The following is a 47898-nucleotide window of genomic DNA, read 5'->3' as shown; positions in this document are numbered from 1 at the left end:
TGCCGCTAGCGTTCATCCTGAGCCAGGATCAAACTCTCCATTGTAAAAAAAATGTTTTGTTATAAATCTTTAGCTCTAATCTCAAAGGTATTGTTTGAAATCACTCTCTTGCAAGAGTGGAAAAAACTTTTAGCTGCTCAAATACTTCAAAGAACGCTGTTCAATATATTACTATAAGAACAATTTCTTTTATTTCTCCGGGGTCCGCCTTTCGGCCTCTCCCGCTGTTCTGACCGCGATTTTTCAGCGAAAAGCGGTGCAAAGATAAGTGTTTATTTTCGAACCACCAAATCTTTTTGAAAGAATTTTTCAGAATTTTTTCAGAACCTTTTTTCGTATCGTTTCGAACCGTGTGTTGCATTCGAAGCGGGTGCAAAGGTAAGTCATTTTTCTGAATCTCCAAAGGATTTCGGAACTTTTTTCAAAATTTTTCAGAACCTGTTTTTGTCGCTTTCGAGCGGTGTTTCTCTCTCGAAGCGGGTGCAAAGATAAGGACTTTTCCAGGCAACTTCCAAATAATTCCGGGACTTTTTTTCGACAATTTTCACGTCTTTTTCTCACCCGATTATGGATCAGCGAGTTAGTTGTAAAAATATTTTAATATCTTTGCAGAAACAATTTCAAAACAATACCCATGCGATTGTTATTATATATAAGTATATTACTGTGCGGCTTTTCCTGCACCCGAAACGCCCCTTGTCTACACCCGGGAGATTTGTTGTTTCAGGTCGGAGAAACATCGGAAATGACCGGAGCGATCACTGCCGCGACAGGCAAAGAGCGACAACTGAACTACTCGCACGTAGGCATAGCGGTGCGGTCGCGCGGGCTCGATTCGGTACTGGAGGCCACGAGCGACGGCGGCGTGCGGGTCACGGCCCTGGGCGATTTTCTGGCACGCTCCGCCCGAATCGACGGACGGCCTGCGGTTACGGTAATGCGTCTGCGCGACACGACGGGCGTCGCAGCAGCGATAGAGCGGGCGCGAAAATTCATCGGACAGCCCTACGATTACTCGTTCCGACCGGACAACGGCAAGATGTATTGCAGCGAACTGGTATGGGAAAGCTACCTTGCCCCGGACGGCAGCAGACGATTTCCGGCCCGGCCGATGAATTTCCGCGCGGCAGACGGATCGTTACCCCGGGTCTGGGCAGAACTGTTTGCCGGATTGGGAGAGGAGATTCCCCAGGATATTCCCGGAACGAATCCCAACGACATGGCACGCGATCCGCAACTCAAAGAGGTCGCCCGCTGCTATTGACATGGCTTTCCTCAAAAGGGCTGCCCGATAAAGGCTCCCAACCTGCATGGTTGCGGAAAGACTGCGGCAAACAAGATGGCAGCGGAGGCAATAGCGGCAGGATAACGCTCCGGGCCTGCAAGAGGCGAAACGGTTTCCGAAAAAACCGGAGGAGGGGGGGGGTAATTAAAAGCCCGGCCTGCGAGGCCGGGCTTCTAATTATACAGAGCGTATGTTTATTTTATCTCGAATTGTGCGATTGCACGGACCGAACCCTCGACGGTAGACTGGCTGGAGAGCGAAACAGTCGCCATAGCCGCCTCCACAGCGTCGTAATAATTGATTTTCTTGGCTCGCGCACTACCCGTCAGCGTGGAACTCCAATAGGCAATACCCAGCATCTCCTGATAGCCGCCCTTATTGATAAGTTCGCCTTGCATATCGAAAAGAGTTGACAACTCGTCTCTTGCAGGCAGATACCAACCGTCGCCCAAAGCCAGCGCTGCGGCAAAAGCAGGATAATCGGCAGAATTTCCCCGAACGGCCTCCGTATTCGCCTTACCGTCCGAAATCGAATTCAGCGCAGCAGCAGAGGGGCCCCAACTATACCAATAATACGTACCGATCTCGTCGGACACCTCCGTACCATTCACCGAGCAGTCCTTCAGCGCAGCAATCTTACCGGATTGCCCGTCCTGTGCGGCCTCAAAGACGATGCCTTTAACATCACCGCCGACAGCGCCGTTAGGATAGATGTCGCCCACTTTATAAACATGCGGAGCAACGGTTCTGACCGTAACGTTTGCAATTCGCGTTATGCTTCCGGCATCAACAGAAAGGCCGTCGGCAATGGTGCGCGTTCTGGACCAAACAGGTTTGGGATTCGTTGAAGACATGACATCCAGCGCCAGATAGCCATAAGATTGGGCAGGAACGACAAAATAGAACGTGTTAGGCTCCCCACCCTTCACTTTATAGTTACCGAGTTCGCGCGAAATCGACTTACCGGCGTTCGCCCCGATACGGAACGACGGCTCACCGTTGACGAACCTCACTTCACCGCTACCAGTAAGATTCGCCGTCGAATTGAGTGTAATCGAACCCAACGCAGCATCAGCATCGGTAGTCAGCGTAACGGCCATAATACCGCACAGGTTCTTAAAGGCAAACCTGACATTCGAAAGGTTGCCGTCCTCCACCGCCGCATAAGCAGCCATCGGAGCCGCACCCTCGGCGATATTGTTCGAAGGCCGGTTTATATTGTTATTCTGCACCGAGTTCAGCGTAATCTGCTTCGAGGCGCTCGAAGAACCGTTGTACAAAGCATAGAATTGAGTACCGTGGACACCCTCTTCGTTACCCACAACTTCGAAAACCGCATTCGGAGTATCCGCTCCGGATTTCAGACGGTACAGCAGCAGCCTCTCCGGCTCCTGCTCGCTCCAGACGGTAATACAATCGCCCGAAGACCAAAACGTTTTAACCTCTTTACCCGCACCGAACTCAACGTCTTCGAGATACGCGCGCGTCGCAGGCAGGCTTGCCGAGATCTCGGCCAGCGTGACGAAATCGTTATTCCCGGCCGGAGCGGGATTCATTTCAGCGACATTATCCGAGCAGGCGGACATCACCAATGCCGAACCTGCAATCATCCAAAGTTTTTTCATGACTTTACCGTAAATTTGGAATTAGACAATGTTATTCCCACTCGCCGTCTCCGGAATCATCCGTCATGCCCCATCCTCCGGAAGCAGACTCTCCGGTCTCGGTCGACACGGCAAATCCCACCTCGACCTTTACATCGACAATCTCAATTTCGGGGACCTGATATCCCCCCCCTCTTTTCTGTAAGGTTCTCATAAGCAAATAATTATTCAAATAATAAAACAAGTGAAAAATATTTTTAGTCAAGTAAATTCAACCTTCGGCGTATCGCATACAAAAACACTGCAAAATTAAATATTAAAATTATTTTTTGCGAATCAAACATATGCATACATATCAGATATTTACATCTTTTTCAGATACAGGCGGCCAATCTGCAAATCGAATGTCATCCGGCTGGTTCATCGGACAATAAAAAAGGCTCCCGGACAATTCCGCCGAAAAGCGGAAACGCCTGCACCTTCACGTAAAGCGACGGAGAAAAACGAAAGCGGCGACCGTGACGGCGAAAACTGCGTCAGACGATCTTTTCGACAGTGATGTCCGGATTTGCGCGCAGCAGGTCGATATACCCCTCCTCGCTGGCCTGCCCCTTGGCCCGGATGACGATCGTGGCGCGGTGCACCACTCCGTCGGAAGTGCGCTGGGTCTCGACTTCGTAGGAGATCACCGAATAGTCCTTGCTTTCGAGGCGCTCGAACATCGCGTCGATGAACTCCTTCTTCGAGGCCGAGAAGACGATCATCGTCCGGCGCCGCCCCAGTCCGCCGAAAACCAGCGTCAGCACCTCCAGTCCGAACAGCGTCAGCGCGGTGGCCGCTCCGGCTACGATATACATATGCGCCCCCGCCGCCAGGCCGATGCCCGCCGTGGCCCAGAGGCTCGCCGCGGTGGTCAGCCCCCGTACCAGCTGCCGGTGAATGATGATCGTGCCGGCCCCGATGAAACCGATGCCGCTGACCACCTGCGCCGCGATGCGGCTGGGGTCGAGACGCAGCCCGTCGTGGGTCGCCAGAAAATCCTCGAATCCGTATTGCGAGACAATCATAATCAGCGCGCTGCCCAGCGCCACCAGGAAATGAGTGCGGAAACCCGCATCCTTAACCCGGTATTCCCGGTCGAGGCCGATGATCGTTCCGCAAAGGCCCGCCACACACAACCGCACGATAAAATTCCATTCCATCTCCATAAGCACTCCGGGCTTCGCCCCGCAAAAATCATACATAAAATTCCGGCATTCCTCCGGGAGAGGTCCCCGGCCGCCGCATCCAGCTCCGCAAAACACGACCGCCGGCGCGTTCCGGGTCCATCCAAAAGTACGGGAAAAACCCGGCCGCCGCAAGACCGGACCGCCGCAAGCCCCGGCAAAGCCTCCCGACCACCCGAAAGCGTCGTTACGACACCAAATGTAAGAAAAAATCCCGGATTGCGAAGAATTTTCGGCGGGAAGGTTGCACTGTGGGAAAAATTTCGTACTTTTGCAGGCTATGTTTAACTAATTAACTATTTACGACAATGCCGAAAATGAAAACCAATGCCGCTGCGAAGAAGCGTTTTACCTTCACCGGCACAGGAAAGATCAAGCGCAAACACGCTTATCACAGTCACATCCTGACCAAAAAGACGACGAAACAGAAGCGCAACCTCTGCTATTCGGGAACCGTTTCTGCGGCCGACGAGGCCAAAATCAAGAACCTGCTCGTTAAGTAATTAACCCGCAGCATTTTATTAATCGGGACGAACCAGCCCCAAAGAATGCGGGAGAACCGTATCGCTGGCAGTCCTCCAAAAACTTTACAATATGCCACGTTCAGTAAACGCTGTCGCGTCACGCGCACGTCGAAAGAAAGTTTTGAAACTTGCCAAAGGTAACTTTGGTTCAAGGGGAAACGTTTGGACCGTTGCGAAAAATACGGTCGAGAAGGGTCTGTGCTATGCCTATGCACACCGCGCCCTCAAGAAGCGGACATTCCGTTCGCTGTGGATCACGCGTATCAACGCCGCCGTCCGCGCCCAGGGAATGACCTATTCACAATTTATCGGCAAACTCAACGCCAAGGGAATCGTCCTCAACCGCAAGGTGATGGCCGACCTGGCAATGAACGAGCCGAAGGCATTCGAGGCAATAGTTAAAGCAGTTAAATAGCCCTTCGCAAGAAGGGTTTTAGCGCGGCGGATACCTTGGTATCCGCCTTTTTTTCTCCGGAATTTTTCCAGGAAGCACTTCCAACCTAAAATAAACCGCATGAAACATCTGACCTTGCTCCTGACGACGGCCTCGAGCCGGCTGCACGCATTCAGCGGCACGGAAAGCGACAATAGGGACCTCGGCACCGGCGCGCTCAAACTTCACACCGACGGGCGGCAGTTCCGGCTATGGAGCGACAAAGCCCGCATGGGTTTCATCCTCCCTAAACTCGGATTCTAAAAGGACAGAACACATCGTGGAAAGCTGGAAAAAAACATTCGCCGTCATCTGGAGCGGGCAGCTGGCCTCGATCCTCAGCAGCGAGGTCGTGGCCTACTCGATCATCTTCTGGATGAGCCTCGAAACAGGCTCGGCCGAGGTGCTGGCCCTCGCAGCCATCGCCGGGATGCTGCCCCAGTCGTTGCTGGGGCCGCTCGTCGGGGTTTACGTCGACCGCTGGGACCGCAAGCGCACGATGATCCTCGCCGACAGCTTCATCGCCCTCTGCACGCTGGCGCTGACGGCGCTCTTCTGGCTCGGCGCAGCCCGGATGTGGCACATCTACATCCTGCTGGCCTGCCGCTCGGCCGGCTCGGCCTTCCACATACCCGCCATGCAGGCGTCGGTCCCGCTGCTGGCCCCCGCATCGCAGCTCACGCGCATCGCCGGAGTCAACCAGATCATCGCCTCGCTGTCGAGCATCGCGGGTCCGGCCCTCGGAGCGCTGCTGATCAACCTCACCTCGATCGGCAACATCCTGCTGTTGGACGTGGCGGGAGCCGCCATCGCCTGCATCTCGCTGCTGTGCGTCCGGATTCCCGACCCGGCGCGCGACACGACGCGCAAACCCGACCTGTGGCGGGAGTTCCGCGAAGGTTTCTCGGCCATGCATGCCATTCCGGGCATGGGATGGTTTTTCACGCTGGCCATCGTCGTATGGTTCTTCATCATGCCCGTCGGGGTGATGTTCCCGCTGATGACGCTCCAGCACTTCGGCGGAGGCGCTTTCGAAATGAGCCTGATCGAAATCGTCTGGGGCGGCGGGGCGCTCGTCGGAGGCGCCGTCATGGGCGCGCGCACCTACCGGGTCAGCCGCATCGTGCTGGTCAACCTGATGTATCTCGTCGTGGGACTCTCGTTCGCGCTGTCGGGGCTTCTGTCGCCTGCGGGATTCCTCTGGTTCGCCCTCTTCACGGCGGCGGCGGGCATCTCCAGCAGCGTGTTCAACGCCTCGTTCGTCTCCGTGGTCCAGACCCGGATCGAAGCGGGCATGCTGGGACGCGTCATGTCGCTCTACCGCAGTTTCGGGCTGCTGCCGGCGGCCCTCGGACTGCTGGGCACGGGATTCCTGGCCGAGAACGTGGGACTCACCACGACCTTCGTCGTCGCCGGAACGATCATCGTCGCGGTGGGCGCGGCGGGATTCTTCATCCCCTCCGTCATGCGGCTCGACCGTAACCCCTGATCCGCCCGCCCGGCACTTGCAAAAAAATGAGGCGCGCATGGAACAACATCCATTCGCGCCTCGCAAGCAAGTCTGAATAAGCCCTTTTATCAATCCTTCGGATAAACGTATCCGTTGTAGCGAATCTTCTGGAAAACCGTATTAGTCGAGCTGTCGTACGACCATTCGTAGGTCACCGACGATGCGGGGAACTGGGTTGTATCATACTCCAGAGGGGAGAGGAAACGGCACTCCTGCGTTCCGCTGATGATCTGCATGCCGCGGTAAACGCCATTGATCAACTCATAGCCCATCCCCACCGCCTGCGTCATGTCGGACGAATAGAGGGTCGGACCCGAAGCGCCGCCTTCGACCTTGAAATCCTTGCCCGAGCAGAGCGAATAGGCCAGGCTCGAATCCTCGGCACGCAGCGTATAGCGGCCGGTCCAGTTGGAGGACGCATCCACATTATCGAGATGGATACCGAACGACGAGGCTCCGATTATATAGGAATCGGCGCCGTCGAAATAGAGCGTAGTCTCCCCTTCATCGAAATTGAACGCCTGCCGCAGACCGGTATTCGTGTAAGCGAACACCTTGAGATCCTGCATCTCGACGGTCCAGGGCGCAGAATAGGAGGATTGGTTCAGCACCTTCGCCCCGTTGGTTTTCACCAGCACGGAACCCGCCATGAAGAAACCGTCGGGCAGCTGGGCTTCGTCGCTGTAAGTGATCAGATAGTCTTCACCCTGCCGTTCGAGTTTCGTATGCGCGCCGAAAAGGGTTTCCCAGACCTTGATCGAGGCGTCGCCCTTTTTGACCACGATCTCCTTCAGGTCTGCGGACAGGACATCCTCGCCCTGCTTATCCGCTTCGGCCAGCAGCATCGCCAGGCGCAAGGCCGCATTGGCCGGCCGCATGGCGAGTTTATCCTGATCCGTCGCCAGCTGATAGATGTACATTCCGGGCTGAACGGGAAGCATCTCCTTCCAGGTATCGTTTTCCTTGATACAGCTCGTGAATGCGAGAGCCGCCAGCGCGATTGTTGCAATAAGTTTATTCATAGGGTATGTTTGGTTAATTTATTCATATAAACGCACCCGGCGGCAATATACTGCGCGGATGCCGTAAAAAATTTCCCTTTATCCGATTTCCGTCCGGTATGCCGGCCTGCAGAAACCCGGCAGCGAACCTTTGGCGCGCCGCGTCGGGGTTTCCAGCTCCGGTTCGGGCGTGCATCGGAGCTGTGCTGCCGCAAAGATAGATTTTTTTTTCGCGTATGCGAAATCTATTTTGCCGTTTCGCCGCAAATTTGTATCTTTATTCCATGATGCTCCGACTGACGACACCCCTTTTTGCCGGACTGCCGGAGCGCCACACGCTGATCGCAGATTTCGCGATCGAACGATTATGAAAACACACAAACCAACCGTATTCATTCTTATGTCACTGCTCTCCATTTTCGGCTGCGGCCGCGCAAAAACCCCCGAATATCCCGCCGACCGGCTCTCCGCCCGCGACGGGACCGAATTCACGATCACCTTTTTCAAGCACGCTTCGCTCGCGATCTCCGTGGGCGGCAAATACATCTACGTCGATCCCGTGAGCGCCAACGCCGACTACGGCGCATTGCCGAAGGCCGACGTCGTGCTGATCACCCACTCGCACTACGACCACCTCGACGTGGCGGCCGTCGAGAAGCTGCTCGCCGCCGACACCGAAATCCTCTGCGACCGGACCTCGGCCGAAGCTTTCGAAATGAACTGCTACACGATGCATCCGGGCAGCGTCGCCACGCCGCGCGACTATGTGAAGGTCGAGGCCGTCGCGGCCTATAACACCACGCCGGGCCATCTGCAATTCCACCCCCGGGAGCGCGAGGACTGCGGCTATGTGCTGACCATCGGCGGCACGCGCATCTACATCGCGGGCGACACGGAACCCACCCCCGAACTGCAGGCGCTCCGAAAGATCGACATCGCCTTTCTGCCCGTGAACCAGCCCTACACGATGACCGTCGACCAGGCCGTCGAAGCGGTGAAAGCGCTGAAACCGGCGATCTTCTACCCCTACCACTACGGCGAGGTGGACGAAAAGACCGACATCGACCGTCTGGTCCGCGAGTTGGAGGGCGTGACGGAGGTCCGCATCCGGCCGATGGAATAGCGGGTACGCCACTGCAAAACAAAGAGCGTCCCGGCGGGACGCTCTTTTCACAGCGGTCCTCCCGCCCTACCTTCTGCGGGAGAGGACGCGCTCTACGATGAACGAGACGATCAGTCCCAGGCCTCCGAAAACGAGCACCGAACCGCCATAAACGGCGCTGCGCGTGTCATAGGACTGGATTTCGGTTATCCGGGTCAGCATAAAGCCGAAAAGCAACCCGGCGCCCAGCCCCAGCAGCAAGCAGCCGGCTTTCAGCGCCCCGGCCGGGATACCCGGAGCAGTTTCGGACGCAGTCCGTATCGTGGCGCCCGTCCGCAGCCCCATCGGTACCAGTTTCAGGTAATCGATCAGCGAACCGGGTTCGAGTTTCCCGATAATCTCGCGCCGCTCGCGGCGGCAGATAAGCAGTTCGAAGAACTTGTAAATTCCCAGCGTGACGATTCCCGTCACCAGCGGGACCATGATAAAATTCATAATCTGTAAAATTAAAAGGTTTCCGATTCTTTTTTTGCGATCTCTGCCCTGTTAGACGCCGAATGTGCAAAAAGGTTACAGACGACGGAAAAACACGGCTCACGTGTAACCTTTTCCGCCGCGGCGCGTCTAACGGAATAACCATGCAAACGGAAGAACAGGAACTGATCCGACGAATCGCGGGCGGAGAGACCCGTCTCTGCGCCCGCCTGGTCGATCGCTACGGAAGAGCGGTTTACACGCTGGCCGCACGGATCGCCGGATGCACGGAGGACGCCGAAGAGCTGACGCAGGACATTTTTCTGAAGGCCTTCTCCAGTCTGGACCGGTTCGGCGGGCGGAGCAGTTTCTCGACGTGGCTCTACCGCATCGCCTACAACACGGCCGTGTCGCACGCGCGGCGCACGCGTCCGAAGCATTACGGCATCGACGAACGGCGGCTGGCGGCTCTGCCCGACAGCGAGGCCGACCGGCTGGAGGAGTGGGCCGAAAAGCAGGAGCGTCTCGACGCGCTGAACCGCGCCGTCGAACGGCTCGATCCCGAGGAACGGGCGCTGGTAACGCTGTTTTACTACGAGGACCGCTCCGTCGGCGAGTGCGCCGCGATCACGGAACTCTCGGAAGGCAACGTCAAGGTGCGGCTCCACCGAATCCGGAAAAAACTATATGTACTGGTAAACGACGAGATGAATGGAACAGAGTGATGCGATACGCCGCGCGGTCCGGCAAGTTCCGCCCCCGGAACTGCCCGCAGGCTTCACCCCGCGGCTGATGGAACGGATGCGGCGTGAGACCCTGCGGCGCGAACGACGCGAAACGTGGCTGCTGACGGCCGGGGGCGCCGGCTGCTTCGCGGCGCTGATCGCCGCCTGCGTGACGACGCTGTGGCCGGACTTCAGGCTGCGAATCACCGACTTCGCCCTTCCCCGCCCCGAACTGCCGCACTTCACGCTGCCGCACTTCGCGCTGTCGGAAGAGGACAAATGGCTGGTTGCAATGTGTGTCTGCATCGCGCTGGTCTTTCTCGCACTGCTGCTCGCCGACCTCGTGATCCGCCGCCGCATCGCCTCCTCCCGGAACTGAAAAACGGGGGAACCTCCCGAAGAGGCTCCCCCGTTTCCGATAACAAACCCGCCGAAGCTATTTCTTCGCAGGGGCTTTCTTGGGTTCGGCCTTCACCTTGATCGTGGCGAACCCCTTGACGATGTTCTCGTCGTTGTTCTTCGAAGCGTCGTAAATCACGGTGACCTCCTTCTTCGGCAGGTCCACCTTCACGTCCTTGATGCCCTTGCCGAGCGACGGAACGTTGTTCATAATCTTCTTCACGCAGTGTTCGCAGTCGATGTCCGTAACGAACACCGTCGTCACCTCTTTCTTCTGCGCCGGTTTGCCGGCCGCAGCGCACATGCCGAGGCCCATCACCAGAGCCAGGCAAATCATCAGAATCTTTTTCATCTTGCTGTTATTTTAAGGTTTCGAAAATTTCATTATCCTGTTTCCGGGCCTCCCCTTTCAAAGGGAGGTTCGGAGGGATTGTCTGCACGGTTCCATACCGGTCTTCAAAACAGTCCTAATAGAGATTAAACCGTAAACCGACATAGAACTTGCGGCCCATGAGCGGCCCCCAGACGTTCATCGAGTTGAACTTGTAGTCGTAGGGGTCCTGCGCATTGAGAATCGGGTCCTTCTGGCGGTAGTCGGCGATATTCTCGCACCCGGCGTAAATGTCGAACTTGCCCACCTTGCGGCTCACCTGCGCGAAGAACATCGGATAACGGGGCGAATAGTAGCTGTCGTCGAGGTCGCCCGTCTGCGTCGGGATGCGTGCCGGACCGTTGAGCTGCGCCGTGGCGTCGAACACCCAGCGGCGGAACTTCGTGGCGTACTGAATGTTGAGCAGCGTCTTGTACTGGCTCACCAGCGGACGCTCCACGCGGGCCGTACCGCCGTCGGCGCGCCTGATCGTCATTTCGCTGTCCGTGTAGCGGAACGTGGCGAAGATGTCGAGCCGCTCGACCGGCGACCACGAGAAGTCGATCTGGTAGGTGTCGGTGTACGAACGTCCGTCGGTGTCGTAGAAAACGATCCGGTCGGCATACATCTCCTGATCGGCCACGACCGAGTTGTAGAACTGCGTGCGGAAATAGTCGAAGCTCAGCGTCGCATCGCCGGGGTTCACCAGTCCGAAAGTCTGCGTAAGGCTTCCGCCGACGGTCAGGGCCTTCTCCATACGGTCGAATTTCCGGAAATCGAACTTCCCCGATTCATTGTCGAGGAACGTGATCGCCCGGCCCGTGGCCAGGACGCCGATATTGTCGGTGATGACGTTCGTCGAACGGTAACCCAGACCGCCCGAGGCGCGGAGCGTCGTCGAGGGGGTGATGTTCCATTTCAGGTGGCCGCGGGGCGTGAGGAAAAAGCGGTCGTAATAGTGATTGTAGTCGCCGCGAAGTCCGGCCACGACCGAGAACTTGTCCTTGATGGCGTAGGTATACTCGGCATAGGCTCCGGCCTCGCGCTCGTTGCGGTCGAAATCGTAGTTGCGGACGCTGTTGGCGGCGATCCACGGCGTGGGATTGAGGAGCTTCTCGCGGTAGTAGTCCAAATGCCCCTGCACGCCGACGATCAGCGACGAACGGTAGGTGAAATAGTGGTTGTACATCAGATTCAGCGCCAGCGAATTCTGGTTGCCCGTGTAGTCGTTCAGCCCGAAATAGGCGTCTTCGCTGAAGTGGTCGAAGTCGGCGACGACCGCCAGGTTCGAGCGCATCTCGTCCTGTTCGTCGGGGTCGTAGACCGCCGGACCGACCGGCATACCGACTTTAAAATAGCCGTTGGCGTTGCGGTTGCGGATGTGCGAACCGTAGAGCGGCATCTTCTTGTCGCCGGCCCGCCAGTCCCAGTCCTTCTCCATCGCCTCGCGCATGGTCCGGGTGTTCTTGTAGTCGAGCATGCCGCCCAGACGATTCTCCTGCACGAACTTCCAGCCCCAGCGCACCTGCGTGCCGTTGTCGGCGGCATAGAGCCACTTGTTGGCCACGTTGATCTGGTCGGATTTCGGCAGGTCGCGGAAGCCGTCGTGGTTGTGGTCCATCTTCCGGGCGTCGGTATCCATCGAACCGTGAAGCAGAATGACGCTCGACAGTTTCTTGTCCTTCGTCACGGGAAAGGCCGTCGAAACATTGGCCTCGGGGCGCAGTTCGTCGTCGAGGTAGAGGTTCACGAACAGCCGCTCGTCGTCCGTCGGCTTGCGGTGTTCGAGGTTGATCTGCCCCGTGATGGCCTCATGGCCCGCCGTGACCGAAGCCACGCCCTTCGACACCTGGATCGAGTTGAGCCACATGCCGGGCGTGTAACTCAATCCGTAGGGAGCGCTCAGGCCGCGCATGATCGGGCGGTTCTCGTCGAGAATCTGCGTATAGGTTCCGGCCAGCCCCAGCATCTTGATCTGCCGGGCGCCGGAAATGGCGTCGCTGTAACCGACGGTCACCGAAGCCGAATTCTCGAACGACTCGGCCAGGTTGCAGCAGGCCATCTTGCAGAGACCCGCAAAGGAGATCATCTCGCCCTTGACGATGCCGTCGCGCTTGACGAAGTTGCCGCTTAAATTGCCCTCGACGACGACGCCTTCCAGCGCCACGCCCTCCGAACGGAGCGCGAACGCGACCTTGTCGACGCCGTTTTTCACGTCCAGCGTGTCGTTGACGAAGCCCAGATACGAGGCCACGAGCTTGTCGTAGCCCTTTACGCGGTGAAGGAGGAACGCACCCTGGGCGTCGGTGCTGGCTCCGATGGTCGTACCGGCCCAGTAGACCGAGGCGCCGACAAGCGGTTGATTCTCGGCATCGCGGACCACGCCCCGCAAATCCTGCGCACGGAGCGAACCGCACGCGGCGAGGGCGAAAAATGAAAATACAGTGATTTTGAAAAATTTCATGGAAATTCCGTTATTGGTTAAAACTGATTACGGACCGGCGTACACGACACCGGTCCCGAAGGAGTCTTAAGCCAATACGGGAGGAGCGCGGAAGCCGACGGAGAGTGTCGAGGCTTCCCGGACGAAAGGCGTTCGCCTCTCGGCGACCTTCTCGCGCAGAAAGGGAACATGCGCGGGACACGGGCACTCTGCGGCGAGCGCAGGCGGCAGGTCGAGGACGATGCAGCGGGTATACCGCTCGTTGTTGTCGAAAGACGAGGAAACGTAGAGTTCGATTTCGGTCGAATGGTGGTTGCCGCAGCAGGGTGCGCGCATCTCACCGCCGGCCGCGGCCGGAAGGTCCGCCACATGGAGGCAATGGCAGCAGCACGCATGCTCCGTGCGGGCCTTCATTGCCACGCACTTGCACGTCAGCGACGCCAAAGCCGTCCCCGCCGTCGCAAAAAGATAGACGGCGAGCAGCAGCAGCGATATGGACCTTTTCAATTTCATCTACTCTTCCACGATTCCGCATTCGGCGAGGCTCGCGATCCACCGCCCGGCATCCTTCCGGGCCGTGTCGGCGTCGACCTCGTAACGTTCGGTGAGCAGCAGCGCGGCATCCGCAGCCGTAAACTCGCGTCCCCGCAGCTTCTCCCACAGATACATCGACGAAGGATTGAGCGACACGATGCGTGTCATATCGGCGGCGCCTCCGCGCCCCGGCATCACGATCACGTGCTCGCCGGCCATCTCCCGGACTTTGAATTCTTCGCGTATCTTCATCTGTCGAACGTTCTGATCTTCGCAAAAGTATAAAAAAATCTCCAATCCGCCTAATTTTTTTACAAAACGGCTTGCAAACGGCTTTTGCCCCGTCCCTTCTTTTTTTATACCTTTGTGTTATGAAACCCGCACCGGACAGGATATACGACACGCTGAAACGCTACTGGGGCTTCACGGAGTTCCGTCCCGTGCAGCTGGAGATCATCCGCTCCGTCCTGGAGGGCCGCGACACGCTGGCGCTGATGCCCACGGGCGGCGGGAAATCGCTCACGTATCAGGTTCCGACCCTCGCCCGCGAGGGGCTGTGCATCGTCGTCACGCCGCTCATCGCCCTGATGAAGGACCAGGTCGACCGGCTCCGGGCGCGGGCCGTCCCGGCCGTTGCGATCCATTCGGGCCTTTCGCCGCGGCAGATCGACATCGCGCTGGACAACTGCGCCTACGGCGACGTGAAATTCCTTTACGTGGCCCCCGAGCGGCTGGCGACCGAGGCGTTCCGCCTGCGCGTCGTGCGCATGAACGTACAGTTGATCGCCGTCGACGAGGCCCACTGCATCTCGCAGTGGGGCTACGACTTCCGGCCCTCGTACCTGCGCATCGCCGAGCTGCGCGAAAAACTCCCCGGCGTCCCCGTGCTGGCGCTCACCGCCTCGGCCACGAAAACAGTGGCCGACGACATCATGCGCCACCTGAAATTCCCCGAACCGCACATTCTGCGCAGCAGTTTCGCGCGCCCCAACCTCTCGTACAGCGTCCGCCGCACCGACGACAAGAACGGACAGCTGCTGCGGCTGGTCCGCAACGTCCCCGGCACGGGCATCGTCTACGTCCGCACGCGGGAGGGCACCGAGCAGATCGCCGACCTCCTGCGTCAGGAGGGCACGACGGCCGCCGCCTACCACGGCGGACTGGGACACGCCGAGCGGTCGCTGCGGCAGGAGGAGTGGCTCTCGGGCAAGACGCGCGTGATGGTGGCCACCAACGCCTTCGGCATGGGCATCGACAAAGCGGACGTGCGGTTCGTGGTCCACTATGCGATGTGCGACTCGCTCGAAAGCTACTACCAGGAGGCCGGCCGCGCGGGCCGCGACTCACAGCGTGCCTATGCCCTGCTGCTCGTGGCCTCGGACGACAGCGACCGCATCGCGCGGCGTTTCGAGCAGGAGTTCCCTCCGCTGGAGAAGATCAAGGAGATCTACGAACGGATCTGTTCCTACCTGCAAATCGGCATCGGCGACGGCGGCGAAGCGTCGTTCCTGTTCAACATACACGACTTCTGCGCCCGCGAGCGCCTCTATTCGGGAACCGTCACGAGCGCCCTGAAACTGCTCCAGCAGAACGGCTACATGACCCTCACCGACGCACAGGAGAACCCCGCGCGGGTGATGTTCTGCGTCAGCCGCGACGAGCTGTACAAACTCCGCGTGCAGCGCGACGAACTCGACCACTTCATCCGCACCCTGCTGCGGCTCTACAACGGCGTCTTCACCGAGTTCCGCCCCATCGACGAGGGCGAACTGGCCACTTGGAGCGGCTACACCGTCCAGCGGGTCAAGGAGCTGCTCAAACGGCTCTGGCAGCTGCGCGTGATCCGCTACATCCCCTCGAACCGCTCGCCCATCCTCTTTATGAACGAGGAACGCCTTCCGCGCGCCGACCTCTACATAGCCCCCGAGACCTACAAGCGGCGGCAGGAGCTGATGCGCGAACGCTTCGAACAGATGATCGCCTACGCCGCCAACGAGCAGGAGTGCCGCAGCGCCGTGCTGGAGCGGTATTTCGGCGAGGAAAACCCCGCGCCGTGCGGGGTCTGCGACATCTGCCTGGCCCGCAAACGGGCCGCGAAAGCCGCCGCCCGGGAGGCCGGAACCGCTCCCGGAACCGCTCACCCCGGAGCGGCAGGCGATGCGCCCGGCTCCGAAAGCGCCCTGCGCGAAAAACTCCTGGCGCGCCTCGCCCGGTCCCCGGCCGACCCGCACCGGCTCGCCGCCGAACTGGCCTGCCCGCCCGAACGGCTGGCCGAAGCGGTGCGCGAACTGCTCGGGGAAGGGGCGGTCCGGACCTTCGCAGACGGACGCATCGCGCTTTTCAGCGGTCCCGACGGCCCGGACAAGGCAAAATAGCGCGCCGAAGAGCCGCTTTTCTGAAAATAAATGCATAAATTTGTGGGAATTTTCACCGCATGACCACAGTTAACAACTTCATTGATAAAATCAGCAACGAGCAGACCGCCCTGCTCCCGGCCGTAGAGTTCCGGGGGGAGATCCGCATCGTCGAACACGAACGCGACATCGCCGCGGCCTGCAAAACGCTCGCCGAGCAGCCCGTCATCGGCTTCGACACCGAGACGCGCCCCTCGTTCCGCCCGGGCGTCACGTTCCGCGTATCGCTGCTGCAACTCTCCACGCCGACAGTCTGCTACCTGTTCCGGCTCAACAAGATTCCGCTGGCCAAGCCCATCCTGCAACTGCTCGAAGACAGGCGGATTCTCAAAATCGGCGCCGACGTGGCGGGCGACCTGCGCTCGCTGCGCCAGATCCGCCACTTCCGCGACGGGGGCTTCGTCGACTTGCAGGGCATCGCCCCCGAGTGGGGCATCGGGGAGAAGAGCCTGCGCAAGCTCTCGGCCATCGTGCTGGGCCGGCGCGTCTCGAAAGCCCAGCGGCTGAGCAACTGGGAAGCCGCGACCCTCACGGACAAACAGCAGCTCTACGCCGCGACCGACGCATGGGTCTGCACCCGCATTTACGAACAGCTGCTCCGCACACCGAAAAAACCGATCCGCAAATGATACCGCAAATTTACCTGCGCAAAGGCAAGGAGGAATCGCTTCTGCGCCGCCACCCGTGGATTTTCTCGGGCGCCATTGATCACATCAAAGCCGAGGAGGAGTCCGATTTCGCCGAAGGGGCGCTCGTCGAGGTCTACACCCGGCAGGGCGAATTCATGGCCCTGGGCCACTACCAGGTGGGGTCGATCGCCGTGCGCGTGCTCACGTTCGAGCGCGAGGCGATCGACCAGGCGTGGTGGAACCTCCGGATCGCCGTCGCCTACGACGTGCGCCGCACGCTCGACCTCACGGACAACCCCGCGACGACCTGTTATCGCCTGGTCCACGGCGAGGGCGACTCGCTGCCGGGCCTCGTCGTCGACATCTACGGCCCGGTCGCCGTCATCCAGTGCCACTCGGCGGGCATGTACCACGCGCGGATGCAGATCGCCGAGGCGCTGCGCACGGTCTACGGCGCGCGCCTCACGGCCATCTACGACAAATCATCGCAGACGCTCCCCTTCAAGGCCGCCCTCGGAGCCGTCGACGGCTACCTGTGGGGAACCTCGGACCATGCGTCGCACATCGTTCTGGAAAACGGCGAGCGGTTCTGCGTCAACTGGGAAAAGGGACAGAAAACGGGCTTCTTCCTCGACCAGCGCGAAAACCGCCAGCTGGTCAAACGCTACGCCAAGGGCCGCACCGTACTCAACACCTTCTGCTACACGGGCGGGTTCTCGGTCTACGCCCTCTCGGGCGGCGCCGGGGAAGTCTGCTCGGTGGACTCTTCCGAGCGCGCCGTGGCGCTGGCCACGGAGAACATGCAGCTCAACTTCGGCGACAATGCGGCCCACTCGGAGGTCGCCGCCGACGCGGTGGACTACCTGAAGGACATCGGCGACAAATACGACCTGATCATCCTCGACCCGCCGGCCTTCGCCAAGCACCACAAGGTGCTGGGCAACGCCATGCAGGGCTACAAGCGGCTCAACGCCCGGGCCTTGTCGCAGATCCGCCCCGGGGGCATCCTCTTCACGTTCTCCTGCTCGCAGGCCGTCACGAAAGAGCTGTTCCGCACGACGGTCTTTTCCGCCGCCGCCATCGCAGGCCGCAAGGTGCGCATCCTGCACCAGCTGACCCAGCCCGCCGACCACCCGATCAACATCTACCATCCCGAAGGCGAATACCTCAAGGGACTGGTGCTTTATGTAGAATAAGCCATGAAAAAACTGCTGACCACCGCCCTGCTTGCGCTCACCGCGGCCCTGACGGCCGGAGCGCAGAGCCGCACCGAAGTCTACACCTTCCCGAGCGAGGTCCTCGGGGCCGAAAAGAGCTGCACGGTCTACCTGCCCGACGGCTACGACCGCTCGCAGGAGTCCTACCCCGTGCTCTACCTACTGCACGGCGCCAGCGGCTGCCACACCGACTGGACACAGAAAGGCGACCTGCGCCGCATCGCCGACGAAGCCATCGCCGCAGGCATGGCCCGACCGATGATCGTCGTCATGCCCGACGCCTCGGGCGAAGGCCCGAAACGCACGGGCAGACACATGGGCTATTTCGACGTTCCGGGCTGGGACTACGAACGGTTCTTCTTCGAAGAGTTCATGCCCGCCGTCGAAAAACGCTACCGCATCGCCTCCGACAAGGCGCACCGCGCCGTTGCGGGGCTGTCGATGGGCGGCGGCGGCACGGCGGTCTACGCCCTGCACCACCCCGAACTGTTCGGCTCGGCCTGTTCGATGAGCGGCCTGCTGGACATGTTCCCCGGCCGCCGCAGCTACGACAACGCCTTCCAGCAGTCCGTCGCCGACAACTCGCCCGTGGCCCTGCTGCGCGGAATGACCGCCGAACAGCTCGACGGCGTGCGCTCGGTCCGCTGGTGGGTCGACTGCGGCGACGACGATTTCCTCTGGAAATGCAACGTCGATTTCTACACGCTCATGCGCGAGCGCGACATTCCCCTGCAATACCGCATGCGCGACGGCGGCCACACCTGGCGCTACTGGCAGACGGTGCTGCCCGACGCGCTGACATTCGTTTCGAACGGATTCGGCAAATGACGACACAAAAAAAGGGCTTCCGTAGGAAGCCCTTTTTCGTTTCAGCGGTACAACACCGCCGCCAATGCCGCCGGATCGCCCGGCAGTCCGGGCCAGGCTGCGGAAAGTGCGGCCGCAAGCGCTCCGGCATCGGCATTCTCCGCGACGAGGGATTTCAGTTTTTCGAGATAAGCGATCTGGAACTCCACCTCGGCCGGTGTTGCGGGTGCGCCGTGCCCTCCCACGAAGAGCGTGCAGCCCGACGCCGCAGCGGCTTTCAGCGCCGCAAGCTGCGCATCGACCGCCTCCGGTCCCGTGATTTGAAGCGGGGATAAGTGGGCCTTCGCCGGAGCGAAATGCGTGTAGCAAACCCGGCCGCCGATCACCACGCTCGAAGCCGGAAAATCGGACGACGCACCCCGTGAAAAATCGAAAGCAACTCCGGCCCATATCCGGCGGCCCTCGGCCGGCACTTCTTCGTGCCCCGCGTGTTCACGCAGGTCTATCGCATCGCCGAACGCCGCTTTGAAGCCTTCGAGCATGCCACCGTAAACGGCCCCCTTCGCAAATTCGGACATTCCCTCGACCAGCACGACCTGACCGGGCGCATAATCGGCCACGCCGCCCACATGATAGTCGGCCACGACCTTCACGACGGGTTTTCCCAGTCCTTTCAGGTATCCGGCAAACTCTTTCAGGTTCTCTTTGAAGAGGGGCATTTCCAGTATCACCAGTCCGTCGCGGCCTTCGACGACGGTCGTCGCATCGCCCAACGCATCCTGCGTCAGGTAGACATGAAGCCGAAACCCGTCCATGTCATACGTCTTCACCTCACCTTTCAGCAGCGCCGCAGCGCCCTGCGCTCCGAACACGCCGCTGCCTGCCAGGAGCGACACGATCCATAAAATCTTTTTCATCGCATTAACAATTTAGAAATGAATATTAGTTACTTTCAGTAATATGATTACTATTATTTACCGCAAAGGTAAAGCAACGGTTGCGGATATGCAAGAAGGCACCTGCCGATCAGTAGGTTACCTTCGTGTAACGAATATTCGGAATGAGGCGATTAAATCGGTGAAAAAATTGAAAAAAATTTCGAAGGCCGCGAGTCCTGCGGCCGCAGTTTCCGGCACGGAATCGAAAAAGCCCCCCAGAGAGGGGCATTTCCATATTCATCTATTTCACCTTCTCGAAGACGTAGACTTCGTGCACCTCGCCGTCGTAGCCCGGATAGAAGCCCCGCGGCATGCCCAGCACGATCCGCGCCCCGCGATTGGCCAGCACCAGCAGATCGTCCGTCGCAGGATCGACGGCCAGCCCCTCGATTTCGCCCGGACGGCGGAAATCGGCCATCGAGCGGAACGGAAGCACCGTGGCATACGATTTTCCGTCGCGCAGATCCGCAACGTAGAGGTTGTCCGGTTCATCGAGGTCGGCGTCCCCGTCGTCCGCAGAGATCAGCATGCGTCCGCCGACCATGAAAATCCCCTGCTGCCACTGGGGTACGGGACGCAGGTGGACCTTGCGGACATACCGCCCCGTTTTCCGATTGTAGCCGTAGACGTAGCGTCCGTCGACCCAGTCGGCCATCCAGACCATGTCGCCGTCGCGGTCCACCGCCAGCCCGCACACCTCGACCTGCCCCGACGAGGGTTCCCAGTCGATCGAGCGTTTCCATTTCAATGTGTTAGCGTCGTAGACCGCCACCTGGATATTCTCCCCGCGGCCGTCGTCGAAGGTTTCGATCCCGGCGTAAATCTCCCCGTCCCACACGTCGATGTCGCCGATGTGGTTGGCAGCCAGCGGCAGCCCCTCGAACGGCCGCTCGTTTTTGGCCGCCAGCCGCCCCTGCTTGTCGTATTTATAGAGCGCCGTGCTGCCCGACACATAGTAAAAATTCGAATCGGCGGCGACACCCTGCCGTCCCTCGACGGGAATCACGCGTTTCAGCCGGTACTCCGACCCCAAATTCTGCGCCCCGAGCGGCATTCCGGCCGCCAGCAGCGACGCCAGCATCAAAATTCGTTTCATAACGGTATCGTTTTATGCGGCCTCCGGCAAAAACAAGGCCGGAGCGTTCCCGATGTGGAATCCGCTCCGGCCCGTGTTCAAAGCGGAGTTCCGCCTATTTTCTCTTCGCGCGCTGCTGGGCCTCCTGCTGACGCATCAGCTCCTCGTAGCGCTGCTGGAATTTCGATTTCTTGCCTTTCGACTTCTTCGCGGCGTTCGCCTGCATGATCGCGTGGATCTTGTTGTCGTCGACCATGCGCCGGATGACGAGCGTCTGCCCGATGGTGAAGATATTCGACAGCAGGTAGTAGTAGCAAAGGCCGCTCGAATAGCTGTTGAACCAGAAGAGCATCATAATCGGCATCATGTAGACCATCATAAACTTCATGCCGGCCATCTGGGGCTGCGACGACGCCGTCTGCTGGTAGTTGAACCAGGAGTATCCGAACAGCGACACCGCCATCAGCAGGGCGAACAGCGAAACATGATCGCCGTAGAAGGGAATCGAGAACGGCAGGTTCACGATGCTGTCGTACGACGAGAGGTCGTCGGCCCACAGGAAGGGCTGCTCGCGCAGCTCGATCGACGCGGGGAAGAAGCGGAACATGGCGATCAGGATCGGCATCTGAATCAGCATCGGAATACAGCCGCCCATGGGGTTGATGCCCGCCTTTTTATAAAGCTCCATCGTCGCCTGCTGCTTTTTCATGGCGTCCTCCGGCTTGGGATACTTCTTCGCCAGTTCGTCGATCTGGGGTTTGACCAGACGCATCTTGGCCATCGAAACGTAACTCTTGTAGGTCAGCGGCGAGATCACCAGCTTCACCAGAAGCACCAGGATGAAGATGATGATGCCGAAACTGCCGATGTAGTTGCGCAGGAAGTCGAAGACCGGAATCACGCACCAGCGGTTGACCCATCCGAAGATGCCCCAGCCCAGCGGCACGAGACGCTCCAGATAAATATCCGCACCGCCCGGCTCCCCGATCTTCTTGAGGATCGAGTACTTGTTGGGGCCGAAATAGAATGCGAAGTCATACCCTTCGGTCTGCGGCGTATAGGGCACGCCCATCTGCGCCGTGAAGGTCTTGAGCAACGACGACTCGGGAGCCGCCGTGTCGAAGGCGAGGTTGGCGTAGGACACGTTGTCCGGGGCGATGAACACCGACGAGAAGAACTGCTGCTTGAAAGCCACCCAGTTGACCTGCGTCGAGATATTCTTCGACTTTGCGCCTTCGCTCATGCCCAGCTCCTCGATCGAGGTCTCGTCGGGGAAACGGTACGAGAGCGTGGTGTACATGTTCTCGTTCTGGAAACCCTTCTCGTTCTGGAAGGTGGTGTTCGCCCAGTCGATCTGAATCTGCGTCTGGTTGGCCATCTCCGGAGCCATATTCACCAGCCGCACGTCGAAGTCGACGAGGTAGTCGCGCTCGGGAGCCTCCGTATCATATATAAGGTAACGGTACTCCAGATAGGCCCTCTCCGCCACCGGAAGGCGCATCACGACGCTCTTGGCTCCGTCCGCCTCCCCGACTACGGGCTGGGCCGTAAACACGTAATCCAGCGTGTTGACCGGCACGTTCTTCAGCCCGTTCTTCAGATAGAACGAAAGCCCGAAACGCGCCGTGGCGGGGTCCATCATCTCGATTTTCCGGTCGCGTTTTCCGCGCGGACCGTATTGGGTGTAATCCTTCAGCGTGACGCCCTTGATCTGGCCGCCGCGGGTGGAGAAGAGCACCGCCATCACGTCGTTCTCCACGATGAATTCTTCGGCCTCCGCCTCGCGGGCCGCCGTCAGCGACTCGCCCAGCGTCTCCACCTGACGCTCGCGTACCGCTGCCGCAGCCTCTGCGGCCGCCACTTCTGCCTGCACGCCGTTACCCGACGCCAGCGAATCGGCCACGGGAGCCGCCGCACGCGCGGCTGCGGCCACCGAATCGACATAGGCCTCGTATGCGGCTTTCTGTTCCAGATACTCTTTCTGCTGCTGGCTGTTGAAATAGGCGAATCCCAGAAAAAGAACCGCTACGACGGCAATGCCTATGATTGATTTTTTATCCATTAAACTGTCTTCCTTTTTATCTTTTCAGAGGGTGATTACTTCTTCTCCGCATACGCCAGCGCGGCCTTCACAAAGGCCACGAACAGCGGCGAGGGGCTCAATACGGTGCTCTTGTATTCGGGATGGTACTGCGTACCCACGAACCAGGGATGGTTCTCGATCTCGACGACCTCCACCAGATTCGTGTCGGGATTCACGCCAACGGCCTTCATGCCGGCCGCCTCGAACTGCTCCAGATAGTCGTTGTTGAACTCGTAACGGTGGCGGTGACGCTCCGAAATGTTGAGTTTGCCGTAGGCGGCAGCGACTTTCGAGCCTTTCTTCAGCGCACAGGGATAGGCGCCCAGACGCATCGTGCCGCCTTTGGCCGTAACGCCCTTCTGCTCCTCCATCAGGTCGATCACCGGATGCGGCGTCTGCTCCATCTCGCTCGAATTGGCATCGGCGAGATTCAGCACGTGACGCGCGAACTCGATCACGGCGCACTGCATGCCCAGGCAGATGCCCAGGAACGGGATGTTGTTCTCGCGGGCGAAGCGCACGGCCTCGATCTTCCCCTCGATGCCGCGGTTGCCGAAGCCCGGAGCCACCAGAATGCCGGACATCTTGCCCAGCTGCGCGCCTGCGCTCTCGCGGGTGATCTTCTCCGAATTGACATAGCGCAGCTTGACCTTGCAGTCGTTGACCGCCCCGGCGTGGATGAACGATTCGCAGATCGACTTGTAGGCGTCGGGCAGTTCGGTGTACTTGCCGACCAGCGCGATCTCGATCTTCTTCGAGGGGTGTTTCACCTTCTCGACGAATGCGCTCCACGCGGCCATGTCCGGCTCTTTGTCGGCCGTCAGGTTCAGTTTGTCCAGCACGACCTCGTCCAAATGCTGTTCGTGCATTTTCAGCGGCACTTCGTAGATCGTCGGCACGTCGATCGACTCCATCACGGCGTTGGCGTCGACGTTGCAGAACAGCGCCACCTTGCGCTTGAGCGCCGTCGACAGCGGATGTTCGGCGCGCAGCACGAGGATGTCGGGCTGGAGACCGTTCTCCAGCAGGGCCTTCACCGAGTGCTGCGTGGGTTTGGTCTTCAACTCGCCCGAAGCGGCCATGTAGGGGATCAGCGTCAGGTGAACCAGCGCCGTATTCCGGTAACCCAGCGAATAGCGCAGCTGGCGCACCGACTCGATGAACGGCTGCGACTCGATGTCGCCCACCGTGCCGCCGATCTCGGTGATGATCACGTCGTATTTCTTGGTCTGCGCCAGCAGCTGAATGCGGCGTTTGATCTCGTCGGTGATGTGGGGAATGACCTGCACGGTCTTGCCCAGGTACTCGCCCTTGCGCTCCTTCTCGATGACGCTCTTGTAGATACGGCCCGTCGTGACGTTGTTGGACTTCGACGTGGGCTGGTTCGTGAAGCGCTCGTAGTGCCCCAGGTCGAGGTCCGTCTCGGCGCCGTCCTCGGTGACGTAGCACTCGCCGTGCTCGTAGGGGTTGAGCGTTCCGGGATCTACGTTGATGTAGGGGTCGAGTTTCTGAATGGTCACCGAGTAACCGCGGGCCTGCAACAGGCGGGCGATCGAAGCCGAAATAATACCCTTGCCGAGCGACGACGCCACGCCGCCCGTTACGAATATGTACTTGGGTTTGGAAAGTTTCATTACTGTTTTATTTATAAATTCGTTGTAACACCGTTCAGCGCCTTTTTCCGCAAGCCCCCGCCAAGGCGGGGGTTCGGGGGCGGGTCAAACCTGTATACACGGCGTTCCGCCGTGGGCCGGCGTCCGGAGCGGCAGGGCGATCCGATCGTCAGGCATTGTTATTTTCGTCCTGGTCCTGCTTGTCGATCAGCTTCACCTTCTCGATCGTCGAGGCCATCTCCTCGCGGGCGCGCTCGATCTTCGCACGCACGTCGGCCACCAACGCCTCGGCGTTCTTCGACTTGGCGAAGAAGCCGATGTTGTTCTCCAGGAGGCCGATCTCCTGCTCCAGCTGACGCACCTTGTTGTAGAGGCGTTCGCGTTCCGAGCGCAGGCGGCGGTCGCCCGACGCCTTGAACGACGAGACTTTCTCGCGGAAGCGGCCCATCGAACGGTCGCGCTCCGAACCGCGCAGCGTGTTGAACAGCTCGTCCACGGCGGCCTTGTACTTTTTCTGGATGGCGTCCTTCTGCTTGATGGGCACGAAACCGATCTCGCCCCAGCGGCGCTGGAACTCGCGGATCACCTCGTAGCCCCCGGCCTTCACGTCGGCCCCGGCCATTTCGGCCAGCAGGGCGAGTTTCTTCTGCAGGTTCTCCTCGTGCTCGCCATCGACGCTCGCGAAGTGCGACGCCTTGCGCTCGAAGAACTTGTCGCAGGCAGCGCGGAAACGCTTCCAGACGGCGTCCGAATGGCGCCGCGACACGGCTCCGATCTGCTTCCAGCGGGCCTGGAGGGCGATCAGTTCGTCGGTGGCCTTCTTCCACTCCTCGCTGTTCATCAGCGACTCGGCGGCCTCGCAGATCTCAATCTTCAATTGAAGGTTGTGCTCCATCTCGGTCTTCATTCCGGCATAGAACTGCCGCTTGGCCTCGAAGAAACGGTCGCACGCCGTGCGGAAACGTTCGTAGATGCGGTTGTTATCTTTCTTCGGCGCGAAACCGATGGTCTTCCAGGTCTTCTGAATCTCCAGCAGACGGTCGCTCGCGCGGTTCCACTCCTTGCGGGTGGTGAGCGGCTGGGACGAAAGTTCCTCCGTGGCGACGCACAGCCCGGTCTTGAGTTCGAGGTTCTTCACCTGCTCGCCCTTCAGCGTTTCGAAATGCTCCTGATGCTGTTTGTTGATACGGCTCGACGCGGCTTTGAAACGCTCCCAGAGCGCCTCCTTGTACTCATTGGCGACGGGACCCGTCTCGCGCCACTCGTCATGGAGTTTTTGCAGCTTGTGGAACGCCTCGACGACGGAAGGCTCCAGCACCAGCGCCTCGGCCTGCTCGCAGAGGGCTACCTTCTGTTCGTAGTTCTTCTTCAGATCGAGGTCACGCAGCTCCTTGTTGATCTTGATGAAGCTGTAAAAATTCTCGACGTGCAGGTTGTAGGTCTCCCACAAATCCTTGACATGCTGCTGCGGCACGATGCCGGTATCCTTCCAGCGCTGCTGCAACTCGCGGAACTTGTTGAACGTATGGTTGAGCGTCTCGTCCGAATTGACCAGCTCCTTCAGCTCCTCGATGATCGCCTGCTTGACCTTGAGATTCGCCTCCTTCTCGGCTTCGAGGTTGGCGATGAACGCGTCGCGGCGGCGGCGGTACTCCTTGAACTGCTCCTTGAGCTGAATTTCGGCGCCGTCCACCGAAGGAGCGAAATCCTCCTCGGCGCCGCCCTCCTCGACGAAGCGGCGGCGTGCGGCCTCGACCTCGGCGCGGCGGATGCGGTAAAAGGCGATCTTCAACGCCTCCACATCCCGGCGGATCGACTGCACGGGCTGCTCTTCGAGCATCCGGGCGAACAGGGCCACCAACTCCTCCTTGCCTTTTCCGGCGAACTTGTCCTCCTCGGGCTTCTGCGCGGCGAGTTCCTCCGCGGCCTCCTCCTCGGGCGTCGCGCCCTCGATCTCCAGCCCGGCATTCTGCGCCGCGAGCGCAGCCTCCTCATCGGCAAAGTCCACCTGCACGTCCCGGGACGCGTCCTCCTCCGATTCCGCAACCTCCGGCCCGGCGGCAGGCTTGATCCGGGCACGTTTGGCGCGCGGCGCAGCCTCCTCCCCGGAAATCCGCTCCGCGGCGGCCTCCTCCGCAGGCGTTTCTGCGGCGGGCGCTTCGGCAACCCCGGCAGACGCTTCGGCGGCGGGCGTCTCCGTCACGGCGGATTCCGCGGGCGCGTCCGCAACCTCCGCAACGGGTTCTTCCGCAGCGGCGGACGCCTCCGCAGCCGGTCCTGCGGCGGGCATTTCGGGTTCAGGGACTCGGACAGTCACGGCAGGATTCGCTTGCGCATCTTCAGCCGCAGGGCTGACTTGCTCCTCGGGAGCAGGAAGTGTCGGTTTTTCAGTAGCCATTTCAGTACACGTTTTTGGTTCCCGCATGTGCGGGAGCATATAAATCTCGCAAATATAACCATTTTATGCGGAACGCCGAAAAGATTTCGTCAAAACATGCAACAACGCCGCCCTGCGGAAGCGCGAAATCGCTGCATCCCAGCACGGCGGCGCAATTTTCCGGTCTGTTCCGGCCCTTCGTCAGCGCTTGCGGCCCTTTGCGGCAATGCGTTTGGGCGCAGCCTGACGGCCCGTGGTGACGGGACGGCCGCTGCGGCGGACGCTCCTGGTCCCGCCGCCGCGCTTGGGCTTCTCCCATGCCGCGGCATCGTCGTAACGCTGGAAAGCCTCCCAGTCGAACCCGTCGTTGCCGCCTGCCGGAGACGCGTTCCAGTCGTTCTCGGCCTTTTTCCGGCTCCGCGTCACGGAACGCCGCTCCCCGGCGTCGTCCGCCGTTTCCGCGGTTTCCCTGCGCGGCCGCCTTTCGGAGCGGAACTCCTCCGCGCCCTCGGGCTGCCCGGCCTTCCTGCGGCCCCGCGTCTCGGAACGAGGCTCTCCGGCCGATTCGCTTCCGGACGCGCCTTCGCCGCCGTTGCGACCCTCCGTAGCCGGCCGGCGCCGCTTTCCGCCGCCGTTCTCCGCATCGGAACCGTCAATCTTGGCGATGCGGCGACGGCCTCCCGAGGCGTTGAGCTGCCCCACGACCGCCTCGGCGTCGCTGAACGGCACGCTCACCAGCGAATAGTTCTCGAAGACACGCACGTCGTCGATATTCTTGTCCCGCAGTCCGCACTTGCGCTTGAGCATCTCCACGATCCGGCGGGCCGTGTAGCCGTCGCGGCCCCCGAGCGCCAGGAACAGCCGCGCCTTGCCCTTGCGGTCAACCGAGAACGAACGGATTTCGGGATAATTGCTCTGATCCAGCTCACTGCGGAAAGCCAGCCGCAGCAAGGCTCCCAGCGCCACGTCGGGCGCATAGCTTTCGAGCAGTTCGGCCGCGATGTCGGCGTAGTCGCCGTAGCTCTCATTGGCCACGATCTCCTGCAAATCGTCCTTGATCTTGGCGCGCTTCATCGCCACGATGTCCTGCGGCGAAGGCAGCGTCTCCCGCTTGATGTCGGCCTTGATGTCGCGCATCATCCAGTTGAAACGGCGCAGTTCGGCGCCCGAAATGAAGGTGATGGCCGTACCCTGGTTGCCGGCGCGGCCCGTACGGCCGATGCGGTGGACGTAGCTCTCCGAATCCTGCGGCAGCGAATAGTTGATCACGTGCGAGAGGTTCGACACGTCGATACCCCGCGCAGCCACGTCGGTCGCCACCAGGATGTTGACCGCCTTGTCGCGGAACTTGCGGAGAATCTTCTCGCGCTGGGCCTGCGACACGTCGCCGTGCAGCCCCTCGGCCGAATAGCCCTGGGCCACCAGACGCGTCGCCACCTCGTCCACGCCGATCTTCGTGCGGCAGAAGACGATGCCGTAAAAGTCCGGTTCGATGTCGATGATGCGCGTCATGGCGTCGAACTTGTCGGCTTCGCGCACCTCGAAATAGATCTGGTTCGTGAGGTCGGCCGTCAGGTGCTGCGACTCCACGCGCAGCACCTCCGTATTGCGCATGTAAGCCTCCGAAAGACGGATGATCCGCTCGGGCATCGTGGCCGAAAAGAGCAGCACGCGGCGGTCTTCGCCCGTATGGCCCATGATCTCCTCGACATCCTCCACGAAGCCCATGTTGAGCATTTCATCGGCTTCGTCCAGGACCAGGAAACGGACCTTGTCCAATTTGAGCGTACCGCGGCGGATGTGGTCCAGCACGCGCCCCGGCGTGCCGACGACGATGTCGACGCCCCGCGACAGGCGGCGCAGCTGCTCGCTCATCGCGGCCCCTCCGTAGATGGCCGTGATCGAGAGCCGCCGCTCGCGGTTGTAACTCAAAAGTTCCTCGGCGGCCTGCACGGCCAGCTCGCGCGTCGGGACGAGGATGATGGACTGCACGCCCTCTTTCGAAGGCTCGATCTGCTGGAGTATCGGCAGCCCGAAAGCCGCCGTTTTACCCGTGCCAGTCTGGGATTGCGCGATGATGTCGTTCTCTCCCGAGAGCAGACGGGGAATCGTAAGTCGTTGGATGGAGGTGGGTGTTTCGAACCCTTTTGCCTGGACGGCCGCGAGCATCTCCTCGCTGAGGCCTAAAGCGCTGAAATCAGCTTCGTTGATCATATATGAATAGTTGAAAGGCCAAAGGTACGACAATTTATTGAATATTCGCCGGAAAATCATTATCTTCGCAAAAAGTTACGCACACACGGCCCCTCGCGGGCCGCCTGACCGAAAACCGACACCATGAGTCACCGTATCCTGCTGGTCGACGACGAGGTAGACATCCTCGAATTCGTCCGTTACAACCTCGTACGCGAGGGTTACGAAGTCTTCACGGCCGAAAACGGCGCCGAGGCGCTGAAAGTGGCCGCCGAATGCCGTCCGCACCTGATCCTGCTGGACATGATGATGCCGGTGATGGACGGGGCGCAGACCTGCCGCGCGATCCGCCGAAACCCCGTGCTGAAGGACACGATGGTGGTTTTCCTCTCGGCGCTGGGCGAGGAGGGGCAGCAGCTGGCAGGGTTCGACGTGGGAGCCGACGACTACCTGACCAAGCCTATCAAGATGAAGCTGCTGGTAAGCCGCGTGCAGGCGATCCTCAAGCGCATCGACGCCGACAGACCTCCCGAGAAGGCCCCGGCCCCGGGGCTCACGGTCGACCGCGAGCGTTACACGGTGATCCGCGACGGACAGGAGATCACCCTCCCGCGCAAGGAGTTCGCGCTGCTGGACCTGCTCCACTCGTCGCCCGGGAAGCTGATTCCCCGCGAGGAGATTTACGCCAAGATCTGGGGCACGGAGGTCGTCGTGGGCGACCGCACGATCGACGTGCACATCCGCAAGCTGCGCCAGAAGATCGGCGACGAACGCATCGTCACGGTCAAGGGCGTGGGATATAAATATGAACCCTGAAACGAAAGGTGAAAATTGGATTGTCATTCCGGGAAGAGCCGAAGGACCGACGTGGGAATCCGCTGGACGCGTTGTGAGGTTACGACCTTTGATCGGATTGCCGCGTCGCCACGCTCCTCGCAATGACGGGAGAGGGGGGGGGCAGGCGACCGAATCCGTTTGTCCGGACGAAGCGATTTTGAATTGTGAATTATGAATTGTGAATCGAAAAAATACCGCCGCATCGTCGTCAAGATCGGCAGCAATGTGCTCACCCGCGAGGACGGACGGCCCGACACCACGCGCATCTCGGCGCTCGTGGACCAGTTGGCGCGCCTGCACCGGGCCGGCACGGAGTTCATCCTCGTCTCGTCGGGCGCCGTGGCCTCGGGCCGCAGCCTGCTCGAAACCCGCGTCGGACGCATCGACACCGTTTCGGCCCGCCAGCTCTTCTCGGCCGTCGGGCAGGTGAAACTGCTGAACCGCTACTACGACCTCTTCAACGAATACGGCATCGCCTGCGGGCAGGTGCTCACCACCAAGGAGAGCCTCTCCACGCGGCGGCAGTACCTCAACCAGCGCAACTGCATGGAGGCGATGCTCGCGGCGGGCGTCGTCCCGATCGTCAACGAGAACGACACGATCTCGGTCACGGAGCTGATGTTCACCGACAACGACGAACTTTCGGGTCTCGTGGCGGCGATGATGGGAGCCGAGGCGCTCGTCATCTTGAGCAATATCGACGGCATCTACGACGGTTCGCCTTCGGACCCCGCCTCGCAGGTCATCCGCCGCGTCGCCCCGGGCCGCGACCTCTCGCAGTACATCGACACGGCGCGTTCCTCGCGCGGCCGCGGAGGCATGACGACCAAGAGCCGCATTTCGTCGCGCGCGGCGGGCGAGGGCATCGAGGTCGTGATCGCCAACGGCCGCCGCGACAATATCCTGACGGATCTGATCCTCACGGACCGCGACGTCGTATGCACGCGTTTCGAAGCGGCTCCCCGACCGGCTTCGGGGGTCAAGAAGTGGATCGCCAGCAGCGAAGGCTTCGCCAAGGGCGCCCTGCACCTCGACGCCGGGGCCGCCGCGGCCGTCTCGCAGAGCAAGGCCGCGAGCATCCTCGCCGTGGGCGTCACGGCCGTCGAAGGGGATTTCGAGCGCGACGACATCGTACGCATCCTCTCGCCCGAAGGCGCCCCACTGGGCGTGGGCCGCATCTCGTGCGACAGTGCGACGGCCCGCCGCAACCTCGGCCGCAAAGGTCTCAAACCGCTGATTCACTGCGATTACCTATATCTGGAATAAAAATGGAATACGATACGATCTTCGCCGCCGCCCGGCGCGCCGGCAACGAACTGGCCCTTGTCGACGCCGGGCGATTGAGCCGCACCGTCGCGAAAGCCGCCGCCCTGCTGCGGGAAAACGCCGGAAAAGTGCTCGCGGCCAACGCCCTCGACCTGGAGGCGATGGACGCCGATTCACCCATGCGCGACCGCCTGCGGCTGACGGCGGAACGCATCGCCTCGATCGCCGCCGACATGGAATCCGTCGCCGGACTGCCCTCGCCGCAGGGCGAAACGATCGCCGAATGGACCCGTCCCAACGGCATGACCCTCCGCAAGGTCCGCGTACCGTTCGGCGTGGTGGGCATGATCTGCGAGGCGCGCCCCAACGTCACGGCCGACATTTTCTCGCTCTCGATGAAGACGGGCAACGCCTGCGTGCTGAAGGGCGGCAGCGACGCCCGCCGCTCCAACGAAGCCATCGCCGCCCTGCTCCGCGAGGCGCTCCGCAGCGAAGGCGTCGACCCGGCGGCCTTCACCCTGCTGCCCGCGGGTCACGAGGCTGCCGGAGCGCTGCTGAACGCCGTGGGTTACGTCGACGTGGTGATCCCGCGCGGCGGCGCGGGACTGATCCGCTTCGTGCGCGAAAACGCCCGCATACCCGTGATCGAGACCGGGGCGGGCATCGTCCACACCTACTTCGACCTCGACGGCGATCTGACGAAAGGCCGCGCCGTGGTCTGCAACGCCAAGACGCGGCGCGTCAGCGTCTGCAACGCCCTCGACTGCCTCATCGTCCACCGCGAACGGCTCCGGGACCTCGCGGAACTGTGCGACCCGATGGCCGCCGAACGCGTCACGGTCTACGCCGACGCGGAGGCGTACGCCGCACTCGAAGGCCGCTACCCCGCGTGCCTGCTCCGCCCCGCCGCGGAGGAGCACTTCGGGACCGAATTCCTCGACTACAAGCTGGCCGTGCGGACCGTCGGCTCCCTCGACGAAGCTCTGGCGCACATCGCCCGCTACTCCTCGCGCCACAGCGAAGCCATCGTCACCGAAAACGCCGGGACGGCCCGGGAGTTCACCCGGCGGGTCGATGCGGCGTGCGTCTACGTCAACGTCTCGACGGCCTTCACCGACGGCGGCCAGTTCGGGTTCGGCGCCGAGGTCGGCATTTCGACCCAGAAACTCCACGCCCGCGGCCCGATGGGGCTGCCCGAACTCACGACCTACAAATACGTGATTTCAGGCAACGGACAGACCAGAGAGCCATGACGGTCACGCCGCCGCCCGCCGTTTTCGCGGCATCCCGCCGCGTTCCCGACTCCGCCCCGCACGGGAGAAGCGAAGTCGCCGCGCACCGATGCATCCCCCGACGCCCCTCGCGGAAGGGAGACGCCGCCGCATGGCCCGGACGGCCGGCGCCAAAAGACCCCGACGCCATATGTGACAAAAATTCCACTTATTTCGGCAAATAATTGAACGATTCGTAATCATTTTTTGCTTAAATTTGCACATCCGTAAAATAATACATATATTTAAATTATGATTCGTGAACTTTTCGCCGTGGGCCTGGGAGGCGCCGCCGGAAGCATCGTCCGCTATATGCTCTCCGTCTGGCTGCTCGGAGGGCACACGTTGCTGGGTTTTCCGGCCGGAACGTTCACGGTTAACGCCGCGGGATCGCTGCTGATCGGCATTCTGCTGGAGACCACGAATTCGGCTGCGGCAGGATGGTTGCTCATCGCAGGATTCTGCGGAGGATTCACCACCTTTTCGACCTTTTCGGCCGATGCCGTGCGGTTGCTGCGTGCCGGAGACTACGGGCCTGCGACGGCCTACATTGCGTTGAGCGTCGCGGTCTGCATCGCCTTCGCCGCACTGGGCATGTGGATCGGAGCGCAAATTGCACGCAATTAAAAATGAAAAATTAAGAATTAAAAATAACCTGCAACCCGGTTAAATCCCGGCTGAAATCCCGGTCGCGCTGCGACAAGCCCCCTCCGAGGAGGGGATTTAGGGGAGGGTTAGAATTGGATACGCGGCGGAACGCCGCGAATTAGATGGCTGAATTTGCCCGGGTCAGGCTTGTAAACGACGCCAAAGGCGGCGACGACACCGCCCGGAAGCACAACGACGAAGAAAAAACGTAAACAACCGGATTGCAACCCTAAAGCGAATGAAACGTACGCCATCTCCCTCCCCGAGGGAGGGCCGGGGTGGGGTCAGGCTTGCAAACGACGCCGAAGGCGGCGACAACACCGCCCGGAAGCACAACGACGAAGAAAAAACGCAAACAAACGGATTGCAGCCCTAAAGCGAATGAAACGTACGCCATCTCCCTCCCCGAGGGAGGGCCGGGGTGGGGTCAGGCTTGTAAACGACGCCGAAGGCGGCGACAACACCGCCCGGAAGCGCAACGACGAAGAAAAAACATAAAAACTTAAAATAGAAGTTATGGTAATTCTGGTTTTAAACTGCGGCTCCTCTTCGATCAAATATCAGGTGATCGACATGGAGGACGCGTCGAGCAAACTGCTCGCAAAAGGCATCGTGGAACGTATCGGCCTCCCGGAAGGCGACCTGACCCATAAACCCGTCGGCAAGGAGCCGTTCGAGCTTCACCAGCCGATTCCCGACCACACGACCGGCATCAAGCTCGTGCTCGACGCCCTCACCGACTCCGCCCACGGCGTGATCGCGTCGCTCGACGAAGTGAAGGCCGTCGGCCACCGCGTAGCCCACGGCGGCGAGTTCTTCCCCGAGAGTTGCATCGTCACCGAGGACGTTAAGGCGAAGATCCGCTCGCTGTTCGAGATCGCCCCGCTGCACAACCCCGCCAATCTCGAAGGCGTGCTTTCGATCGAAAAGGTCCTGCCGGGCGTGAAGCAGGTCACGGTGTTCGACACCTCGTTCCACCAGTCGATCCCGGCGGTGAATTACATGTACGCCCTGCCCCACGCCTATTACGAGAAATACCGCGTGCGCAAGTACGGCTTCCACGGAACCAGCCACAAGTATGTGGCCAAGGTGGGCGCCGAACTGGCCGGACTGGATTTCCACAACTCGCGGATCATCACCTGCCACATCGGCAACGGCGGTTCGGTGACGGCGATTCTCAACGGCAAGTCCTACGACACCTCGATGGGCTTCTCGCCGCTCGACGGCCTGGTGATGGGCACGCGCTGCGGCCAGGTGGACGCCAGCGCCATCACGTTCATCGGCGAAAAGGAGGGCATGAGCTATGCCGAGCTGAACACGATGATGAACAAGAAGTCGGGCGTGCAGGGCCTCACGGACATTTCGAGCGACATGCGCGACATCGACCGCGCCTACGACGAGGGCAATCCCCGCGCAATTCTGGCGCGCGATATGTACTACGGACGCATCAAGAAGTTCATCGGCGAATACGCCGCCGAAATGGGCGGTGTCGACATGATCATCTTCACGGGCGGCGTGGGCGAGAATTCGTGCGAAATGCGCGAGGCGGTCTGCACCGGACTGGAGTTCATGGGCGTGAAATTCGACCCTGCGGCCAACAAGGGCGCGCGCGGCGTGAACAAGATCCTCTCGGCGGCGGATTCGAAAGTCAAGGTAGCCACCATCGCCACCAACGAGGAGCTGGTGATCGCCACGGACACCTACAATCTGGTAAAATAACGTCCGCATCCCGGCCGCATGCGATAAGCCCCTCCCGCGGGAGGTTTTTGGGGTGGGGTCGGGCTTGCAAACGACGCCGGCGGCGGCAACGACCGCCGACAGCATAGAGGCAAAACAACAAAGCATATATCAATTTTAAACGTAACAACACCATGATTCAGCATCTTACCGAAATCGTCGAGGAGGCGAGGAAACGGGGTAAAAAACGTCTTGCCGTAGCTTACGGACAGGATTCGCATACGCTGGAAGCGGTCTACGAAGCCTATAAGGAGGGTCTCGTGGAGCCTACGCTCTTCGGCGACAAGGAGGTTATCAAACAGGTCTGCCAGGAGAACGGCATCGACATCAACGCCTTCAACATCGTCAACGAACCCAACGATGTGAAATGCGTCCAGCAGGCCGTCGCATCGGTCGTTTCGGGCAACGCCGACGTTCTGATGAAAGGTCTGGTCTCGACCGACAAATACATGCGCGGCATCCTCAACAAGGAGGCCGGGCTGTTCCCCCCGAAAGGCGTCCTGAGCCACGTTTCTATCGTCGAAATGCCCTGCTACCACAAACTGCTGATCATCTCGGACGTGGCGGTCATTCCGCTCCCCGACTTCAAGCAGAAGATGGTGCAGATCGGCTACCTGGCCCGCACGGCCAACCTGCTGGGTATCGCGACGCCGAAAATCGCCTGCATCGCCCCCTCGGAGCAGCTGCTCCCCAACGTGATCTCCTCGACCGAAGGCGCGCTGCTGGCCAAGATGGCCGACCGCGGCCAGTTGGGCAACGTCGTCGTCGACGGTCCGCTGTCGCTGGACGTGGCGCTCTACAAGGAGGTTGCCGAGCACAAAAAGGTCAAGGGTTCGTCGGTGGCCGGCGATCCGGACTGCCTGCTGTTCCCCAACCTCGAATCGGCCAACGTCTTCTTCAAGTCGGTCACGCACCTCTGCGGCGGCGAACTGGCGGCGATGGTCATGGGTACGAAGGTTCCGTGCGTGCTCACCTCGCGCGGCGACACGAGCAAGACCAAGCTCTTCTCAATAGCGCTGGCCTGCCTGGCGGTAAAAAAATAAAATTCCGGACATCCGGACCTAACCCAATCTTAAACCAGCCCGACGAAAGAAGCAACGCCTCCCGGTTGAAAGTCACCCTTCGACAATCAGTCATTGCGAATCCGTCGGACTCACGTTAAAAACGAACCGAGAACTTATGGGCTACAAAATTTTAGCAATAAATCCCGGCTCAACGTCTACAAAGGTCGCCCTCTACGACGAGGAGCGGCCTTTGTTGGAATTGAACCTCCGTCACTCCACCGAGGAAATCTCCCGCTTCGCCGGAGTGAACGACCAGCTGGACTGGCGCCGCGGACTGATCCTTTCGGCGCTCCGCGAAGAGGCGTTCGACATCAGAAACCTCTCGGCGGTGATCGGCCGCGGCGGACTGATACGCCCCATTCCCGCAGGAGTCTACGAAGTCAATTCGCGCATGCGCTACGATCTGCGGAACGCGCAGATGAAACACGCCTGCAACCTCGGAGGACTGCTGGCCGCACAGATCGCCCACATGGCGGGTGTCAAGGCCTACATCGCCGACCCGCCGGTGGTCGACGAGATGGACGACGCGGCACGCATCTCGGGCATGCCGATGTGCCCGCGCAAACCGGTCTTCCACGCCCTGAACCAGAAGGCCACGGCGCGTCTCCACTGCGAACGGATGGGCTGGGTGTACGAAGAGTCGAATCTGATCGTGGCCCACATGGGCGGCGGCATTTCGGTCGCCGCACACAAGCAGGGACGTATCGTCGACGTCAACAACGCGCTCGACGGCGACGGTCCTTTCGCCCCGGACCGCGCGGGGAGCATCCCCTCGAGCGAACTGATCAAGGTCTGCTTCTCGGGACAATATACGAAAGAGGAGCTGCTGAAATTCATTTCGAGCAAAGGCGGGCTGGTGGCCTACCTGGGAACCAACTCCGTGATTCAGGTCATGGAACGCATCGCGCAGGGCGACCAGCGGGCCAAAAAGGTTCTCGACGCCATGTGCTACAACATCGTGAAACAGATCGGAGCCATGGCCGCGGCCCTCTCGGGCAGCGTTCAGGCCATCGTCCTCACGGGCGGCATCGCCTACAACGAGCCTGTCGTGGAGTACATCCGCGAACGCTGCTCGTTCATCGCTCCGATCGCGGTCTATCCGGGCGAGAACGAACTCGAAGCGCTGGTCACCAATGCGCTGGTGGTGCTCCGGGGCGTCATCACCCCCAAAGTCTACAAATAACCCGCATTCTTCCGGGAAACGAACGGGCCGCATCCTTCCGGGGTGCGGCCCGTTCGTTCAGATGCGGGAGCAACGGGAGCGGTAAAAATAACGAAACACCCCTGCGTCACTCGAAAGCGATGCTCTTCCAGGTAAGCGGATCTCCGTAGTAGTTCGTGGCCCATTGGTCGGCGGACGCAGCTTTCGGTGCCGCCGTGCCGGTGCTGTAATGCTTGTCGGCATTCAGCGTAAGATCGCATACTTTGGCGAAGTTCGGGCTGAAAGGAGTTGCTCCACTGTCCATTTCCAGGGTAATATTCCCTGCTGCTGTCAGCCGCAGCTCGGTCAGAGCATCGCAATGCTGAAATGCGCTGTATCCGAGTCGGGTCGTTTCGGGCAGCGAAAGGGAGGTCAGGCCGGAAGCCATGAAAGCTGCGTTATAAATCCGAACCGCCTCGGGCAGTTGCACGCTCTCCAGCGAAGGGCAGCCCGACAAGGCCTGCACTCCGACCTCCTCCACGCCGTCGCAGGAGACGAAGCTCAACGCCTGGCAGGCGAAAAATGCCAAACAGCCGAGCGCTTTCACTCCGGCGGGCAGTCTCACTTCGCGCAGGGCGGGATAGGCATAATGGAACGCTCCGTTATCATATTTTTGTCCGTCGAACGCCCTTGCCGGCAGACCGCGGACATCGTCCGGGGGAAAGTTGAAATCGTCGTCCACCCGTCCGTTCACATTCACTTCCGGCCAGTCGGTCACGCCGGTCAGGTCGATCTTTTCCACGCCGGAGTCGTAGAAAGGGTTGCCGACCGGAGGGGTGCTGGAAAAGGAGACCCGAGCGGGAATCCCGATCTTGGCAAACTCGCCCGTCAGTTTGAATTCGGTGATGCCCGCGTCGAGTGCGGCTCCGATCGCGGTCTTTACCTCATCGGCGGTCATCCGGGTCATATCGACCGTGCCGGATACCGGTGACGCCTTGTTCCCGCCGCCGTCCGAGCACCCCGCCAGCGCCAGCACTGCGGCCGACACGGCCAATGCGGCCAATGCGGCCGTAAAAAATCCTTTCATCATCATATTGCATTCGTTTTAATCCGATGATAAAAGTAGCGCAAAACGGCTGCGGAGGAGTCCGGGAACTTAAAAAACAACGCCGGGTTTCTGGACTCGGCGTTGTTTTCATTCTTGCGAAGGGGCGATCGGGTCTCCGCCGGCATAGCGGCGGCGGTATTCGCCGGGCGACATGCCCGTCACTTCGGAGAACTGCGCGAAAAAAGTACTGCTCCCGTGGATGCCGACCATCTCGCCCACCTCGAGGGCCGAAGCCCCGGGATGCTCCAGCAACAGCCGCTGCGATTCGGCAATGCGCAGGGCGCGTATCCACGATTTGAAGTTAAGCCCCAACTCGGAGTTGACATACCGCGACAGGTAACTGCGGTTGCACCCGACCTCGCGGGCCAGCGACTCCAGCGAAAGACCCGGGCGGACATACCCTTTCGCGGCGATCCATTCGTCGAGCGCCGTACGGATATTCTCCCCGGCGGCCAAAGGCTCCGGCACATCGTCGGCGATCACGGGAGCGATCCGCCCGAACTCCGCGGGATAGTTGATATACTTCATTCCGAAGAAGGTGTAGAACACCATGTAGACCCCCGTAAAAGCAAACAGGTAAGGCATCCCTAACCCCGACACCAGCCATGCCGCGGCCGTCAGTCCGATCAGGGCCGTCATCAGAAACGACACGGCCACCCATCGCAGACGGCGCATCTCTCCGTCCGAAAAAAAGTTGTCCAGCTTGCGGCGACAGACCCGGTATTCGCGTACGAAAGTCCGCGCAAAGAGGGCTATCTGCACACAATAAGCGGCTGCCGTCAGCCGGAAAAGCACCGGAAAGGCCTGCGGAAAGAACAACATGCAGCCGAACAGCGACGCCGTTCCGGCAGCCACGGCAAGCAGATGACGGCGAACTCCCCGCGCAAGCGGAAAACGGGAGTTGACCAACGTCACCAGCGCCCCGGAGAACATCGTGGCCTGCACCGCAGCGACGGCCAGCACCAGAATCCGCGTGAAATCCAGTTCATACTCCTCCCGCAAGAAGAGCAGCCACAGCACATCGGTGAAAGCGAGCGAAAAGTAGGCCCAGCCGACAAAACGGCGCGAAAGGCGGTAATTGCGCAGGCGTTCATCGCCCGGCATACGCAGCAAAAAAAGAGATCCGCCGACCACCGCGAGAATGATCGCCGAACAAAGCAACACTCCGGCATAGAGTGAATCGGGTTGTCGGAACATATCAGAGGCCCTTGGGTTTCAAACCTTATTTTTTCAGCTGCCTGCGCACGATGGTCGTCACCTCCCGGAAGGCTTCCAGCCGGAACAGCGCCGACAGCGCGAGGTAGCTGACCACGCCCGTCGCCAGTTCGGCCAGCAGCCGCACGAGGTCGTTGCCGGGAATCGCCGCGGCCGTGAGCCGCACGAGGAGGTACATCGTCCCCGACACCAGCGCCACGGGCAGCAGCGTACGGACGAAACGCCGGAACGTCAGGGAGGTGAAGCGCGTCGTCGCCAGGAAATTGACCGCCATTTCGCAGAATGCGATGGCCACCAGCCCCCAGACCACGGCCATCACGCTGTGCGGAATCGTCACGGCGAAAATCGCCGTCATAATGATCTTCTTCACCACTTCGAGACGCACGATCAACGGACCCTTACACCTTGCTTTCAACACATTGTAAGCCGTCAAAGCGATCGGCGAGAACAGTCCTGCCAGACATACCGCCTCGAAATAGGGAACCGTCGGCATCCACTCCTCGCCCAGCAGCACGGCGAACATGTCGCGGGCCACGGCCGACATGCCCAGCATGATCGGAAACATCACGTAAGAGACGACCATCACCACCTGCCGGTATCCTTCGGCGAACTTCGGGGCATCGTCGCGGATCTTCGCCAAGGCCGGGAACGTGACGTTTTGCACGGCCTGAATGCCCGTAGCGGCGGGCATATCCTTGAGTTTCACCGCCTGGTCGAACGATCCGAGCACCGCGGGCGAATAGAGTTTTCCGAGAAAAAACTGGGGTATCTTGTTATAGAAATTCGAAATCAGGTCCGTCACCATCAGACTGCACCCGAACGGCGCCATCTCGCGCAGGGGCTTCAGCCCGCACTTGCCGCAGGGGCGCCAGTCGCTCAACCACCACAGCAGCGCGGTCCGCATCCCGACCGCGATCACACGCTCCGCCACGAGGCTCCAGATGCCCCACCCGGCCATCGCCAGCGCAATGGCCGTAAGCCCGCCCGCCAGCGACGAAAGGAAGGTCACCTTCGAGAGCAGCGCGAAACGGAACTGCCGGATGAAAATCGTATTCTGAACGGCGCACAGGGCGTTGAGCGGCAGCAGCAGGAAGAAAACCGGGGCGATCCGCGCGATTTCGGGCATGCCGTACCAGCGCGCCGCAAGGGGCGCCAGGGCCACCAGCACCCCGTAGAGCACCGCCGAAACGGCGATGTTGAAGAGGAAAACCGACTTGTAATCGCTCTGCGAAGGCCCTTTGTGGCGGACCAGACTCTGCGAGAACCCGCTGTCGACGATCACCAGCAGCACCGTCACGACGGCCGACGGAATGGACATGAAGCCCAGTATGTCGCGCGTCAGCAGGCGCAGGATGACCAGCCGCACGGCCATCGCGAGGAGCATCGAGCCGATCTTCTCGGCCATGCTCCACGCCACGCCCTGCGCGACTTTCTCTTTGAGTTCGCCGCCCAACAGCCTAACAGTTGTGCTGCGCGACGATCTCCTCGTTACGCTTGCGGATATTCTGCACGTTGGCGATCTCGACGTACGACGCACCGCCGTCGGGACCGAAACTGCCGCCCACGATGGCCATCAGGTCCCCGTCGTCGAGTTTGCGGTACTGGTCGAGGAACTCCAGCGCATCGACCAGGAAATGGTATCTGTCGGAGAGTTCCTGATTCCGGAGAATCGGCACGACGCCGTACGACAGGGCCAGAATCCGCTGCGCATGCAGCTGGTAGCAGACGGCCATCACGGTCTTGCGGCCGCGGAACGCCGCCAGATAACGGCCCGTGCGGCCCGTCTTGGTGTCGAGCACCACGTATTTGATCGGCAGGTTGGTCGAGGCGCGCACGGCCGAACGGGCCAGCTGCGCGGTGATCTCGTGGTTCACCGAAACCATGTCCATGTCGATCATCGGCTTGAAATGCGTCTCGTCGCGCTCGATCTCGCGGGCGATGCGGGCCATCGTCTCCACCGACTGCACGGGGAAATCGCCCATGGCGGTCTCGTCGCTCAACATCACGGCGTCCACACGCTCGTAAATGGCGCTGGCCACGTCGCTCACCTCGGCGCGCGTCGGACGCGGGGACTTGACCATCGAATAGAGCATCTGCGTGGCGATGATCACGGGACGCTTGGCGCAGATACACTTCTCGACGATACGCCGCTGCGTGTTGGGGATCACCTCGGCGGGAAGCTCCACGCCCAGGTCGCCGCGGGCGACCATGATGCCGTACGAAGCCTCGATGATCTCGTCGATGTTGTCCAGTCCCTCCTGGTTCTCGATCTTCGAGATGATCTTGATGTTGCTGCCGTGGGCGTCGAGAATATCCTGCACGGCCCGGATGTCGCGCGCCGAGCGCACGAACGAATGCGCGATGAAATCGACGTCGTTCTTCACGGCCCATTCGATGAAGCGGCGGTCCTTTTCGGTCACCGACGGCAGGTCGATCGACACGCCCGGCACGTTGACGCTCTTGCGCGAACGCATGGCGCCTCCCACGACGAACTCGCAGTCCAGCTCCGTATCGTTCTTGCCCACGACGCGGATTTCCAGCTCGCCGTCGGCGATCAGCATCCGCGCCCCGACGGGAATGTCGCTCACGATCGACGGCACGTTCATGTAGACCACCTTGCGGGTCGTGAAGTCCGAGCCGTCCGAACCGCGCACGGCCACCCGGTCCCCCGGGCGGAAATTGATGCTGTTGCCGTATTCGTCGGCGATCGTCGTGACGCGGATTTCGGGTCCTTTGGTATCTATCATAATCGGAATGGCCGGGTTCACCCGGTGCACCGTCTCGACGATATGCGTGGCCCCGTCCTCGGAGACGTGCGCCGAATTGACGCGCACCACGTCCATACCTGCGTCGAAAAGCTGTTTTACGAACTCTTCGGTGCAGCGGAAATCCGACATCGTAGCGACAATCTTGGTTTTTTTCATGCGATACATAGAGCTATGTTTTTACGTTTATATTATCCTTCGATACGCTCTCGGGCGGTGTTGCCGCCGCCGTTGGCGTCGTTCACAAGTCTGTCCACCCCGAATCCCTCCCCGGAGAGGACTTGAAGGCAGCGTTGCCGGGCTTCCGCCCCGACGCAACTATTTTTCCGCGCCTGTCAGCAGCGCGTACACGCCCAGCCGATAGGAGTTCAGGCCGAACCCCATGATCGACCCCGCGGCCACGGGAGCCAGCAGCGAGGTGTGGCGGAACTCCTCGCGGGCGAGGATCGAGGAGATGTGCACCTCGACGACGGGAACCGACACGGCCGACACGGCGTCGCGCAGCGCCACCGAAGTATGCGTATACCCGCCGGCATTGAGCACCACGCCGTCGTAAACGCCGTCGGCCTGCTGCACGGCGTCGATCAGTTCGCCTTCGATGTTCGACTGGAAGTAGCCGAACTCCACCGAGGGATAGTTCGCTTTCAGCGCTTCGAAATACGACTCGAAAGTCTGCGATCCGTAAACCCCGGTGTCGCGCCGCCCCTGAAGATTGAGGTTCGGTCCGTTGAGAATCAATATCTTCATAGTTTCATTCATTAACCTAACGCCCCAAGCGGGCGATTCCCGGACAAAGATAATCAAATTCACCGAAAAAATCGGTAACTTTGCGCCATAACACAACTCTTCCATGACCGAATTCGGATTCATCGACAGCATAAAAACCCTTTTCGCCCCGCTTCCCGACAACGGATTCGAGGGCATCGGCGACGACTGCTCCGTGTTGTCTGTCGGCGGCGGCGAATCGCTGGTCTTCACCGCGGACCTGCTGACCGAAGGGGTCCATTTTCTCCGCACGGCGACCTCGCCCCGCGAGTTGGGACGCAAATCCCTCGCCGTAAACTTGAGCGACGTGGCTGCAATGGGCGCCCGCCCCGTGGCGACGCTGCTCTCGATCGCCCTTCCGGCCGATGCCGCCGATGCGTGGGCCGCAGAGTTCATGCTCGGCTACCGGGAACTGTCCGAGGAGTTCGGCGTGACGCTCGCCGGGGGCGACACGACCCGCTCGCTGTCGGGCCTGACGATCAACGTCACGGCCATCGGCCGCGCGGCCGACGCGCACCTCAAGCGACGCAGCGACGCACGCCCCGGGGACGTGATCTTCACCGCCGGGGAACTCGGAACCTCGGGAGCAGGCTTGCAGGACATCCTCGCGGGACGCTGCGACACCCCCGCGGCCGCCGTGCACCGCAACCCGCAGCCGCAGGTAGCCGAAGGCATCTGGCTCGGCAGCCGTCCCGAGGTGCGCGCCATGATGGACCTTTCGGACGGTCTGGCCTCCGACCTGAAGCATATCCTCGACCGCTCGGGCGTCGGCGCCGAAGTCGCCGTCGAGCAGATTCCCGCAGCCCCGGGCGCCGACGTCCGCATGGCCGCCTGCTCAGGCGAGGACTACAAACTCCTGCTCACCGCCGCGCCGGAGGCCGCCGAACGCCTCGCCGCTGATTTCCGCATCCGCTTCGGCACGCCGCTCCATCCCATCGGCCGCATCACTTCCGGACCGGGCCTCGTGTGGCTCCGCAACGGAAAACCCGAACCGCTGGACTGGCACGGCTTCGAGCACTATTAATGCAAACGGGGGTGGCTTGCAGCCACCCCCGTTTGCCGGGCGGTTATTGAAGTACGTCCCGTTCGCGCTGCACGAAAGCACGCGCAAAGAGGCCCTATGAAATCGGAAAGCCCTATTCCCTGATAATGTACACGTGTTCGTTGCGCCCCTGCATGTGGTAATTCTCCCGGGCGTACTCTTCGAGGTAATCGTCGTATTTCAGCCGTTCGAGCAGGGTGCTGTCCTGTGCGATCTTCTCCGAATAATAGCTCTGCTCGCGTGTCAGGGCGTTGATCTGCCGCTTGATCTTCACGGCATGCAGGGCGTTGCGCCCCACGACGAACACCGTGAAGACGACGATGACCGCCGTTGCGACGATCCAGAACCTGCGGCCGAACTGAATTTTCATTTAAGGAATTATCGTATTGCCAACCGCCCGAAGCCTACGCCATCTCCCTCTCCGAGGGAAGGCCGGAATGGGGTCAGACTTGCATCTGACGCCGCAGGCGGCAACGACAGCGATCGACAGCGGACCAAGCGTGAAATCATCCGATTACTTCTCTTTACGGTATATGCATGTATTTGTGCGTCTGAATGGAGATATTCCATTGCGGATGCGCCTTGGCGTACTCGACTATTGCGGGCATGACCCTTTCGGCAACGCTCCACTCGGGCTGGAGGAACAGCAGGCACTTTCCGCCTACGCGGGCGGCATTCCGCTCGGCCCATTCGAAATCCTCCTCCGACTCGACGATCACTTTCAGTTCGTCGGCCCGTTCGAACGCCTCGTCCAGGGGCGGCTGCCGGCGCTTCGGCGAGAGACACACCCAGTCGAAAACACCGCTGAAAGGGTGCGAGCCCGATGTTTCCAGAAAAATCTGCAACCCCCTCTCGCGCAGCGTCTCCGTGAGCACGCCCAGCGGATAGAGCAGCGGCTCGCCTCCCGTGATGACGATGGCCTGCGCCGGACACGACGTCGCACGGTCGATCACGGTCTGCACATCGGTCGGCGGATAGAGTTTCGGGTTCCACGTATACTTGGCGTCGCACCAGCGGCAGCCCACGTCGCACCCGCCGAGACGGATGAAATAGGCGGGTTTCCCGGCGTGGAATCCCTCGCCCTGAATGGTGTAGAAATCCTCGACCAACGGCAGCATTCGCCCGCCGTCGAGCCATGCGGGATCGGTCGCGGCAGCCATCACTCCGTCACTACGTAAATATCCTTGAGACTGCGGCCCAGCTGGTCGTAGTCCAGCCCGTAACCCACGATGAACTCGTTGCCGATCTCCATGGCGCGGTACTTGATCGGCAGCGTCTTGCGGTACGACCCGGGTTTGAAAAAGAGCGTACAGACCTCGACCGACGCCGGGTTGCGGGCCTCCAGCTCCTTGATCATGTGCTCGATCGACTCGCCCGTGTCCACGATGTCCTCGACGATGATCACGTGACGGCCCTCGATCGGATTGTTCAGGCCGATCAGACTTTTCACGCAGCCCGTGGAGCAGGTCCCGTCGTACGACGCCAGCTTGACGAACGAAAGTTCGTTCTGGAATTCGATTTTCTTGATCAGGTCCGACATGAACATGAACGAACCGTTGAGAATGCCCAGGAACAGCGGGGTCTCCTTGCCGGCATAGTCGGCATTGATTCGCTGCGCCACGGCATCCACGGCCTTGTCGATCTGCTCGGCGGGGATCATGATTCTGAACTTCTTGTCGTGAAGTTGTATGGTATTCTCCATTTCGTTACGGGATTTTTGGGATTATACCTGCAAAAGTAACTATTTGCACGCAACAAACGAAGTCTTCGGGCAAAATAAATTGCAGAACGCGCAAACTCCGCACGGCGACGAAAAGAGCCGCCCGGGCGATCCGGGCGGCTCGTAAAACGAAATCGGCGCTTTTCGCCTATTCCGCGTAGGTAAATTCGAATATCGTTTCAGAGGTGACCTTGACTCCGATACCCATCATATCCATACCTACTCCGCCCCACTTGGCAGCGGTCACGTAACCCTCGCCGTCCTGGGTGCAGGTTACCGCCTTGGCGGGATCATCTTCCGACATGGCGTCGAACATCGTCGCAGTGGGCAGGTTGAGCGAAGCCTTTCCGTCATAGCCCAGGAAACAAGCCAGGGCATGATCGTCGTCCAGCGAGGTGGTAACACCAGCAATGGCTTTCGCCACATCGACGCCGAAGATGTTGTTCTTCTTGCCGGCATCGCCGTATTCGAACATTCCGCCCGCCGTATAGTTCCCGTTTTCAAAATCGAACGAGACGTAATTGGAGCCGGTGCTCTGATAAACGACGCCGGTGCACTGTCCGTTAACGGCATCATAGGTCCAGGTGAAATCAGCGGGTCTCGAAACGACTTCGCCGCTGACGGTTCGCATGAAGTCGACGTTGCTGCTCTCTACTTTTCCGCCGTTGAGCACCCAGGAGAATGCCCGGATACCGGATTCGCCGTCTTCGTACATCTTGTTCAGGGCCGAAACCTTGTCTCCGTCGAAAGAGAACGTGTACCAGTCGGCAGCGTCTGCGCCCTCGCCCTGCTGAACGGCGGTCACCCGGTTGTCGCTGCCATATTTGAGCGACAACTGCGACACGACGTTCGTTCCCTCGCTGAACAGCATCTCGAAATACATATCGGCCATCTCCTGATCGTTTCCTACCATCTCCAGCAGTATGGCCTTCACGGCCTCCACGCCGCCCTCCACGGTGGAGAAATCGCAGGTCTGCGACATCGCATAGCTGATGCCCGTCAGCCGCTTGTACACCGCAGCGGGAATGTTCTCGCCCAGCGTCCAGTCGATGTTGTTGTGCTTGAGGATCACGTTGTACGTGCCTGCCGCAACGCCGTCGGGGATCGTGCAGCTGATGCCCGTCGAGGAGGGCACGGCCGTCAGCTCCGTACGGGTCTTGGCGGCATCGGCGGTCTCCAGGAAGATGCGCGAAGCCGAGGTGAAACCGTTACCGGCGATCTCCAGCGTCTTGTTCAGCTTGATCGCAGCGGGCAGCACGACGCTCGACACCGGGTTCTGCGCAGCCTCCAGGCGCACCGGACCCAGGTCCCAGCTGCCGTTCTGCTTCACGACGACGGTGTACACGCCGGCCGTGAGGGTCGACGGAACCGTACATTCGATCCCCGCGGCCGTCACGGTCTGGTCGGCCGCCGCGGTCTCCGTGCCCGAAGCGTTGCGCAGGAAAAGCTGCGCCGAAGCCTCGAATCCCTTGCCCGTCACCGTGTAGAAACCGCCGATCTCGGCCGTGGAGGGAACCGTATATTCCGTAATCGGACAAGACGGCTTCTGGTCGTCATCACCGTCCGAGCAGGCTGTGAATGCACCCGCCGTGCATCCGATCAGCAACATAAGCCATAATTTTCTCATAATGCTTTGGTTTTAAAAAGTTAAAAATCAGGTATCTATATTCCTTCCAGTTCGTTCAGTATCCGTTCGGTATCCTCGGACGAGGGCCGGAGCATGTCGGCGTTCACGATCTTCCCCTCCTTGTCGAGCAGGATGAAGTGCGGAATGCCTTCGATGTTGTAGTCGCTCTGAAACCGGCTGCCGGAACCCAGCAGCAACTGCACGCCCGCCAGCTGGCCCGACGCGGCCATCTTCTCCCAGGCGGCCTTGTCCTTATCGACCGAAAGCCCCAGGAAAGCGATGTTCCGGCCCTCGAACTTCTTCACCAGTTCGCGGAAATGCGGCAGTTCGGCCTTGCAGGGGGCACACCATGTCGCCCACATGTCGATATAGAGGTATTTGCCCCTGAAATCGGCGAGCGTATAGCTCTTTCCCGCCAGGTCCGTCGCCGTGAAATCGGGCGAAGGGCGCCCTGGCGCCGTCAGGTCGTGGCTTTCGAACTCCTCCTTGTATTCGCGCAGCATCTGCGGGTCGGTGATGTAGGCATTCGCTATGTTCTGCAATTCGGCCGTATTGCGCACGCCGTTGTTCTGCATGTATTCGATCGCCAGCAGCCGCAGCATGGTCTGCTTCACCTTCTCGTCGGTGAAATTGTCGGCGACGTAACGCATCGTCGCCACCGTGCGGGTGTAGGGATCGCCGAATTCGCGGCCCTGCCCTTCGAGCACCAGCGGGAT

Annotated in this window: 45 protein-coding genes (1 of these 45 only partly in view); 20 read left to right on the top strand and 25 right to left on the bottom strand. The window is 60.5% G+C overall.

The window, feature by feature from the left end; translation table 11 throughout:
• Positions 1 to 634 precede the first annotated feature (634 nt).
• On the top strand, positions 635 to 1264 hold the full coding sequence (locus tag DWW03_RS09105; RefSeq protein WP_118406643.1) for a YiiX/YebB-like N1pC/P60 family cysteine hydrolase: 630 nt from the start codon (positions 635 to 637) through the stop codon (positions 1262 to 1264).
• Between the two features lie 215 nt (positions 1265 to 1479).
• Here the strand turns inward: DWW03_RS09105 and DWW03_RS09100 are convergent, their stop codons facing one another.
• From DWW03_RS09100 to DWW03_RS09090, 3 genes are all read right to left on the bottom strand, one after another.
• Positions 1480 to 2910, bottom strand: a complete 1431-nt coding sequence (locus DWW03_RS09100) for a DUF1566 domain-containing protein (RefSeq protein ID WP_147344296.1) — start codon at positions 2908 to 2910, stop codon at positions 1480 to 1482.
• A gap of 31 nt (positions 2911 to 2941) precedes the next feature.
• Positions 2942 to 3103 carry a hypothetical protein gene (locus tag DWW03_RS16590; RefSeq protein WP_181989614.1) on the bottom strand — a complete coding sequence of 54 codons (162 nt, stop codon included), beginning with the start codon at positions 3101 to 3103 and terminating at the stop codon, positions 2942 to 2944.
• Between the two features lie 322 nt (positions 3104 to 3425).
• Complete coding sequence (locus DWW03_RS09090) at positions 3426 to 4097, bottom strand: MgtC/SapB family protein (RefSeq protein WP_022061187.1); 672 nt, start codon at positions 4095 to 4097, stop codon at positions 3426 to 3428.
• A 326-nt stretch (positions 4098 to 4423) separates the two neighbouring features.
• Here DWW03_RS09090 and rpmI point away from each other — a divergent pair, with 326 nt between their 5' ends.
• From rpmI to DWW03_RS09070, 4 genes are all read left to right on the top strand, one after another.
• Positions 4424 to 4618: a 50S ribosomal protein L35 gene (rpmI, locus tag DWW03_RS09085; protein WP_009598828.1), complete on the top strand. Its 195-nt coding sequence runs from the start codon at positions 4424 to 4426 to the stop codon at positions 4616 to 4618.
• Positions 4619 to 4709: 91 nt separating this feature from the next.
• Positions 4710 to 5054, top strand: coding sequence for a 50S ribosomal protein L20 (gene rplT / locus DWW03_RS09080; protein WP_010265672.1), 345 nt, complete (start codon positions 4710 to 4712; stop codon positions 5052 to 5054).
• A 99-nt stretch (positions 5055 to 5153) separates the two neighbouring features.
• Entirely contained in the window at positions 5154 to 5336 is a 183-nt protein-coding gene (locus DWW03_RS09075; RefSeq protein ID WP_015546779.1) for a hypothetical protein, read from the top strand.
• 16 nt (positions 5337 to 5352) lie between these two features.
• Positions 5353 to 6561, top strand: coding sequence for an MFS transporter (locus DWW03_RS09070; RefSeq protein ID WP_118406640.1), 1209 nt, complete (start codon positions 5353 to 5355; stop codon positions 6559 to 6561).
• A gap of 89 nt (positions 6562 to 6650) precedes the next feature.
• Here DWW03_RS09070 and DWW03_RS09065 read toward each other — a convergent pair whose 3' ends face one another.
• On the bottom strand, positions 6651 to 7604 hold the full coding sequence (locus tag DWW03_RS09065) for a hypothetical protein (protein WP_118406639.1): 954 nt from the start codon (positions 7602 to 7604) through the stop codon (positions 6651 to 6653).
• 379 nt (positions 7605 to 7983) lie between these two features.
• Here DWW03_RS09065 and DWW03_RS09060 point away from each other — a divergent pair, with 379 nt between their 5' ends.
• Complete coding sequence (locus DWW03_RS09060) at positions 7984 to 8706, top strand: MBL fold metallo-hydrolase (protein ID WP_118406638.1); 723 nt, start codon at positions 7984 to 7986, stop codon at positions 8704 to 8706.
• Between the two features lie 66 nt (positions 8707 to 8772).
• Here the strand turns inward: DWW03_RS09060 and DWW03_RS09055 are convergent, their stop codons facing one another.
• Positions 8773 to 9180: a DUF6249 domain-containing protein gene (locus DWW03_RS09055; protein WP_118406637.1), complete on the bottom strand. Its 408-nt coding sequence runs from the start codon at positions 9178 to 9180 to the stop codon at positions 8773 to 8775.
• A gap of 143 nt (positions 9181 to 9323) precedes the next feature.
• Here DWW03_RS09055 and DWW03_RS09050 point away from each other — a divergent pair, with 143 nt between their 5' ends.
• Positions 9324 to 9884 carry an RNA polymerase sigma factor gene (locus tag DWW03_RS09050; protein ID WP_118406636.1) on the top strand — a complete coding sequence of 187 codons (561 nt, stop codon included), beginning with the start codon at positions 9324 to 9326 and terminating at the stop codon, positions 9882 to 9884.
• The gene (locus DWW03_RS09045; protein WP_118406635.1) at positions 9871 to 10263 is read left to right on the top strand and encodes a hypothetical protein; all 393 of its coding nucleotides are present in this window, start codon (positions 9871 to 9873) and stop codon (positions 10261 to 10263) included. The genes DWW03_RS09050 and DWW03_RS09045 overlap by 14 nt, the downstream gene beginning before the upstream one ends.
• A gap of 57 nt (positions 10264 to 10320) precedes the next feature.
• Here DWW03_RS09045 and DWW03_RS09040 read toward each other — a convergent pair whose 3' ends face one another.
• From DWW03_RS09040 to DWW03_RS09025, 4 genes are all read right to left on the bottom strand, one after another.
• The gene (locus DWW03_RS09040) at positions 10321 to 10635 is read right to left on the bottom strand and encodes a heavy-metal-associated domain-containing protein (RefSeq protein ID WP_022061180.1); all 315 of its coding nucleotides are present in this window, start codon (positions 10633 to 10635) and stop codon (positions 10321 to 10323) included.
• A gap of 115 nt (positions 10636 to 10750) precedes the next feature.
• Positions 10751 to 13117: a TonB-dependent receptor gene (locus DWW03_RS09035; RefSeq protein WP_022061179.1), complete on the bottom strand. Its 2367-nt coding sequence runs from the start codon at positions 13115 to 13117 to the stop codon at positions 10751 to 10753.
• Positions 13118 to 13183: 66 nt separating this feature from the next.
• Positions 13184 to 13609: a hypothetical protein gene (locus DWW03_RS09030; protein ID WP_022061178.1), complete on the bottom strand. Its 426-nt coding sequence runs from the start codon at positions 13607 to 13609 to the stop codon at positions 13184 to 13186.
• On the bottom strand, positions 13610 to 13882 hold the full coding sequence (locus DWW03_RS09025; protein ID WP_015546770.1) for a PqqD family protein: 273 nt from the start codon (positions 13880 to 13882) through the stop codon (positions 13610 to 13612).
• A gap of 119 nt (positions 13883 to 14001) precedes the next feature.
• On the opposite strand from DWW03_RS09025, the gene DWW03_RS09020 reads away from it, so the two are divergent.
• From DWW03_RS09020 to DWW03_RS09005, 4 genes are read left to right on the top strand one after another with little or no spacing between them, the layout of a single operon-like run.
• Positions 14002 to 16005: an ATP-dependent DNA helicase RecQ gene (locus DWW03_RS09020; RefSeq protein ID WP_118406634.1), complete on the top strand. Its 2004-nt coding sequence runs from the start codon at positions 14002 to 14004 to the stop codon at positions 16003 to 16005.
• 59 nt (positions 16006 to 16064) lie between these two features.
• On the top strand, positions 16065 to 16673 hold the full coding sequence (locus DWW03_RS09015; RefSeq protein ID WP_015546769.1) for a 3'-5' exonuclease: 609 nt from the start codon (positions 16065 to 16067) through the stop codon (positions 16671 to 16673).
• The gene (locus tag DWW03_RS09010; protein ID WP_118406633.1) at positions 16670 to 17869 is read left to right on the top strand and encodes a class I SAM-dependent rRNA methyltransferase; all 1200 of its coding nucleotides are present in this window, start codon (positions 16670 to 16672) and stop codon (positions 17867 to 17869) included. Before DWW03_RS09015 ends, DWW03_RS09010 begins: the two co-directional genes overlap by 4 nt.
• Before the next feature lie 3 nt (positions 17870 to 17872).
• Positions 17873 to 18718 carry an alpha/beta hydrolase gene (locus DWW03_RS09005; RefSeq protein ID WP_022061479.1) on the top strand — a complete coding sequence of 282 codons (846 nt, stop codon included), beginning with the start codon at positions 17873 to 17875 and terminating at the stop codon, positions 18716 to 18718.
• 41 nt (positions 18719 to 18759) lie between these two features.
• On the opposite strand, the gene DWW03_RS09000 is transcribed toward DWW03_RS09005, so the two are convergent.
• The 6 genes from DWW03_RS09000 to DWW03_RS08975 all read right to left on the bottom strand — a co-directional run bounded on the left by DWW03_RS09000 (position 18760) and on the right by DWW03_RS08975 (position 28997).
• Entirely contained in the window at positions 18760 to 19614 is an 855-nt protein-coding gene (locus DWW03_RS09000; protein ID WP_015546766.1) for a hypothetical protein, read from the bottom strand.
• Positions 19615 to 19876: 262 nt separating this feature from the next.
• Entirely contained in the window at positions 19877 to 20731 is an 855-nt protein-coding gene (locus DWW03_RS08995) for a YncE family protein (RefSeq protein WP_015546765.1), read from the bottom strand.
• Between the two features lie 94 nt (positions 20732 to 20825).
• Positions 20826 to 22772: a membrane protein insertase YidC gene (gene yidC / locus DWW03_RS08990; protein ID WP_118406632.1), complete on the bottom strand. Its 1947-nt coding sequence runs from the start codon at positions 22770 to 22772 to the stop codon at positions 20826 to 20828.
• Between the two features lie 35 nt (positions 22773 to 22807).
• A complete protein-coding gene (locus DWW03_RS08985) occupies positions 22808 to 24427 on the bottom strand; it encodes a CTP synthase (RefSeq protein ID WP_022061477.1) in 1620 nt (539 codons plus the stop codon).
• A gap of 148 nt (positions 24428 to 24575) precedes the next feature.
• Positions 24576 to 26804 carry a DUF349 domain-containing protein gene (locus DWW03_RS08980; protein ID WP_229096057.1) on the bottom strand — a complete coding sequence of 743 codons (2229 nt, stop codon included), beginning with the start codon at positions 26802 to 26804 and terminating at the stop codon, positions 24576 to 24578.
• A 180-nt stretch (positions 26805 to 26984) separates the two neighbouring features.
• A complete protein-coding gene (locus DWW03_RS08975; protein WP_022061475.1) occupies positions 26985 to 28997 on the bottom strand; it encodes a DEAD/DEAH box helicase in 2013 nt (670 codons plus the stop codon).
• Positions 28998 to 29120: 123 nt separating this feature from the next.
• Between DWW03_RS08975 and DWW03_RS08970 the strand changes: the two genes are divergently transcribed.
• The 7 genes from DWW03_RS08970 to buk all read left to right on the top strand — a co-directional run bounded on the left by DWW03_RS08970 (position 29121) and on the right by buk (position 36982).
• Entirely contained in the window at positions 29121 to 29792 is a 672-nt protein-coding gene (locus DWW03_RS08970) for a response regulator transcription factor (RefSeq protein ID WP_015546761.1), read from the top strand.
• Between the two features lie 192 nt (positions 29793 to 29984).
• Positions 29985 to 31079, top strand: a complete 1095-nt coding sequence (proB, locus tag DWW03_RS08965) for a glutamate 5-kinase (protein WP_015546760.1) — start codon at positions 29985 to 29987, stop codon at positions 31077 to 31079.
• 2 nt (positions 31080 to 31081) lie between these two features.
• On the top strand, positions 31082 to 32332 hold the full coding sequence (locus DWW03_RS08960) for a glutamate-5-semialdehyde dehydrogenase (protein ID WP_022061474.1): 1251 nt from the start codon (positions 31082 to 31084) through the stop codon (positions 32330 to 32332).
• Between the two features lie 270 nt (positions 32333 to 32602).
• Positions 32603 to 32977, top strand: coding sequence for a fluoride efflux transporter CrcB (crcB, locus tag DWW03_RS08955; RefSeq protein WP_015546758.1), 375 nt, complete (start codon positions 32603 to 32605; stop codon positions 32975 to 32977).
• Positions 32978 to 33514: 537 nt separating this feature from the next.
• On the top strand, positions 33515 to 34717 hold the full coding sequence (locus tag DWW03_RS08950; RefSeq protein WP_118406630.1) for an acetate/propionate family kinase: 1203 nt from the start codon (positions 33515 to 33517) through the stop codon (positions 34715 to 34717).
• A gap of 152 nt (positions 34718 to 34869) precedes the next feature.
• Positions 34870 to 35778 carry a phosphate acyltransferase gene (locus tag DWW03_RS08945; protein ID WP_022061842.1) on the top strand — a complete coding sequence of 303 codons (909 nt, stop codon included), beginning with the start codon at positions 34870 to 34872 and terminating at the stop codon, positions 35776 to 35778.
• A gap of 136 nt (positions 35779 to 35914) precedes the next feature.
• On the top strand, positions 35915 to 36982 hold the full coding sequence (buk, locus tag DWW03_RS08940) for a butyrate kinase (protein ID WP_015546755.1): 1068 nt from the start codon (positions 35915 to 35917) through the stop codon (positions 36980 to 36982).
• 106 nt (positions 36983 to 37088) lie between these two features.
• On the opposite strand, the gene DWW03_RS08935 is transcribed toward buk, so the two are convergent.
• The 5 genes from DWW03_RS08935 to aroQ all read right to left on the bottom strand — a co-directional run bounded on the left by DWW03_RS08935 (position 37089) and on the right by aroQ (position 42775).
• Positions 37089 to 38027, bottom strand: coding sequence for a leucine-rich repeat protein (locus tag DWW03_RS08935; RefSeq protein WP_195285554.1), 939 nt, complete (start codon positions 38025 to 38027; stop codon positions 37089 to 37091).
• Between the two features lie 108 nt (positions 38028 to 38135).
• Positions 38136 to 39245 (bottom strand): AraC family transcriptional regulator, encoded by a 1110-nt coding sequence (locus DWW03_RS08930; RefSeq protein ID WP_118406629.1) that lies wholly within the window; start codon positions 39243 to 39245, stop codon positions 38136 to 38138.
• A 25-nt stretch (positions 39246 to 39270) separates the two neighbouring features.
• Positions 39271 to 40716, bottom strand: coding sequence for a lipopolysaccharide biosynthesis protein (locus DWW03_RS08925; protein WP_022061839.1), 1446 nt, complete (start codon positions 40714 to 40716; stop codon positions 39271 to 39273).
• A gap of 4 nt (positions 40717 to 40720) precedes the next feature.
• A complete protein-coding gene (pyk, locus tag DWW03_RS08920) occupies positions 40721 to 42196 on the bottom strand; it encodes a pyruvate kinase (RefSeq protein WP_015546752.1) in 1476 nt (491 codons plus the stop codon).
• A 150-nt stretch (positions 42197 to 42346) separates the two neighbouring features.
• Complete coding sequence (gene aroQ, locus DWW03_RS08915; protein ID WP_118406628.1) at positions 42347 to 42775, bottom strand: type II 3-dehydroquinate dehydratase; 429 nt, start codon at positions 42773 to 42775, stop codon at positions 42347 to 42349.
• Positions 42776 to 42878: 103 nt separating this feature from the next.
• On the opposite strand from aroQ, the gene thiL reads away from it, so the two are divergent.
• Positions 42879 to 43817: a thiamine-phosphate kinase gene (gene thiL / locus DWW03_RS08910; RefSeq protein WP_022061837.1), complete on the top strand. Its 939-nt coding sequence runs from the start codon at positions 42879 to 42881 to the stop codon at positions 43815 to 43817.
• Between the two features lie 112 nt (positions 43818 to 43929).
• Here thiL and DWW03_RS08905 read toward each other — a convergent pair whose 3' ends face one another.
• The 5 genes from DWW03_RS08905 to DWW03_RS08885 form a co-directional block, all read right to left on the bottom strand.
• Positions 43930 to 44205 carry a septum formation initiator family protein gene (locus tag DWW03_RS08905; protein ID WP_022061836.1) on the bottom strand — a complete coding sequence of 92 codons (276 nt, stop codon included), beginning with the start codon at positions 44203 to 44205 and terminating at the stop codon, positions 43930 to 43932.
• A 154-nt stretch (positions 44206 to 44359) separates the two neighbouring features.
• Positions 44360 to 44995 carry a 7-carboxy-7-deazaguanine synthase QueE gene (locus tag DWW03_RS08900; protein ID WP_118406627.1) on the bottom strand — a complete coding sequence of 212 codons (636 nt, stop codon included), beginning with the start codon at positions 44993 to 44995 and terminating at the stop codon, positions 44360 to 44362.
• Positions 44995 to 45537, bottom strand: a complete 543-nt coding sequence (gene hpt / locus DWW03_RS08895) for a hypoxanthine phosphoribosyltransferase (protein ID WP_015546747.1) — start codon at positions 45535 to 45537, stop codon at positions 44995 to 44997. Before hpt ends, DWW03_RS08900 begins: the two co-directional genes overlap by 1 nt.
• A 166-nt stretch (positions 45538 to 45703) precedes the next feature.
• A complete protein-coding gene (locus tag DWW03_RS08890; RefSeq protein ID WP_022061834.1) occupies positions 45704 to 47182 on the bottom strand; it encodes an IPT/TIG domain-containing protein in 1479 nt (492 codons plus the stop codon).
• Positions 47183 to 47217: 35 nt separating this feature from the next.
• Positions 47218 to 47898, bottom strand: the 3' portion of a protein-coding gene (locus tag DWW03_RS08885; RefSeq protein WP_022061833.1) for a TlpA family protein disulfide reductase. The gene runs 675 nt beyond the window's last position; the window shows 681 of its 1356 coding nt (coding positions 676-1356); the start codon falls outside the window, past its right edge — the gene reads right to left on this strand; it ends in the stop codon at positions 47218 to 47220.

The sequence above is a fragment of the Alistipes sp. AF14-19 genome (assembly GCF_003461645.1).
Lineage (GTDB): Bacteria > Bacteroidota > Bacteroidia > Bacteroidales > Rikenellaceae > Alistipes > Alistipes shahii.
Note: the sequence above shows the minus strand (reverse complement) of the source record. Positions and strands in the feature narration are given on the sequence as shown.

Excerpts from the sequence above, each read along its gene's own strand:
- DWW03_RS09105 (WP_118406643.1), top strand. The coding sequence starts at position 635 with ATGCGATTGTTATTATATATAAGTATATTACTGTGCGGCTTTTCCTGC.
- DWW03_RS09100 (WP_147344296.1), bottom strand. The coding sequence starts at position 2,910 with ATGAAAAAACTTTGGATGATTGCAGGTTCGGCATTGGTGATGTCCGCC.
- DWW03_RS16590 (WP_181989614.1), bottom strand. The coding sequence starts at position 3,103 with ATGAGAACCTTACAGAAAAGAGGGGGGGGATATCAGGTCCCCGAAATT.
- DWW03_RS09090 (WP_022061187.1), bottom strand. The coding sequence starts at position 4,097 with ATGGAGATGGAATGGAATTTTATCGTGCGGTTGTGTGTGGCGGGCCTT.
- rpmI (WP_009598828.1), top strand. The coding sequence starts at position 4,424 with ATGCCGAAAATGAAAACCAATGCCGCTGCGAAGAAGCGTTTTACCTTC.
- rplT (WP_010265672.1), top strand. The coding sequence starts at position 4,710 with ATGCCACGTTCAGTAAACGCTGTCGCGTCACGCGCACGTCGAAAGAAA.
- DWW03_RS09075 (WP_015546779.1), top strand. The coding sequence starts at position 5,154 with ATGAAACATCTGACCTTGCTCCTGACGACGGCCTCGAGCCGGCTGCAC.
- DWW03_RS09065 (WP_118406639.1), bottom strand. The coding sequence starts at position 7,604 with ATGAATAAACTTATTGCAACAATCGCGCTGGCGGCTCTCGCATTCACG.
- DWW03_RS09060 (WP_118406638.1), top strand. The coding sequence starts at position 7,984 with ATGTCACTGCTCTCCATTTTCGGCTGCGGCCGCGCAAAAACCCCCGAA.
- DWW03_RS09055 (WP_118406637.1), bottom strand. The coding sequence starts at position 9,180 with ATGAATTTTATCATGGTCCCGCTGGTGACGGGAATCGTCACGCTGGGA.
- DWW03_RS09050 (WP_118406636.1), top strand. The coding sequence starts at position 9,324 with ATGCAAACGGAAGAACAGGAACTGATCCGACGAATCGCGGGCGGAGAG.
- DWW03_RS09045 (WP_118406635.1), top strand. The coding sequence starts at position 9,871 with ATGGAACAGAGTGATGCGATACGCCGCGCGGTCCGGCAAGTTCCGCCC.
- DWW03_RS09040 (WP_022061180.1), bottom strand. The coding sequence starts at position 10,635 with ATGAAAAAGATTCTGATGATTTGCCTGGCTCTGGTGATGGGCCTCGGC.
- DWW03_RS09035 (WP_022061179.1), bottom strand. The coding sequence starts at position 13,117 with ATGAAATTTTTCAAAATCACTGTATTTTCATTTTTCGCCCTCGCCGCG.
- DWW03_RS09030 (WP_022061178.1), bottom strand. The coding sequence starts at position 13,609 with ATGAAATTGAAAAGGTCCATATCGCTGCTGCTGCTCGCCGTCTATCTT.
- DWW03_RS09025 (WP_015546770.1), bottom strand. The coding sequence starts at position 13,882 with ATGAAGATACGCGAAGAATTCAAAGTCCGGGAGATGGCCGGCGAGCAC.
- DWW03_RS09020 (WP_118406634.1), top strand. The coding sequence starts at position 14,002 with ATGAAACCCGCACCGGACAGGATATACGACACGCTGAAACGCTACTGG.
- DWW03_RS09015 (WP_015546769.1), top strand. The coding sequence starts at position 16,065 with ATGACCACAGTTAACAACTTCATTGATAAAATCAGCAACGAGCAGACC.
- DWW03_RS09010 (WP_118406633.1), top strand. The coding sequence starts at position 16,670 with ATGATACCGCAAATTTACCTGCGCAAAGGCAAGGAGGAATCGCTTCTG.
- DWW03_RS09005 (WP_022061479.1), top strand. The coding sequence starts at position 17,873 with ATGAAAAAACTGCTGACCACCGCCCTGCTTGCGCTCACCGCGGCCCTG.
- DWW03_RS09000 (WP_015546766.1), bottom strand. The coding sequence starts at position 19,614 with ATGAAAAAGATTTTATGGATCGTGTCGCTCCTGGCAGGCAGCGGCGTG.
- DWW03_RS08995 (WP_015546765.1), bottom strand. The coding sequence starts at position 20,731 with ATGAAACGAATTTTGATGCTGGCGTCGCTGCTGGCGGCCGGAATGCCG.
- yidC (WP_118406632.1), bottom strand. The coding sequence starts at position 22,772 with ATGGATAAAAAATCAATCATAGGCATTGCCGTCGTAGCGGTTCTTTTT.
- DWW03_RS08985 (WP_022061477.1), bottom strand. The coding sequence starts at position 24,427 with ATGAAACTTTCCAAACCCAAGTACATATTCGTAACGGGCGGCGTGGCG.
- DWW03_RS08980 (WP_229096057.1), bottom strand. The coding sequence starts at position 26,804 with ATGGCTACTGAAAAACCGACACTTCCTGCTCCCGAGGAGCAAGTCAGC.
- DWW03_RS08975 (WP_022061475.1), bottom strand. The coding sequence starts at position 28,997 with ATGATCAACGAAGCTGATTTCAGCGCTTTAGGCCTCAGCGAGGAGATG.
- DWW03_RS08970 (WP_015546761.1), top strand. The coding sequence starts at position 29,121 with ATGAGTCACCGTATCCTGCTGGTCGACGACGAGGTAGACATCCTCGAA.
- proB (WP_015546760.1), top strand. The coding sequence starts at position 29,985 with ATGAATTGTGAATCGAAAAAATACCGCCGCATCGTCGTCAAGATCGGC.
- DWW03_RS08960 (WP_022061474.1), top strand. The coding sequence starts at position 31,082 with ATGGAATACGATACGATCTTCGCCGCCGCCCGGCGCGCCGGCAACGAA.
- crcB (WP_015546758.1), top strand. The coding sequence starts at position 32,603 with ATGATTCGTGAACTTTTCGCCGTGGGCCTGGGAGGCGCCGCCGGAAGC.
- DWW03_RS08950 (WP_118406630.1), top strand. The coding sequence starts at position 33,515 with ATGGTAATTCTGGTTTTAAACTGCGGCTCCTCTTCGATCAAATATCAG.
- DWW03_RS08945 (WP_022061842.1), top strand. The coding sequence starts at position 34,870 with ATGATTCAGCATCTTACCGAAATCGTCGAGGAGGCGAGGAAACGGGGT.
- buk (WP_015546755.1), top strand. The coding sequence starts at position 35,915 with ATGGGCTACAAAATTTTAGCAATAAATCCCGGCTCAACGTCTACAAAG.
- DWW03_RS08935 (WP_195285554.1), bottom strand. The coding sequence starts at position 38,027 with ATGAAAGGATTTTTTACGGCCGCATTGGCCGCATTGGCCGTGTCGGCC.
- DWW03_RS08930 (WP_118406629.1), bottom strand. The coding sequence starts at position 39,245 with ATGTTCCGACAACCCGATTCACTCTATGCCGGAGTGTTGCTTTGTTCG.
- pyk (WP_015546752.1), bottom strand. The coding sequence starts at position 42,196 with ATGTATCGCATGAAAAAAACCAAGATTGTCGCTACGATGTCGGATTTC.
- aroQ (WP_118406628.1), bottom strand. The coding sequence starts at position 42,775 with ATGAAGATATTGATTCTCAACGGACCGAACCTCAATCTTCAGGGGCGG.
- thiL (WP_022061837.1), top strand. The coding sequence starts at position 42,879 with ATGACCGAATTCGGATTCATCGACAGCATAAAAACCCTTTTCGCCCCG.
- DWW03_RS08905 (WP_022061836.1), bottom strand. The coding sequence starts at position 44,205 with ATGAAAATTCAGTTCGGCCGCAGGTTCTGGATCGTCGCAACGGCGGTC.
- DWW03_RS08900 (WP_118406627.1), bottom strand. The coding sequence starts at position 44,995 with ATGGCTGCCGCGACCGATCCCGCATGGCTCGACGGCGGGCGAATGCTG.
- hpt (WP_015546747.1), bottom strand. The coding sequence starts at position 45,537 with ATGGAGAATACCATACAACTTCACGACAAGAAGTTCAGAATCATGATC.
- DWW03_RS08890 (WP_022061834.1), bottom strand. The coding sequence starts at position 47,182 with ATGAGAAAATTATGGCTTATGTTGCTGATCGGATGCACGGCGGGTGCA.